The organism is Pseudophaeobacter sp. C1-32P7, assembly GCF_041008775.1.
GTDB lineage: Bacteria > Pseudomonadota > Alphaproteobacteria > Rhodobacterales > Rhodobacteraceae > Phycobacter > Phycobacter gallaeciensis_A.
Genome location: NZ_JAXGFR010000005.1, coordinates 226356 through 282694 on the forward strand (window position 1 = coordinate 226356; position 56339 = coordinate 282694).

At 63.0% G+C, this 56339-nt stretch carries 53 protein-coding genes (2 of these 53 cut by a window edge); 27 read left to right on the plus strand and 26 right to left on the minus strand.

What is annotated here, in order from left to right:
• Positions 1-915, plus strand: partial view of a GcvT family protein gene (locus SM763_RS09630; RefSeq protein WP_368998365.1) — the end only. The gene continues 1536 nt to the left of window position 1, outside the view; the window shows 915 of its 2451 coding nt (coding positions 1537-2451); its start codon lies off the left edge, out of view; it ends in the stop codon at positions 913-915.
• Positions 916-1069: 154 nt separating this feature from the next.
• Positions 1070-1987: an EamA family transporter RarD gene (rarD, locus tag SM763_RS09635; protein ID WP_274835260.1), complete on the plus strand. Its 918-nt coding sequence runs from the start codon at positions 1070-1072 to the stop codon at positions 1985-1987.
• A 12-nt stretch (positions 1988-1999) separates the two neighbouring features.
• Here rarD and SM763_RS09640 read toward each other — a convergent pair whose 3' ends face one another.
• Positions 2000-2704 (minus strand): SGNH/GDSL hydrolase family protein, encoded by a 705-nt coding sequence (locus SM763_RS09640; protein ID WP_368998366.1) that lies wholly within the window; start codon positions 2702-2704, stop codon positions 2000-2002.
• Positions 2705-2742: 38 nt separating this feature from the next.
• Entirely contained in the window at positions 2743-3153 is a 411-nt protein-coding gene (locus SM763_RS09645; protein ID WP_368998367.1) for a nuclear transport factor 2 family protein, read from the minus strand.
• 108 nt (positions 3154-3261) lie between these two features.
• On the opposite strand from SM763_RS09645, the gene SM763_RS09650 reads away from it, so the two are divergent.
• Positions 3262-3915: an RluA family pseudouridine synthase gene (locus tag SM763_RS09650; RefSeq protein WP_368998369.1), complete on the plus strand. Its 654-nt coding sequence runs from the start codon at positions 3262-3264 to the stop codon at positions 3913-3915.
• Here SM763_RS09650 and SM763_RS09655 read toward each other — a convergent pair whose 3' ends face one another.
• The 6 genes from SM763_RS09655 to SM763_RS09680 form a co-directional block, all read right to left on the minus strand.
• The gene (locus SM763_RS09655) at positions 3916-4761 is read right to left on the minus strand and encodes an alpha-1,2-fucosyltransferase (RefSeq protein ID WP_368998370.1); all 846 of its coding nucleotides are present in this window, start codon (positions 4759-4761) and stop codon (positions 3916-3918) included.
• Between the two features lie 263 nt (positions 4762-5024).
• Positions 5025-6569 (minus strand): indolepyruvate oxidoreductase subunit beta family protein, encoded by a 1545-nt coding sequence (locus SM763_RS09660; RefSeq protein WP_368998371.1) that lies wholly within the window; start codon positions 6567-6569, stop codon positions 5025-5027.
• A complete protein-coding gene (locus tag SM763_RS09665) occupies positions 6569-8731 on the minus strand; it encodes a thiamine pyrophosphate-dependent enzyme (protein ID WP_368998372.1) in 2163 nt (720 codons plus the stop codon). The genes SM763_RS09660 and SM763_RS09665 overlap by 1 nt, the downstream gene beginning before the upstream one ends.
• Before the next feature lie 51 nt (positions 8732-8782).
• A complete protein-coding gene (locus SM763_RS09670) occupies positions 8783-9289 on the minus strand; it encodes a MarR family winged helix-turn-helix transcriptional regulator (RefSeq protein ID WP_065271833.1) in 507 nt (168 codons plus the stop codon).
• Positions 9286-10845 carry a phytoene desaturase family protein gene (locus tag SM763_RS09675; RefSeq protein ID WP_368998373.1) on the minus strand — a complete coding sequence of 520 codons (1560 nt, stop codon included), beginning with the start codon at positions 10843-10845 and terminating at the stop codon, positions 9286-9288. Before SM763_RS09675 ends, SM763_RS09670 begins: the two co-directional genes overlap by 4 nt.
• A gap of 6 nt (positions 10846-10851) precedes the next feature.
• Positions 10852-11643 (minus strand): cyclase family protein, encoded by a 792-nt coding sequence (locus SM763_RS09680; protein WP_065271831.1) that lies wholly within the window; start codon positions 11641-11643, stop codon positions 10852-10854.
• A 119-nt stretch (positions 11644-11762) separates the two neighbouring features.
• On the opposite strand from SM763_RS09680, the gene SM763_RS09685 reads away from it, so the two are divergent.
• The 6 genes from SM763_RS09685 to SM763_RS09710 all read left to right on the plus strand — a co-directional run bounded on the left by SM763_RS09685 (position 11763) and on the right by SM763_RS09710 (position 18514).
• Positions 11763-13334: a phytoene desaturase family protein gene (locus SM763_RS09685; RefSeq protein WP_368998375.1), complete on the plus strand. Its 1572-nt coding sequence runs from the start codon at positions 11763-11765 to the stop codon at positions 13332-13334.
• Between the two features lie 43 nt (positions 13335-13377).
• Positions 13378-14904 carry an ABC transporter substrate-binding protein gene (locus tag SM763_RS09690; protein WP_368998377.1) on the plus strand — a complete coding sequence of 509 codons (1527 nt, stop codon included), beginning with the start codon at positions 13378-13380 and terminating at the stop codon, positions 14902-14904.
• Between the two features lie 89 nt (positions 14905-14993).
• A complete protein-coding gene (locus SM763_RS09695) occupies positions 14994-16004 on the plus strand; it encodes an ABC transporter permease (protein ID WP_368998378.1) in 1011 nt (336 codons plus the stop codon).
• Positions 15997-16845 (plus strand): ABC transporter permease, encoded by an 849-nt coding sequence (locus SM763_RS09700; RefSeq protein ID WP_368998379.1) that lies wholly within the window; start codon positions 15997-15999, stop codon positions 16843-16845. Before SM763_RS09695 ends, SM763_RS09700 begins: the two co-directional genes overlap by 8 nt.
• Entirely contained in the window at positions 16842-17714 is an 873-nt protein-coding gene (locus SM763_RS09705; protein ID WP_274867961.1) for an ABC transporter ATP-binding protein, read from the plus strand. The genes SM763_RS09700 and SM763_RS09705 overlap by 4 nt, the downstream gene beginning before the upstream one ends.
• On the plus strand, positions 17711-18514 hold the full coding sequence (locus SM763_RS09710) for an ATP-binding cassette domain-containing protein (RefSeq protein WP_274833060.1): 804 nt from the start codon (positions 17711-17713) through the stop codon (positions 18512-18514). The genes SM763_RS09705 and SM763_RS09710 overlap by 4 nt, the downstream gene beginning before the upstream one ends.
• Before the next feature lie 91 nt (positions 18515-18605).
• Here SM763_RS09710 and SM763_RS09715 read toward each other — a convergent pair whose 3' ends face one another.
• Entirely contained in the window at positions 18606-20045 is a 1440-nt protein-coding gene (locus SM763_RS09715) for an aldehyde dehydrogenase family protein (protein WP_065271824.1), read from the minus strand.
• A gap of 284 nt (positions 20046-20329) precedes the next feature.
• On the opposite strand from SM763_RS09715, the gene SM763_RS09720 reads away from it, so the two are divergent.
• On the plus strand, positions 20330-20983 hold the full coding sequence (locus SM763_RS09720) for a peroxiredoxin (protein WP_368998380.1): 654 nt from the start codon (positions 20330-20332) through the stop codon (positions 20981-20983).
• A 49-nt stretch (positions 20984-21032) separates the two neighbouring features.
• Here SM763_RS09720 and SM763_RS09725 read toward each other — a convergent pair whose 3' ends face one another.
• The 4 genes from SM763_RS09725 to SM763_RS09740 form a co-directional block, all read right to left on the minus strand.
• Entirely contained in the window at positions 21033-21545 is a 513-nt protein-coding gene (locus SM763_RS09725; RefSeq protein ID WP_368998381.1) for a P-loop nucleotide/nucleoside kinase family protein, read from the minus strand.
• A 189-nt stretch (positions 21546-21734) separates the two neighbouring features.
• On the minus strand, positions 21735-22448 hold the full coding sequence (locus SM763_RS09730; protein ID WP_368998382.1) for a glycosyltransferase family 25 protein: 714 nt from the start codon (positions 22446-22448) through the stop codon (positions 21735-21737).
• Positions 22449-22567: 119 nt separating this feature from the next.
• Positions 22568-24709, minus strand: coding sequence for a polyribonucleotide nucleotidyltransferase (gene pnp, locus SM763_RS09735; RefSeq protein WP_368998383.1), 2142 nt, complete (start codon positions 24707-24709; stop codon positions 22568-22570).
• A gap of 196 nt (positions 24710-24905) precedes the next feature.
• Positions 24906-25163: a DUF6525 family protein gene (locus SM763_RS09740; protein WP_065271820.1), complete on the minus strand. Its 258-nt coding sequence runs from the start codon at positions 25161-25163 to the stop codon at positions 24906-24908.
• 130 nt (positions 25164-25293) lie between these two features.
• Between SM763_RS09740 and SM763_RS09745 the strand changes: the two genes are divergently transcribed.
• Positions 25294-26178 (plus strand): aminoglycoside phosphotransferase family protein, encoded by an 885-nt coding sequence (locus SM763_RS09745; RefSeq protein WP_368998384.1) that lies wholly within the window; start codon positions 25294-25296, stop codon positions 26176-26178.
• An 18-nt stretch (positions 26179-26196) separates the two neighbouring features.
• On the opposite strand, the gene SM763_RS09750 is transcribed toward SM763_RS09745, so the two are convergent.
• The 8 genes from SM763_RS09750 to rbfA all read right to left on the minus strand — a co-directional run bounded on the left by SM763_RS09750 (position 26197) and on the right by rbfA (position 32504).
• Positions 26197-26604 carry a GFA family protein gene (locus tag SM763_RS09750; protein WP_368998385.1) on the minus strand — a complete coding sequence of 136 codons (408 nt, stop codon included), beginning with the start codon at positions 26602-26604 and terminating at the stop codon, positions 26197-26199.
• A 185-nt stretch (positions 26605-26789) separates the two neighbouring features.
• Positions 26790-27059: a 30S ribosomal protein S15 gene (rpsO, locus tag SM763_RS09755; protein ID WP_019295116.1), complete on the minus strand. Its 270-nt coding sequence runs from the start codon at positions 27057-27059 to the stop codon at positions 26790-26792.
• A 169-nt stretch (positions 27060-27228) separates the two neighbouring features.
• Positions 27229-28431, minus strand: a complete 1203-nt coding sequence (locus tag SM763_RS09760; protein WP_368998386.1) for a GTP-binding protein — start codon at positions 28429-28431, stop codon at positions 27229-27231.
• Between the two features lie 104 nt (positions 28432-28535).
• Positions 28536-29660 (minus strand): calcium-binding protein, encoded by a 1125-nt coding sequence (locus SM763_RS09765; RefSeq protein ID WP_368998387.1) that lies wholly within the window; start codon positions 29658-29660, stop codon positions 28536-28538.
• Positions 29661-29784: 124 nt separating this feature from the next.
• The gene (locus SM763_RS09770; RefSeq protein ID WP_065271814.1) at positions 29785-30291 is read right to left on the minus strand and encodes a DUF1643 domain-containing protein; all 507 of its coding nucleotides are present in this window, start codon (positions 30289-30291) and stop codon (positions 29785-29787) included.
• A gap of 44 nt (positions 30292-30335) precedes the next feature.
• The gene (gene truB, locus SM763_RS09775; protein WP_368998388.1) at positions 30336-31244 is read right to left on the minus strand and encodes a tRNA pseudouridine(55) synthase TruB; all 909 of its coding nucleotides are present in this window, start codon (positions 31242-31244) and stop codon (positions 30336-30338) included.
• A 127-nt stretch (positions 31245-31371) separates the two neighbouring features.
• Positions 31372-32112, minus strand: a complete 741-nt coding sequence (locus SM763_RS09780; RefSeq protein ID WP_490363278.1) for a phosphodiester glycosidase family protein — start codon at positions 32110-32112, stop codon at positions 31372-31374.
• Positions 32109-32504 (minus strand): 30S ribosome-binding factor RbfA, encoded by a 396-nt coding sequence (gene rbfA / locus SM763_RS09785; protein ID WP_368998389.1) that lies wholly within the window; start codon positions 32502-32504, stop codon positions 32109-32111. Before rbfA ends, SM763_RS09780 begins: the two co-directional genes overlap by 4 nt.
• Positions 32505-32609: 105 nt before the next feature.
• On the opposite strand from rbfA, the gene dapB reads away from it, so the two are divergent.
• The gene (dapB, locus tag SM763_RS09790) at positions 32610-33419 is read left to right on the plus strand and encodes a 4-hydroxy-tetrahydrodipicolinate reductase (protein ID WP_274829845.1); all 810 of its coding nucleotides are present in this window, start codon (positions 32610-32612) and stop codon (positions 33417-33419) included.
• 68 nt (positions 33420-33487) lie between these two features.
• On the opposite strand, the gene SM763_RS09795 is transcribed toward dapB, so the two are convergent.
• Positions 33488-33688, minus strand: coding sequence for a DUF1674 domain-containing protein (locus SM763_RS09795; protein WP_368998390.1), 201 nt, complete (start codon positions 33686-33688; stop codon positions 33488-33490).
• 121 nt (positions 33689-33809) lie between these two features.
• Between SM763_RS09795 and SM763_RS09800 the strand changes: the two genes are divergently transcribed.
• The 7 genes from SM763_RS09800 (at position 33810) to SM763_RS09830 (ending at position 42608) form a co-directional block, all read left to right on the plus strand.
• Entirely contained in the window at positions 33810-35084 is a 1275-nt protein-coding gene (locus tag SM763_RS09800) for an RsmB/NOP family class I SAM-dependent RNA methyltransferase (protein ID WP_368998391.1), read from the plus strand.
• Positions 35085-35229: 145 nt separating this feature from the next.
• Complete coding sequence (locus SM763_RS09805) at positions 35230-36972, plus strand: heparinase II/III family protein (RefSeq protein WP_368998392.1); 1743 nt, start codon at positions 35230-35232, stop codon at positions 36970-36972.
• Positions 36973-36994: 22 nt separating this feature from the next.
• Positions 36995-38584 carry a bifunctional phosphoribosylaminoimidazolecarboxamide formyltransferase/IMP cyclohydrolase gene (gene purH / locus SM763_RS09810; RefSeq protein ID WP_065271807.1) on the plus strand — a complete coding sequence of 530 codons (1590 nt, stop codon included), beginning with the start codon at positions 36995-36997 and terminating at the stop codon, positions 38582-38584.
• Positions 38585-38605: 21 nt separating this feature from the next.
• Complete coding sequence (gene lspA / locus SM763_RS09815; RefSeq protein WP_065271806.1) at positions 38606-39088, plus strand: signal peptidase II; 483 nt, start codon at positions 38606-38608, stop codon at positions 39086-39088.
• Positions 39089-39142: 54 nt separating this feature from the next.
• Entirely contained in the window at positions 39143-39664 is a 522-nt protein-coding gene (locus SM763_RS09820) for a DUF3035 domain-containing protein (protein ID WP_274835289.1), read from the plus strand.
• Between the two features lie 260 nt (positions 39665-39924).
• Positions 39925-41280, plus strand: a complete 1356-nt coding sequence (locus tag SM763_RS09825) for a M16 family metallopeptidase (protein ID WP_065271804.1) — start codon at positions 39925-39927, stop codon at positions 41278-41280.
• A gap of 11 nt (positions 41281-41291) precedes the next feature.
• Positions 41292-42608 (plus strand): M16 family metallopeptidase, encoded by a 1317-nt coding sequence (locus tag SM763_RS09830; protein WP_274868005.1) that lies wholly within the window; start codon positions 41292-41294, stop codon positions 42606-42608.
• A 77-nt stretch (positions 42609-42685) separates the two neighbouring features.
• Here SM763_RS09830 and SM763_RS09835 read toward each other — a convergent pair whose 3' ends face one another.
• Genes SM763_RS09835 through deoC form a run of 3 tightly spaced genes read right to left on the minus strand, consistent with a single transcriptional unit; the run spans position 42686 to position 46302 of the window.
• Positions 42686-45022 (minus strand): aldehyde dehydrogenase family protein, encoded by a 2337-nt coding sequence (locus SM763_RS09835; protein WP_368998393.1) that lies wholly within the window; start codon positions 45020-45022, stop codon positions 42686-42688.
• A gap of 1 nt (position 45023) precedes the next feature.
• Positions 45024-45335 carry a DUF1272 domain-containing protein gene (locus SM763_RS09840; RefSeq protein WP_368998394.1) on the minus strand — a complete coding sequence of 104 codons (312 nt, stop codon included), beginning with the start codon at positions 45333-45335 and terminating at the stop codon, positions 45024-45026.
• Positions 45289-46302, minus strand: a complete 1014-nt coding sequence (deoC, locus tag SM763_RS09845; RefSeq protein ID WP_368998395.1) for a deoxyribose-phosphate aldolase — start codon at positions 46300-46302, stop codon at positions 45289-45291. The genes SM763_RS09840 and deoC overlap by 47 nt, the downstream gene beginning before the upstream one ends.
• 210 nt (positions 46303-46512) lie before the next feature.
• Here deoC and SM763_RS09850 point away from each other — a divergent pair, with 210 nt between their 5' ends.
• From SM763_RS09850 to SM763_RS09885, 8 genes are all read left to right on the plus strand, one after another.
• Positions 46513-47490 (plus strand): metal ABC transporter solute-binding protein, Zn/Mn family, encoded by a 978-nt coding sequence (locus tag SM763_RS09850; protein WP_490363279.1) that lies wholly within the window; start codon positions 46513-46515, stop codon positions 47488-47490.
• Between the two features lie 2 nt (positions 47491-47492).
• A complete protein-coding gene (locus SM763_RS09855; protein WP_368998396.1) occupies positions 47493-48305 on the plus strand; it encodes a metal ABC transporter ATP-binding protein in 813 nt (270 codons plus the stop codon).
• A 4-nt stretch (positions 48306-48309) separates the two neighbouring features.
• On the plus strand, positions 48310-49518 hold the full coding sequence (locus SM763_RS09860) for a metal ABC transporter permease (protein ID WP_368998397.1): 1209 nt from the start codon (positions 48310-48312) through the stop codon (positions 49516-49518).
• Complete coding sequence (locus SM763_RS09865; protein WP_274829836.1) at positions 49515-50444, plus strand: metal ABC transporter permease; 930 nt, start codon at positions 49515-49517, stop codon at positions 50442-50444. Before SM763_RS09860 ends, SM763_RS09865 begins: the two co-directional genes overlap by 4 nt.
• A 65-nt stretch (positions 50445-50509) precedes the next feature.
• The gene (mutL, locus tag SM763_RS09870) at positions 50510-52429 is read left to right on the plus strand and encodes a DNA mismatch repair endonuclease MutL (RefSeq protein ID WP_368998398.1); all 1920 of its coding nucleotides are present in this window, start codon (positions 50510-50512) and stop codon (positions 52427-52429) included.
• On the plus strand, positions 52429-53649 hold the full coding sequence (locus tag SM763_RS09875) for a DNA recombination protein RmuC (RefSeq protein WP_368998399.1): 1221 nt from the start codon (positions 52429-52431) through the stop codon (positions 53647-53649). The genes mutL and SM763_RS09875 overlap by 1 nt, the downstream gene beginning before the upstream one ends.
• Entirely contained in the window at positions 53646-54971 is a 1326-nt protein-coding gene (locus SM763_RS09880; protein ID WP_368998400.1) for an adenylate/guanylate cyclase domain-containing protein, read from the plus strand. The genes SM763_RS09875 and SM763_RS09880 overlap by 4 nt, the downstream gene beginning before the upstream one ends.
• A gap of 34 nt (positions 54972-55005) precedes the next feature.
• Complete coding sequence (locus SM763_RS09885) at positions 55006-55329, plus strand: DUF3775 domain-containing protein (protein ID WP_065271795.1); 324 nt, start codon at positions 55006-55008, stop codon at positions 55327-55329.
• Positions 55330-55393: 64 nt separating this feature from the next.
• On the opposite strand, the gene SM763_RS09890 is transcribed toward SM763_RS09885, so the two are convergent.
• On the minus strand, positions 55394-56339 hold the 3' portion of the coding sequence (locus tag SM763_RS09890; protein WP_368998401.1) for a saccharopine dehydrogenase family protein. It continues 197 nt past the right edge of the window; the window shows 946 of its 1143 coding nt (coding positions 198-1143); its start codon lies off the right edge, out of view; it ends in the stop codon at positions 55394-55396.

Genomic DNA, 56339 nt, shown 5'->3' on the forward strand with positions numbered 1-56339 from the left:
GGCGCGAACATGTCTGCCCCTGTGGGCAAGATCGTCTATACCCAGTTCCTGAACAGCCGCGGCGGGATCGAGGCGGATGTGACAGTCACACGCCTGTCAGAAACTGTATACTTGGTTGTGACGCCTGCCCTGACCCGGCTGGCGGATGAGACCCGCATGCGGCGGCTGGTCGGGGATTACCGCGTGACCATTACCGATGTAACCGCGGGGGAGGGCGTCCTGGCGGTCATGGGGCCACGCTCGCGCGAGTTGCTGCAGAAGGTCTCTCCCAATAATATCAGCAACGCGGTGAACCCTTTTGGCACCGCGCAGGAGATTGAGATCGGCATGGGGCTGGCCCGCGCGCATCGGGTGTCCTATGTCGGTGAACTCGGTTGGGAGATCTATGTTTCGTCCGATATGGCAGGGCACGTTTTCGAGGTGCTGCAGGATGCCGGGCGGGACATGGATCTGAAGCTCTGCGGCATGCATATGATGGACAGCTGCCGGATCGAGAAGGGCTTTCGCCACTTCGGCCATGACATCACCTGCGAGGATCACGTGATCGACGCGGGGCTGGGATTCGCAGTGGATCTGAACAAACCTGATTTCATCGGCAAGGCGGCCGTTGCCGCGCGCAAGGAGAGCGGCCCAAAGGCCCGGATGCTTCAATTCCGCCTGACTGACCCTGAACCGCTTCTTTATCACAACGAACCCCTGCTGCGCGATGGAGAGATCGTCGGTTATGTCTCCTCGGGCGCCTATGGTCATACGTTGGGTGGTGCCATCGGCATGGGTTATGTGCCGTGTGAAGGGGAAAGCGCTGCCGAGGTTCTGGCCTCTTCTTACGAAATCGACGTGATGGGGACACGGGTGCAGGCAGAGGCTTCGTTAAAGCCGATGTATGACCCGAAATCGGAGCGGGTGAAGGTCTGAATCAGGCTCTAATGCAGGCAAATTTGTCATACTTCGGTCTGACGAGCCATGCAGGCGATGGTGCGGCGTGATCTGTTTCGTGATCAATTCCTGTGCGTTTTGGGCATTCCCTTCGCCTGCAAAGCTGCCATAAAGGCCGCGTAGGAGAGCTGCCATGACCACCCATACGCGCGAGAACGTCGACACCCCTCAGGGGTTGGCCTTTGCCATTACGGCCTATCTGCTGTGGGGGTTCCTGCCGCTCTACATGAAGGCGGTGTCGCACATCCCCGCGGCCGAGGTGGTGGCCCATCGGGTGATCTGGTCGGTGCCTTTGGCGGGGGCGCTGCTGATCGTTCTGCGCCGCACCGGCGATCTGCGCGCGGCCCTGCGCAGCCCGCGCACCCTGCTGATGGCCTGCATCACGGCGGTACTGATTTCGGTGAACTGGGGCATCTATGTCTGGTCCATCGCCACCGATCACGCGCTGGATGCAGCACTTGGATATTACATAAACCCCTTGTTTAGTGTCGCATTGGGCGCCCTTTTGTTGGGGGAGCGGCCGAGCCGCACTCAGATGTTGGCGATCGCCTTGGCGGCGGCCGCGGTTGTGGTTCTGACCGTGGAAACCGGCAGCCTGCCCTGGGCTGCGGTCGGTCTGACGTTCAGCTGGGGCTTTTATGCCTTCTTCAAGAAATGGCTGCCGGTCGGCCCCAATCAGGGGTTCCTTCTGGAGGTGCTGATCCTGTCGGTACCCGCGCTGGCCTATCTGTCCTATCTGACCGCCACAGGCACGGGCAGCTTTGGCATCAGCTGGGGGCAAAGCCTGCTGCTGATGGGGTGCGGCGTGGTGACGGCGGTGCCGCTGATCATCTACGCCAATGGTGCCAAGCTGCTGCGCCTGTCGACCATCGGTATCCTGCAATATATCGCGCCGACGCTGATCTTTCTGGTCGCCGTCTTTGTCTTTGGTGAGGAATTCGGCCACGCCCGCATGATCGCCTTCCCGATGATCTGGGCGGCGCTGGTGATCTATTCCATTCCCCTGATCCGTCAGATGCGACGCAAGCCGAAGGTGCAGAAGGTCACCTGAATCAGGCTCTGATCAGGGGTTTTCGATCTCTTTCGCCAGCCGGTCCGCCCAAAGCGCATAGGCGTGCGGGTTCGGGTGATAGCCATCCTCGGCGGCCAGCGCCGGGTCACTGGGCAATTCAAACGGAAGATGGTGAAACCCGCCGATCTGCCCGGAGAGGTCTGCAAGCCTGCAATCCAACCGCCGTGCCTGACACCCCAGCGCCCAGGCAAGCGGCTGCGGCAGGGCGGGGAAATACTCCATCTGTGGCACCCCACAGACGAGGATTCTTTGCACGCCAAAGCGATCCGTTAGAAGCCGTGCCAGATCGCGTTGCTGCCGTTCAAATTGCCCTTGTGGGACGGCTCCGGTCACATCGTTCACTCCCAGCGCCAGTACGGCTACGTCAAAGGGCTGCGCGGGCAGGGCCATCAGCCGCTGCAACGTATCTGCCGTACGATGCCCGGTGGTGGCTTCAAGACGCCAGTGAACCTGCCACCGGGGTGCCAGCCGCTGCACCAGTTGCCCGGTAAGCGCCTGCTCCTGATGCGCGGCGCCCACACCGGCGGCGGAACTGTCCCCGGCAATCAGCAGCCGCAGCGGCGCACCGGATCCCGCAGTTCCCTGTCGCGCTCCCTCTGGCTCAGGCAGCCGCAAGGCCCGGCGCCGGAGGTGCAGCCCCTGCGCAATCAACAGCGGGAGCAGCGGCAGGCGCAGGATCTGGTCGGCTGCGATCATGGGTTATCTGCCAATATGTGGCTCTAATATCGGGGATTTCAGCTGAGTGCCTCACGGAATTTCAGGAAGCGCGCATCGGTCTGCACCCGTGCATTCATCGCATCGCGCAGGGCGCCGACGGATTTATAGGGGCGCATGACCACCTCGAAGACCTCGATCAGCCCGTCATCACCCAGGGTTATCAGATCCACGCCCACGGCGTCGAACTCGCCGATCTTGCACTGGAATTCCAGCGCCCAGTCGTTGCCCTCTCCCATGATCCTGCGATAGCGGAAGTCCGAGAACACTTGCCCCACATGGCCCAGCACCGCCGCCACCGGCGCGCGGCCGGTCCAGGTTTTCCAATAGGTGGGGGGCAGGAATTTCACGTCCTCGGACAGCAGCTCTGCGATCAGCGCCTCATCGCCCTTGGCGGCGACCTCCTGCATGCGGGTGATGGTTGGATGCATGGTTTCTCTCCCTTTGTTGATGCGATCCTGCCCTTGCGGCGGCGGGCCGGGCAAGACGGACGTGGCGGGAACTTGCTCCGGCGGCAGCAAGGCAGTAGGCAGGCGGCCATGACGGTATCGAGCGATTACACCCCGCCGCAGGACCCGCTGGAGATCCTGCACCATGATGCGCAGATCCTTGCGGTGAACAAACCTGCGGGATTGCTGAGCGTGCCGGGCCGGGGTGAACATCTCGCCGATTGCCTGTTGTCACGGGTGCAGCTTGCCTTTCCCGAGGCGCTGCTGGTGCATCGGCTGGACCGCGATACCTCGGGGGTGATGGTCTTTGCGCTGACGCCCCATGCGCAGCGGCACCTGTCGATGCAGTTCGAGAAACGTAGCACGCGCAAGGTCTATGTGGCCCGCGTCACCGGGCGGCTGGAGCCGAAGGCGGGCACGGTGGATCTGCCGTTGATCGTCGACTGGCCGAACCGTCCGCGCCAGATGGTCTGCCATGATACGGGTAAACCTGCGGTGACCGACTGGCGGGTGATGAAATACGGCGACGGGGAGACTCGTGTGCGGCTGACGCCCAAGACGGGCCGGTCGCACCAGTTGCGGGTGCATATGCTGTCGCTGGGGCACGCCATTCTGGGCGATCCGCTGTATGCCGAAGGCGCGGCGCGGGATTTCCCCCGCATGATGCTGCATTCCGAAGAGCTGCGGATCAAACACCCCGATAGCGAACAGTCGATGAAGTTCCGGGCCAAGGCGCCCTTCTGATCAGGCGTCGATCCGGTGCCAGCTATCCGGTAGGATATCGGGGTTGTGGAGTTTCGGATCTCCGAACCACTGCGCCGGACCGGTGACGCGTTTCTCCGGGTTCTGGTTCAGCCAGGCTGCCCACCAGGAAAATGAACTGTTGGCGATGATATTGTGCTGGCACAGGGTCATCAGCCGCATGTCCTCGAAATCCGTGTCCGGGCCGTTGAAATCCACCACCACCTTTTCGCAGGGCAGGGGCAGGTTTTCCTTGGCCCAGTCCGGATCGTCGGAGAAGACAAAGACGGTTGGCGTGTCCTCCAGCCCTTCCAGAACGCGGGCGAGGGCGGCCTCGTAATAGGCCTGATCGCAAAGCACATGGGCGGCAAGCGCCACGTAATCGCCGCGCCGCACGTGCAGCGAGATCGCATTGCTGCCCTGGATGCGGGCGGCCATGTCGGCGTTCTGCGCGTTGGTGAACTCCGGAAAGCTGAAATCGGCCCGGATGCGGTCGGCGATCGCGGCAAAGTATTTCTCGCTTTGCCAGTAGCCATGCAGGTAGCTACCATCGCCCCAGGTCGCAAAATCGGCGTTGTAGCCAAGGCCACGTTCGCGTCGGAAAGTCGGAGCGGAGCCAAAGGCGCGCCACAGCGCATAGCGCAGCGGTGCCTCCTGTTTCAGGGGCGGCAATGGAGCCGGTTCGGTCAGGTCCAGATCAAAGACCCGGGTCAACACGCCTTCGCCGCGCCGCACCGCTTCGCGGCTATCGAGAGCGACGGCCACGCCAAGGCGCTCGGCCAGCGCGCGGGCGGCGGCGTATTGAAACATCTGATTGCCAAGGCGGCCGTGCAGGCGGGCGGTGATCATCGCGGCTGTCTGTCCTTGCAAGGGGATCTGTTGCTCCCTGCATATCGGTGCCGCAGCCACATTGGAAGGTCGATAGGGACAGGATGATCCGATGCGGGGTCGGCGATGCGGCGTCCTCCCGCCCGTCGGTTGCCTTTCTGGCGAAAGGCTGCCTTCTGTTGGGCCCGGCGCCGCGCCTTGCGCGGCGCCGGGCCCAAGGCCGCAAAGGGTGTCGTGGCACGGCCACGGCATCCTTTGGGCGCGGGAGGTTCTGTTTTCAGGGGTCAGATAAAGCTGCGGATGGTCTTTAGCGCGCCGTCCAAGGCTTCACCTTTTTCGTCCAGCAGCGCCGCTTCGCGAAGGCGGGCGACCCATTCGGGACCGTCGTCGCGGGTTTCGACCAGTCGCGCGCCGTCCAGAACCCGGTCGAATTTCGACAGGCCCCGTGTGTGGGTGTCGGAATAGCCCTTGATCAGGCGCCGACAGCGCAGCACTTCCACCGCCATGTCATAGCTGCTGGGCAGATAGCCGATCACGCGGTTCAGCCAGTCGTCCAGATGCGCCTGTTCCAGCGCGTGGCGGCGGCTCTTGCGGCGCCAGCCGCGCAGGCCGCCCATCACATAAAGCAGGGCAAAGCCACGGAAGCGGTCGGTGCGGATGCGGCGGCCCTTGTTGAACAACCGGTCGAGCCGTTTCATCCAGACCGGGCTGGCCTCGATCCGGGCGCCAAGCCCCGCAGGCAGCAGACCGGCGATCTCTTCGGCGCGCGGGTGCAGATAATCGGTCAGGGTCATCAGCTTGTCAGCACTGCCAACCTGATCCTCGATCCGGTCGAACCGGCTGGCGCGGGTTTTCAGATCTGCCACCCGGATCACATCGTCATAGGCCATGGCATTGGCGATGTATTTCGCGGCCTCGCGCGACAGCACATACCCCCGGTCCGCGTTGTCGCGGCCCAGGATGCCTTCGAGCCGGTCCAGATATTCGGCGCCATAGGCGATGTCCTGAAAATCCACCACCTTGCGCAGGCCCGGCAGCGCCAGTTCCTGCACCGCAGCTGGCAGTGCGTTGATCCGGTCCAGCAGCGCGCCATAGGCCCGTAGCTTTCCGGCGGATCCCGCCGGTTTAGCCGCCTCGGCGGGGGTGGAGGCGGCTGCAGCCGGGGCCTCTTTCCCGCCCTGGGCCAGATCATATCCGGCGGCAAAGGCACGCAGGCTGGCCTCGACGCCCTTACCTCCCGCGCGGATTGCGTCCTCGAAGGCAGCGCGTTTGAAGGGCAGAGCGCCGGATCCGGCCAGAGCGCCGAACAGCGACGCGGAGATCACCGAGCCGACACCGACAGCGGCCTGCTCCATATCGGCCATGACCAGTTGCCGCGCGGCGGTTTCGGCGGCGGCGCGAACTTCGGCGGCATCGGCCATGCCGTCACCCGGCACCATTTTCTCAGAGACTGCCAGCGCCCGGTGGGTCGATGCGATCAGAGTGGTGCGGTCCGGGGTGACAAAGCCGCGCATGATGGCGCGCCCAGCTTCCATCATTTCGGCGGCAATCATCACGTCGATGTCGCCCTGCGCCGGGGCGAGGGAGAAGACCGGCGTTGCCACCGAGGCAGGCGCCATTTCGATGTAATAGATGGTGGCGCCGGTTCGCTGCGCCACGCCTGCGACGCTGGTCGCCTGCGCGGAATAGCCTTCGGTGCGGGCCAGGGATTCGATCCAGTTGGTCAGGACGCCGCCGCCCTGTCCGCCCACGGCAAGGATCGCGACCTTGATGACGCCGTCCAGATGGGTGGCGTCTCCGCCAGATGCGATTGGCAGTTCGATGGACATCACGCGGCTCCTTCGCTCAGGTCGGTGGAAAAGGTCAGGCGTCGCGCTGCGCGGCGGTTCTGCAGCCAGGAAATCATCCGGTTGCGCAACCCTGCGGTCCAGCGTTCAAAACCGGTCGGGTTGTGCACCACGCGGGCCTCGTAGAAGGACGGGCAGAGGATCGCAGCATCAGCGACCTCGCCGCAGTTGCCGCAGCCGACGCAGGTCTGGTCGATATGGGCGACGGGATCGTCGCGCAGCGGGTCGTCTAGTTTCTTCAGCGACAGTGAGGGGCAGCCCGACAGGCGGATACAGGCGTGATCGCCGGTGCAGATATCCTCATCCACGCCAAAGCGTGGCACCTCCACACGGGTTCCGTCCTTGATCGCGGCATTGCGCTGGGGTTTCTCCCGCCGCTGCCGGTTCAGCATGCATTCCGAGGAGGCCACGATCACCTTTGGCCCATCGTAATCGGTGGTCAGCGCCTCGCGGATGGTGGCGCGCATCTGGGTGACATCATAGGTCCGGTCGATCTGCCGGATCCATTTGACGCCAGCACCCTCCAGCGCCTTGGTGATCGGGTTGTTGGTCGCCTTGCTGGGGTTCTTGGCGCGGCTGGATGGGATGTCCTGCCCACCGGTCGCTGCGGAATAGTAGTTGTCGACGATGATCGCGACGCTGTCCGATTTATTGAACACCATGTTGCCGATCGAAGAGCTGAGGCCGTTGTGCCAGAAGCCCCCGTCGCCAAGGATCGAGATCGCGCGTTTCTCGCCGCCGCCGTCAAAGGCCGCGTTGGAGGCCGGACCAAGGCCATAGCCCATGGTCTGCCCACCGATTTCGAAAGGCGGCAGGGCGGCAAACAGGTGGCAGCCGATATCGGCCGAGATCTGATGCTTGCCCAGCTCCTGCTCTACCAGTTTCATCGAGGCAAAGATGGGGCGCTCGGGGCAGCCGGTGCAGAACCCCGGCGGGCGGATCGGCACGGTCTGGCTGAGGTCGGGAATTTCGGGCGCCGGTTCGTTCGGGGCCAGAACCTGTCCGGGCAGCAGGTGCGCGGCATAGGTGCGCAGGAAATCGTCGATGCCGTCCTTCATCACCTGGCCGGTATATTCGCCCGCCTTGGGGAAGGTGCCCTTGCCTTCAAGCTTGGTGCTGCTGCCTGCCTTGTAAAGCATGGCGCCAAGCTGCTGTTCGATGAACTCGGGCTGGCCTTCCTCGATCATCAGGACGGCGTCCTTGTCCTCGCAGAAATCGAGAAGGTCGCTTTGCACCAGCGGGTAGGTCACGTTCATCACGTAAAGCGGCACGTCGGTGTTGCCCGACAGATCCGCAAGGCCAAGGCGTTGCAGGGCGCGGATGACGCTGTTGTACATGCCGCCCAGACAAATCAGACCAACCTTGCCCTCTTTCGGGCCAAAGCGTTCGTTGAGGCCATTGTCGAGAATGTATTTCTCGGCGGCGGGCCAGCGGTTGTCGATCTTGTCGTGTTCATGCTGATAAGACATCGGCGGCAGCACCACGCGGGAGAAATCCCGCTGCGGGCTGGCCAGCGCATCGCGCACGGTCAGATCAGGACGCTGGTTGTCGCGGCATTCAAAGGTGCCGGTCACGTGGCAGGACCGGATCCGCACCATCAGCATCACCGGCGTGTTCGACGCCTCCGACAGGCCAAAGCCATCGCCCACGGATTTCACGATCGACGGCAGGTTCGGGCGCGGGTCCAAGAGCCAGAACTGCGATTTCATCGCAAAGGCATAGGACCGCTCCTGCATGATCGAGGAGCCTTCGCCGTAGTCTTCGCCCACCACCACAAGAGCGCCGCCGGTGACGCCCGAGGAGGCGAGGTTGGCCAGCGCATCCGAGGCCACATTGACCCCGACCGATCCCTTGAAGGTAACCGCGCCGCGGATGGGATAATGGACCGAGGCCGCCAGCATCGCCGCTGCCGCCGCTTCGGAGGCGTTCGCCTCATAACGCACGCCGAGTTCGCCGAGCAGGTCCTCGGCATCGGCCAGCACGTCCATCAGGTGCGAGATCGGCGCCCCTTGATAGCCGCCGACATAGCCGACTCCGTTTTCCAGCAGGGCCTTGGTGATGGCCAGAATGCCTTCGCCGGTAAAGCTGGTCCCGGCACCTTTGCGCAGGTGCTCTACTTCTGCCTTGAACGACCTTTCGGCCATTGGCGCCTCCTTGGATATCGTTCTGGGGGACCGTCGTGGAAGACGGTCGGGTTAAATCTGGTGTACGCGCACGTTGCGCAGGATGGTTTGCAGGGTGGTCACGAACTGACGCTGCTCTTCGGCGCTGATGCCGGTGAACATCTGGGCATAGGCCTCGGCGATATGCGGCCAGAGCTTTTCCTGCGTCTCTCGGCCCTTGGGGGCCATGAAGATCCGGGTGGCGCGGCTGTCGTCGGGGTCGGGACGGCGGATGATCAGCTCGTCCTGTTCCAGCTTGTCCAGCGACCGGCTGAGCGTGGATTGTTCGACCACCGCATAGACGGCGAGTTCACGGATCAGCAGCCCGTCGAGCACCGACAGTACGGCGAGGGCGCGCATCTTAGCCGTGTTGAGGCCGAGCGCCGCCATCTCTTCGCGCAAGGACGCGTTGTAGCGGCCCATGATGCGGTTCATCAGGTAGGGGGGGAAGTTTTCCAGCCCGATTTCGCCCAGACGGGGCAGCGGTGTGTCCGCCTCCGGTTGGTCTGCCGTGGCCGTGGTGGTGTCGTCCGTGCTCATGCGCCCATCCTTTTTGCAAGGTTGTAGCCGGACCCTCCGCCCAGACCAGGTCCGGGGTGGGTCGCGGCCCCAATCAGATGCAGGTCCTTCACTGCGGTGGCGTTATTGACCGATTGCGGGAAGGGGCGCCAGACAAAGAACTGGTCCAGCGTGCAGGATCCGCCATAGGGATCGCCGCCCACCAGGTTCATGTTCAGATCCTGAAGATCGGCAGGGGAATAGGCGCGGCGGGCCAGTTTGATCTTGTCGAAATCCTTGATGTGACGGGACAGGATCGCCTCGATCCGGTCGGCAAAGGCTTCGCGGGTCGGTTCATCCCACTCGGGTCCGCTGTCGATCTCTTTTGCGGCGTCGCCTTTGATAACGCGGGGGGCGTCGGGGATCTGCAGCCACAGGATCGCCTTTCCATCCGGGCAGCGGGTGGGGTCCATGCGGTGGGGCTGGCCCACGCAGATCGTGGGCGTTTCCGGCAGCATGCCGCGTTCGGCCTCGTTGGCGGATTTCGAAACGCTGTCGACCCCGTCTGCGAGGTGGACAAGCGCGACATCTTCCAGCCCCTCGCTCAGCCATTCCGGAACGGCATCCAGCGCATAGTGCAGCTGGAAATTGCCGCGCCCGTGGCGGTAGTTCTTCGCGGCCTCCGGCGCGGTTTCCTGCGGCAGCAGGCGGCCATAGAGTTGCGACGGCGTGACCGAAGCGATGACCGAGGCGCCGCGGATGACCTCTCCGTCGGCGGTTTCGATGCCGGTGGCGCGGCCGTTTTCGGTAAGGATACGCGTCACATCGGTGCCGGTACGGATCTCGCCGCCATTGGCGGTGATCAGCCGTTCAAAGGCTTCGGCGGCAGCCCCGGCGCCACCTTTGACCACCGGCGCCCCGGCGGCCTCTAGCGCAAAGGCGATGACGCGGCCCATCTGGCCGGAATAAGTGCTTTCGGGGGTGAGGCCGCAATGCAGCACCCAAGGCGCCCAAAGCGCCTGAAGGTCTTCGGAGCCATAAGAGCTTTCCAGCCAGCCGCGCGCCGGTTGCAGCGCTGCGCCGACCCAGGATTTGAGACCGTTGAGGCCCCGTTTCCACGCCTGTTTTGCCAGCAGTTTGGCGGTGCCAGCAGACCAGAGCGGTCCGCCCAGCAGCGCAAAGAGGAAGTCGGCGTCGGCTTCGATGCCGCCCACGTCGCGGCCATGTTGCGCCCCGTCGCCGGGGCTGAGCGCGTCAAAGGCAGCGATATTGGCGGCGCGGTCCATGGTCAGTACGGTGGCGCGGCCATCGGGGCGCAGGACCGCCGTGGGGCGGTCCGTGTGACAGAACTCAAGCCCATGTTTCGCCAGATCGCCCGCCAGTTCTGCATAGGCAGGCGAGGTGAGGAACAGGACGAAGGTCGCCGCCATCACATCATGGGAATACCCGGGCAGCGTGATCTCATCGGTGCGCAGGCAGCCTCCGATGCGGTCCGAGCGTTCGAGCATCAGAACCGGTTTGCCCTTGCGGGACAACAGCGCGGCGGCGACCAGTGAATTGATCCCGGTGCCGATGATGATGTGAGGGGCGGCGGCCATCTGCTCTTATCCCTTGGGGACCAGCGCCAGCGCGCGGATCGGGCTGCCGGTGCCGCGCTGGATCTTCAGCGGTGCGGCAATCAGGATGGCGCCCTTTGCGGGCAGCTTGTCCAGATTGGCCAGCGAGGCCAGACCAAAGCGGTTGTTGGCGTGCAGCAGGTTATGCGCCGGGAAGGGCGGGGTCATGCCACCGGCCATGCCTGCGTCGGTGCCGATGCACTGGCTGCCCCAGCCGACGATGCCCTTGTCGACCAGATACTGGATCACCTCGGCGGTCGGTCCGGGGGTGTGCGGACCGGTTTCATCGGCGTTGAGGAACTTGGCCTCGTCGTCGGCGTATTGATCCCAGTCGCTGCGCAGGACGACCCATTCACCGGCCTTGATCTCGCCGTGCTCGGCCTCCCAGGCCTTCACGTGGTCGATGGTCAGCAGGAAGTCGGAATCTTCGCCGCACTCCTTGGAGAAGTCGAGCACGTTCACCGGCGCGATCAGGCGCTGCACGTCCAGCGTGTCGGTGTAGCCTTCTTCGAAATCCTTGCCGGTAATCCAGTGATGCGGCGCATCAAAGTGGGTGCCGGTGTGTTCGCCCAGCTTCATCCAGTTCCAGGCAAAGAAGGGGCCGTCTTCGTCGTATTCGCTGATCTTGTGGATTTCGACCTTGGGTGTGTTTTTCGCGAAATCTTCCGGCAGCTGCAGGATCGGAGTGTTCGGCCCCAGAACCCCGGTGCAGTCCACCACTTCGATTTCCCCGGTCAAAAGCTTGGCGCCAAGCCCGTCCAATGCGGTTGTTGCGGTCATTATCGCCTCCCGTGTTGTGCGCGGTCTGAAGGTGCCGCTTTTTGCGATGACAAATCCATGCTAGACATAATTACATGCATTTGCAAATATCAATATGTAAAGGATAAAGGAATCTGCCCATGTCAGCGGCGCCGGACGCAGTTATTATCGGAAGCGGTCACAACTCTTTGGCCTGTGCTGCGCATCTGGCGGCAAAGGGCTGGAGTGTGGCCGTATACGAGCGCGCCGAAACGCCCGGCGGGGCAGTAAAAACCGGGGAATATACGCTTCCGGGCTTTCGCCATGACTGGGCCGCGATGAATCTGTCGCTCTTTGCAGGGTCCGCCTTTCATCAGAAATATGCCGAGGAACTGGCCGGGCACGGGCTTGGTTTTGCTCCTGCGGCGGATTGTTTTGCCTCGGTTTTTCCGGATCAGACCTGGTTGGGTATCGGCAATGATGCGGCGGCCAATGTGGCGCGAATCGCAGCTGAAAATGCGGCTGACGCAAAAGCCTGGGAGGCGTTGAGCGCCGCGTTTCCAGAGCGTGCTGAAACTTTGTTCGCTTTGCTGGGCAGTCCGATCAATAAACGTGCATTTGCATTTTTAGGCTGGAAGTCTTGGCGCAAGATGGGCGCTGCCGGGCTGATGGATCTGGGGCAGTTTCTGGCCTCTTCGCCGCGCAGCTGGCTGGAAGAGACATTCGAATCGTCAAAGGTCCGTGCCCTTCTGGCGGCCTGGGGCATGCATCTGGATTTTGCCCCGGACATCGCGGGCGGTGCGCTGTTTCCTTACCTAGAAGGACAGGTGAACCAGGCGTTTGGCATGGTACTGGGGCAGGGCGGCGCCGATGGCATCATCAAGGCCATGATCGCCATGATCGAGGCGCGTGGCGGATCGGTAACCTGCGGCGCCGAAGTGTCGCGGATTCTGCACGCGGGCGGACGGGCCACGGGAATCGAGTTGTCGGACGGGACACAGGTGCAGGCAAAACGGGCGGTCATCGCTAATGTCGCCCCTGCCGCGATGCTGCGGCTGACCGGCGGCACACCCGACAAACGGTATGATCGCGGGATGGAGAAATTCGCCCATGCGCCGGGGACCATGATGATCCATCTGGCGATGGAGGATCTGCCGGACTGGGCGGCGGGGGATGGTCTGAAACGCTTTGCCTATGTGCATATGGCGCCCGAGCTTGACCAGATGGCGCGCACCTATGCGCAGGCCAAGGCGGGGCTGTTGCCGGATGAGCCGGTGATCGTCTGCGGTCAGCCCACCGTCATCGACCCCAGTCGCGCGCCCGAGGGCAAACATGTTCTGTGGTTGCAGGTGCGCATGGTGCCCGGTCAGATCAAGGGCGATGCCGCCGGACAGATCACCGCCACCGACTGGACAGAGGCAGCGCAGCCAATGGCAGAGCGCGCGCTCGATATCCTTGAAACCTATGCGCCCGGTACAAGGGCAAAGATCCTTGGCCAGCATATCGTGACGCCCACCATGCTGGAGGCCGATAACCCCAACCTTGTGGGCGGGGATCAGGTCTGTGGCAGTCACCAGCTCAACCAGCATTTCATGTTCCGGCCCCTGCGCGGGTTTGCGGATGGCTCCACCCCGATCGGTGATCTTTATCACACCGGGGCGGCTGTCTGGCCCGGAGCGGGAACCGGAGCTGGGGCGGGATACCTCCTCGGGCAAAAACTGGCCGGCACCTAATCACAACAACATGTCGGCCTTCCAACCAACAGGGAAAAGCAAAATGAAATTGACAAGACGCACTTTACTTCAGAGCACCGCCGCCAGCGTGGCGCTTGCCGGAGCCAGCCTGCCCAGCTTTGCCGCCGGGATCGAAGAGCTGGTGATTGCCTATAACGTCAACCTACCCAGCTGGGACCCGACCGTTGGTCCCTCGGCGGTGAACCCCACGATCCAGGGCATCTATCAGTCGGTGTTTGATCTGTTCATCCCGCAGAACCCGGATCTGTCCTTTGGTTCCGGGATCATCAGCGATTATGGCTGGAACGACGACAAGACAAAGGTCTGGATGGATGTGCGCGAAGGCGTCACCTGGCACAATGGCGATCCCCTGACCCCCGAAGACGTGGTTTGGTCGCTGGAACGCGCGGGCAACCCCGAGACCGGCAACCCGATCCAGTTCATCTGGGGCAAGATCGGTAATTTCTCCATCGAGGGGAACCGCGTCACCGCTGACGTGCTGGCCTATGAGCCGACGATCTTCAAATGGATGAGCTTCCTCACTGGCTATATCCTGCCCAAGAAATACTACGAGGAAGTCGGGGCAGATGGCTTTGAGGCCGCGCCTGTGGGCACCGGTCCTTATATGGTCGAAAAGTTCGAGCGCAACGCATTCGTGCGCCTGAAGGCGAACGAGAATTACTGGGGCGGCGCGCCCGAATTCAAATCCGTCACCATCAAGTTCGTGACCGATGCCGCCAGCCGCGTGGCAGAGGTGGAATCGGGCAACGCCCATGTGACGCTGGAAATGCCCTATGAGGAATTCGACCGCCTGAAGGAAAAATCGGGCATCATGGGCACTGCCGCACCGGTGTCGGATATCGGCATGATCTTCATCAACGATATCGAAGTGATGACCGATCCCAACGTGCGCATGGCCATGGCCCATGCGATCGACAAACAGCTGATCATCGATCGGCTGCTGTCCGGCTATGGCGTGGCGATCGACACGCTGCAGACGCCCGATTACGTGGGCTATGACGAGACGATCAAGGTCGCCTATGATCCGGAGAAGTCTAAGGAGCTGCTGGCGGCCTCTGGCTATGGTCCCGACAATCCGGTGAAATTCACTATCCAGACCACCCGCGGGTTCAAACCCAAGGATTACGAGATCATCCAGGCCATCGTTGGCCTGTGGCGCCGGGTCGGTATCGAGGCCGAGATCGAAGTCTACGAGATTGCCAAACACTACGAGCTGCGCGCGGCGGATACATTGGCGCCTGCGGCCTTCTACAACTGGGGCAACTCGATTGGTGATCCCACCACTTCGACCGGCTTTGCCATGTTCGGCCCCTCGCCGCATTCGGTCTGGGACGGTGAGGACCTTATGCAGAAAATCCTACCGCTCTGGGGTGAATCGGACGAGGACAAGCGGATCGCGGGCTGGAAGGACGTGGACCGTTTCATCGCCGAGAACGCGCTGGTGATCCCGCTGCTGCAATATGTTCAGCCGATCCTGCACAGCGATCAGGTGAAGGTGGTGCCGCATGCCTCGGGCGCGCTGTTGCCGCATCTGATGACACGGGCCTGATCCCTCTCTCCCTTGGTTGCGGGGCATCGGTCTGATTGTGCCGGTGCCCCGCGGCCCTTTTTCACGACCTCACAGAACGAAGGTAGACAATGCAGATCCTGCGCAGAATGATCGCGCGGCTGGCGGCCACTATGGTGACGCTGGTCGGGGTGGCGATCATCGTCTTTGTGGTTATCCGCGTGGTGCCGGGCAATCCGATTGCCATGATGCTGCCGCCGGGGGCCACCGATGCGGATATCCAGCGGCTTCAGGCGCTTTACGGGTTCGACAAATCGATCCCCGAACAATTCCTGATCTGGGCCTCTGGCGTGCTTCAGGGGGATTTCGGAACCTCGATTTCCCTGCGCCAGCCGGTGTCCGAACTGGTGCTGGGCCGTCTGCCCGCCACGCTGGAACTATCAGTGATGGCACTGGTAATCGCGGTAATCCTGGGCGGTACCATGGCGTTGACCGCAACGCTTTACCGGGGCACGCGCGTCGAAGGTGCGATCGATGTGGCCGGGGGCATGGCCCTGTCGGTGCCCGACTTCCTGTGGGGGCTGGTGCTGATCCTGCTCTTTGGCGTGCTTTGGCCGCTGTTTCATATCTCGGGCCGGGTGTCGCCCTCGCTGGGGTTCGAGTTCCAGTCGAATTTCTACCTCTGGGAAAGCTTCATCCGCCTGCGGTTCGATGTCTGGGCCGATATCGTCGCTCATATGTTCATGCCTGCGCTGGCGCTGGCGATCCCGCTGGCGGCGATCATCTCGCAGCTGCTGAAACAGTCGCTGAAGGAAACCATGCATCTGGACTACGTGACCTTGGCCCGCACCAAGGGCTACGCCGAGACCAGCATCATCACCCGCGAGGCGTTGCCCAATGCGATCCTGCCGACGCTGACCCTGGTTGGCGTGCAGTTCGCCTTCCTGATTGGCGGCACGGTCATCGTGGAGCGGCTGTTTTCTTACGAGGGGCTGGGTAACATGGCCATTGATGCGGTGATCAACCGCGATCTGCCACTGATCCAGGGCATCGTGATCCTGTTCGCCCTGATTTTCACCGTGGTCAATCTGGTCGTCGACATGACCTATGCCGCCCTGAACCCGAGGCTCCGCCATGCGTGATACAAGAGCACATACCCGCAAACCGGGCCTGCGCCTGTGGCTGTCCGGAGGCTGGATCGGCCTATTGGTTCTGGCCGCCCTGCTGGCGCCCTGGATCAGCCCGCACGACCCGCTGGCGCAGGACCTGTTCGCAGGCCGAATGCCGCCCTTCTGGGAGGCGGGCGCCGATCCAAATTACTGGCTGGGTACCGATTCCCTGGGCCGTGATGTCCTGAGCCGCATTCTGCACGGTGCCCGGCTGGCGCTGAGCGTGGCGCTGATCGCCGGGGTGCTGACCTGTCTGATTGGGGCCACGCTGGGGCTGATCGCTGGCTACTATGGCGGCTGGGCCGATCTGGTGATTTCACGCCTTGTGGACATCTGGATGGCCTTCCCGCCGGTTCTGTTCGCGATCCTGCTGATCGCGGTTCTGGGCACTGGCATGGCTTCGATCATCATCGCCATCGTGGTGATTGACTGGACCCGTTTTGCCCGGGTGGTCCGGGCCGAAGCGATGAGCCAGGGCAAGATGGATTACGTCGCCTCGGCGCAGGTGGTGGGGCGCACCCGGTTCGGCACCGCGCTGACGGAAATCCTGCCCAACGTGCTGCCGACCATCGTGGCGCTGTTGACGCTGGAGATGGGCATCGCGATCATCGTCGAGGCGATCCTTAGCTTTGTGAACCTGTCGATCTCCACCGATGCGCCGACCTGGGGCGGGATGATCGCCGAGGGGCGCACCTCGGTCCATCAGGCCTGGTGGGTGCTGGTGTTCCCGCTGGTCGCCCTGTTTTTCACCGTTCTCAGCTTCTCGCAGCTTGGCGAGGGTCTGAAGGACCATTTCGATCCGGTGCTGCGATGAGCTTTCTGTCCATTCAAGACCTGACCGTGCGCCTCAGGGGCAATGTGCCGATCTTGCGGCGTGTGTCCCTCGATGTGGCGGCGGGTGAATCCCGCGCCCTTGTCGGCGAAAGCGGCGCAGGCAAATCCATGATCGGCAAATCGGTGCTGGGCACCCTGCCGCAGGCGCTGGGCATCACCGGCGGGCAGATCATTCTGGAAGGCGAGGATCTGGGCCAGTTGTCGCCGCGGGCGCGCCGCCAGAGGATTGGCGCCAAGGTCGCCCTGATCCCACAGGATCCGCTAACCGCGCTCAACCCTTCGCGACGGGTCGGGCCGCAGATCACCAACCGGCTGGTGGATATCCTTGGCTGGTCGCGCAAGGCCGCCGAGGCCCGCGCACTGGAGCTGCTGGAAGAGGTCCATATTCCCGATCCCGCCCGCGTCATGCGCGCCTACCCGCATGAGCTGTCGGGGGGGATGCGCCAGCGGATCCTCATCGCCTCCGCCTTTGCGGCAGAGCCGAAGCTGATCATCGCGGATGAGCCGACAACCGCGCTGGATGTCACCGTGCAGAAGCAGATCCTGCGGCTGATCTCGGACATGCAGCAACGCCATGGCACCGCGCTGTTGTTCGTGACCCATGATCTGGGCGTGGTCTCCAAGGTCTGCCAGACCATGACCGTGCTCTACTCCGGCAAGGTGGTCGAGGACACCAAGGTGCGCGATTTCTTTGCCAGCCCCGGGCATCCCTATTCGGCGGCCTTGTTGGCGGCGACGCCGAAATACACCGATCCGGACGGCAGTCTGACCCCGGTCCCCGATGCGGTGATCCGCGCGGTGGAGGAAGAGGTTGCGGCATTTGACCGACAGATGGAGGGCTCGGCATGAGTGATGTCATCTATGATGTGAAGGATCTGCGGCTCAGCTTTCCGGACATGTCGCGCAAGCCACTGCTGGGTCCTGCGCCGCGGATCGAGATCCTCAAGGGGCTGACGTTTCAGATCCCCAAGGGTGAGGTTTTGGGCATCGTTGGCGGCTCTGGGTCCGGTAAATCCACATTGGGGCGGGCGCTGATCCGGTTGATTGAACCGGACAGTGGTCAGATTTCGTTTGAGGGGACAGACATCACCCATATGTCAGAGGAGGCCCTGCGCCCCCTGCGGCGGCGGTTCCAGATGATCTTTCAGGATCCCCTGTCCTCGCTTAACCCGCGCCGCCGGGTGGGGGGGATCATCGCCGGTCCCTTGCGCCTGCATGGGCTTGAGGGGATCGACGCCCGCGTAAATGAGGCGCTGGATATGGTGGGCCTGCCACGCAGCTTTGCCAGCCGCTATCCGCATGAATTGTCCGGTGGGCAGCGTCAGCGCGTCGGTATCGCCCGCGCCATCGCCCTGCGCCCCGATTTCATCCTCGCGGATGAGATCGTCTCGGGGCTGGATGTCTCCAGTCAGGCGCAGGTGCTGAACCTGCTCGAAGAATTGGTGCGCGAGCTGGGCCTGACGCTGGCCTTCATCAGCCACGATCTGTCGGTGATCCGCCGCCTGTGCAGCCGCATTCTGGTGCTCTATCAAGGCGAAATTGTCGAAAACGCCGCGACGGCGGACCTGTTCGCTGCGCCGACTGCGCCCTACACGCAAGAGCTGCTGTCCGCGATCCCGCTGCCCGATCCCGATCAGGTCTGGGCGTAACGGGGAGCTGCAAGACCCTGTGCACCGCACAGGCAAAAGAAAAGCCGTCCCGGATAGGAGCGGCTTTTTTTAGTCTTATAGAGGTTGAAAATCAGTCGGTGGACCAGCCGCCGACGGCTTTGATTTCCAGGAAATCCTCAATCCCGAAGATACCGCCTTCACGACCGTTGCCGGACTGCTTCATGCCACCGAAGGGCGCACCGGGGGACCGGGACTGGCCGTTCATTTCCACCATGCCGGACCGCAGCACGCGGGCCATGCGGTTGGCTTTGGCGCCGTCCTGGGTCTGCACATAGTTGGTCAGACCATAGGGCGTGTCGTTGGCGATCTCGACGGCTTCTTCCTCGGTCTCGAAGGGGATGATCGACAGGACCGGGCCAAAGATCTCTTCACGTGCGATGGTCATCTGGTTGTTCACATCGGCAAAGACGGTCGGTTTGACGTAAAAGCCCTTGTTGAAGCCTTCAGGGCGACCGGTGCCACCGGCGACAAGGCGCGCGCCTTCGTCGATGCCCTTCTGGATCAGGTCCTGAATCTTGTTCCACTGGGTTTCATTGACCACGGGGCCGATGTGGCGACCTTCCTCGGACGCCGGGCCGACGGTGACCTTGGCGGCAACTTCGGCAGCGGTGGCCACGGCCTGATCGTAGATGCCTTTCTGAACCAGCATCCGCGAGGGCGCGTTGCAGCTTTGGCCGGTGTTGTTCATCATGTGCAGAACGCCACGCTTGACCGCTTTTTCGTCGGCATCGTCAAAGATCACGTTGGCGCCTTTGCCGCCCAGTTCCAGATGCACCTTCTTCAGGGTGTCGGCGGCCGCCTTGGAGATCGCGGTACCTGCGCGGGTCGAGCCGGTGAAGGACACCATGTCCACATCCGGGTGTGAGGACAGCTGCGAGCCGACGCCGACGCCATCGCCGTTCACCAGGTTGAAGACGCCGGCGGGGAAACCTGCCTCGTCCATCAGCTCGGCAAAGATCATCGCATCCAGCGGGCTTTCCTCGGAAGGCTTCAGAACCATGGTGCAGCCCGCGATGGCCGCGGCGCCCACCTTGAGGGTGATCTGGTTCATCGGCCAGTTCCAGGGCGTGATCAGGGCAGCAACACCGACGGCTTCGTAGATGATGCGGTCGTTCTGGAAACGGTCGCTCAGGGGGCGTTCAAATTCAAACGCCTTGGCCGCGCGCACAAAATTCTTCAGGTGGAAGATGCCGGCGCCAACCTGCTGGGTGCGGGACATCTCGATCGGGGCGCCCATCTCGGTGGACATGGCCTGGGCCAGATCTTCGCCGCGGGCCTGGTAGACCTCGATCAGCTTTTCCACCAGCGCGATCCGCTCTTCTACCGGGGTCGCCATCCAGCCGGGCAGGGCGGCCTTGGCAGCGGCAACGGCGGCATTGGTATCGGCTTCGGATCCCAGGGAAATCACTGCACAGGGTTCTTCGGTGGAAGGATCGATGACATTGTGATCCTTGGCTGCCGCAGGAGCAACCCATTGGCCATTGATGTAAAAGTCGCGTTTCTCGATCATGTCCAGATCTCCCAAGTCAGACGTTTCGCCAGTTTGTACCGGCGCTTTCGCGCGCCACTGTGTCACTGCCTTGACCCTTGGGCAAGACCACATTCACATAATTTGATCAAATTATGTGAGGCGGATTTTCGCGGATAAACCCAGGGTTTTCCGTTTTGTCGCAGGTGATTGGCACTTTTGTGCTGGTCTTGACGCCGCAGGGGTTTAACCTGCGCTGCGATTGATTACCTTGCGTAGCAAGATACGTATTGAAAACTGAATATGAACGCAGAGAGGAGACCGTCATGGGTTTGCGCATCAACGATGTGGTTCCGAATTTCACCGCCGAGACCGATCAGGGCACCATCACCTTCCACGACTGGATCGGGGACAGCTGGGCGATCCTGTTTTCCCACCCCAAGGATTTCACCCCGGTCTGCACCACTGAATTTGGTGCCGTGGCGCAGCTGTCCGAGGAATGGGCCAAGCGCAACACCAAGGTGATCGGCGTGTCCGTTGACGGTGTCGAGGACCACAAGAAATGGAAAGGCGACATTGAAAGCTATGCCAAAACTCCGGCAGGCTTCCCGATCATCGCGGACGAAGGGCTCGCCGTGTCCAAGGCCTTTGACATGCTGCCCGCCGAAGCCTACCTGCCCGATGGCCGCACGCCGGCCGACAGCGCCACCGTGCGCTCGGTCTTCATCATCGGCCCGGACAAGCAGCTGAAACTGTCGATGACCTACCCGATGTCGGTGGGCCGCAACTTTGCCGAGATCCTGCGCGCGCTGGACGGCCTGCAAATGACCACCGGCCACGGCGTTGCCACCCCTGCCGACTGGATGCCAGGTCAGGATGTGATCATCCCGCCGACCGTGTCGAATGAAGACGCCAAGGCCAAGTTCGGTGAGTTCGAAACCATCTTCCCCTACCTGCGCAAGACCAAAGCGCCGGAATAAGTCGGAAGACCATTTTGAAGTTCAGCAAGGGGGCCGTTTGGCCCCTTTGTCATTTCGGGGGCGTGTCTTTGGGCGCGGAGTGAATCACGATATTGAACCCCTCCTGCGGCGTGGGCAGGGCAAAGTGTTTCGAGAACTGGTGAAACTGTTCTTCGGTTGCCGAGAACGGATGATCCCCACTGGCATTTCGCGCACGCAGCCGGGCAAGGCAGACTTCTTCCGGGACATCCAGCACATGCAGTTGATGGTCTGCACTAGTCCTGTCGAGAATGCCGCGTATCCAGGTGCGTTGCTGGATCGTATTTGCGGCGAAATCCAGCACTACGGAAACCCGTGCGTTGAGCAGGTCGATGACATGAGGCGCCACGGTCTCGCGTAGCCGCGCGGTGCAACGCAGGTAATCGGTTCCGGTTTCTATCTCGCCGCGGAAGAGAGTGTTCAGCCATTGGTCCTCGGCAATGCGTACGGCCTTGTCTTCGCGCGTCAGGTGATCGGCGAGAGTGGATTTGCCAGAGGCGATCTTGCCGCACAGCATGTGCAGCGTCGGAAGTGTTTGAGACATTTCAGAAACCCTTGAAAGCGCGCAGATTCCAAGTGGCGCGCATGTCTTGTTCAGCGTTCGACCACCCGGCCCGATTGTCAGGCCGGGACGGTAATTCGCGCGCAGCGCGGCAGGGGCAATGTCTGAACAAGGGGTGTCATGCTGTGCCTCATCGCACAGTCCCGGGTTTGGATCCAGTCTGCTGGACCCTCAGGCAGTTTGCGGGCGTGCTGCGACCTGGGCCCGGTAAAGCGTGCGCTTGAATTCACGCGCAAGCTTGCTGCCCTGTTTCTTTTTCTGGATGGTCGATCCGCCCAGTGCCTCGGTCAGCTCGCTGACGCCATTGGGCAGGATGGTATAAATGGTCTGGCCGTGGATCCAGTGCATCTGCAGGAAGGTATCGACAGGTCGGTCGATGGTGGTGCTGGCAGCCAGAAGGTTCGCCGCCGCGTTGCGCCCCACCACCTGTGCCACGGTCTGAAGGCCGATGACGCGGGGCAGGAACAGCTTGCTGTCGCCCGCTTGGTCGATGATGGCGGCGGGGCTTTCGCGCCGTTTGGCGGGCAGGCGGATGAAGCTGTCCGCATCCGCGTGGGCCTCGACTAGCGACAGGGCCGTCTGCCATGCCTCCGGATCGACCGAGAGATCATCCTCGACGATCAAAGCATACTCCCAGCCCGCATCCACGATTCGCTGCCAGCAGCTACGGTGTGACAGGAAGCAGCCGACCTCTCCTGGTGACAGGGGAAAGGGGTAGCGCGGATCATGCACATCGCCGTGACGCGTCGGATGCACATGGTGACTCACCGCAGTCCGGCCATTCACCGCTTCGGCCACCTCGGCATTCGGCAGTGTATAAAGCAGATGTTCGACATTTGCGCCGCGTTTGCTGTTGCCGGACATGTGGATGATCAGGGTGTGCATGGTCAGATCCATATCGGGGAACGCGCTGAGGGGGAAGGCCGCAGCTCCTTGAACGGCGCTGACAGAAAAGGCCCCGCCGTTGCCAGCGGGGCCTTTCTTGTTCGAAGCGAGGCTGCGGATCAGTCTGCGGCTTCTTCTTTCTTTTCAGGCGCGGCGGGCTCGCCGGTTTCCTGATCGACGACTTTCATCGACAGGCGCACCTTGCCGCGGTCGTCAAAGCCCAGCAGCTTGACCCAGACTTCCTGGCCTTCCTTCAGAACGTCCGAAGGATGGTTCAGGCGGCGGTTCTCGATCTGGCTGACGTGCACCAGACCGTCACGCTTGCCGAAGAAGTTCACGAAGGCGCCGAAATCGACGATCTTCACGACCTTGCCTTTGTAGATGGCGCCTTCTTCCGGCTCTGCCACGATCGCGTGGATCATGTCATAGGCCTTCTGGATGGCCTCGCCGTTGGAGGAAGCGATCTTGATCACGCCGTCGTCGTTGATGTCGACCTTGGCACCGGAGGTTTCCACGATTTCGCGGATGACCTTGCCGCCCGAACCGATCACTTCACGGATCTTGTCGGTCGGGATGTTCATGGTCTCGATGCGCGGCGCGTGGACGGAGAACGCGTTGGTTTCCGACAGGGCCTTGGACATCTCACCAAGGATGTGCATCCGGCCGTCCTTGGCCTGGGCCAGGGCTTTTTCCATGATCTCGGGCGTGATGCCTGCGACCTTGATGTCCATCTGCAGCGAGGTGATGCCGTTCTCGGTACCTGCAACCTTGAAGTCCATGTCGCCGAGGTGGTCTTCGTCACCCAGGATGTCGGACAGGATCGCGTAGGAGCCGTCGTCTTCGAGGATCAGGCCCATGGCCACACCGGCAACCGGTGCTTTCAGCGGAACGCCTGCGTCCATCATCGACAGCGAGCCACCGCAGACCGACGCCATCGAGGAGGAACCGTTCGATTCGGTGATCTCGGAGACGATCCGGATGGTGTAGGGGAAATCGGTTGCCGCGGGCAGAACCGCCTGCAGCGCACGCCATGCCAGCTTGCCGTGACCGATTTCGCGGCGGCCGGGGCCACCCACGCGGCCAACTTCACCAACCGAATAGGGCGGGAAGTTGTAGTGCAGCAGGAAGTTGGATTTGAAGTTGCCGTGCAGGGCGTCGATGAACTGTTCATCATCGCCGGTGCCCAGCGTGGTCACGACCAGACCCTGGGTTTCACCACGGGTGAACAGGGCAGAACCGTGGGTCCGCGGCAGCAGGCCGGTTTCCGAAACGATGTCGCGGATCTCGTCGGTCTTGCGGCCGTCGATACGCTTGCCGGTTTTGACAACGTCACCGCGCAGAATGCCGGCTTCCAGTTTCTTCAGAGCAGAGCCGAGGTTGGAATCTTCCAGCTGTTCTTCGCTCAGCGCTTCCTTGATGGCTTCGCGCGCGGCGGCAACAGCGGCGGTGCGCTCCTGCTTGTCCGAGATCGCAAAGGCGGCGCGCATCTGCTCTTCGCCAGCGGCTTTGACCGCTTCATACAGCTCGGAGTAATCCGGTGCGGCAAAGTCAAACGGCTCTTTGGCGGCTTCTTCAGCCAGCGAGATGATCAGGTCCAGAACCGGCTGGATCTGCTCGTGGGCAAAGTTCACGGCGCCCAGCATTTCTGCTTCGGACAGCTCGTAAGCTTCGGATTCCACCATCATCACGGCGTTCTTGGTGCCGGCAACAACCAGGTCGAGGCGCTGATCGGGGTTCAGGCGCAGGTCCTGCATGTCGTCGACGGTCGGGTTCAGAACGTATTCGCCGTCCTCGAAACCAACGCGGCAGCCGGCGATCGGGCCCATGAAGGGGGCGCCGGAAATGGTCAGCGCAGCCGAGGCAGCGATCATTGCGACGATGTCAGGGTCATTGACCAGATCGTGGGACAGCACGGTGCACATCACCAGAACTTCGTTCTTGAAGCCGGGGACGAACAGCGGGCGGATCGGACGGTCGATCAGACGGGCGGTCAGGGTTTCCTTCTCGGTGGGGCGGGCCTCACGCTTGAAGAAGCCGCCGGGCACTTTACCCGCGGCGTAGTATTTTTCCTGGTAGTGCACGGTCAGGGGAAAGAAGTCCTGGCCGGGCTTTTGCTGGCGGGCAAATGTGACGTTTGCCATAACCGAGGTTTCGCCGAGGGTGGCAATCACAGAGCCATCTGCCTGGCGGGCAACCTTGCCGGTTTCCAGTGTGAGCGTTTCCTCGCCCCACTGCATTGATTTCTTCGTAACGTTGAACATGTCAGCATCCTAAGTGGGAGCACTCCCAGGCGTATCCCGGGTCTCCCGTTGTCATGGCGGCCCCATTGCCGCCGGCCCCCTCCATCTTTCTTTCGAGCGCCGGGGCCATGGCGCAACGTCTCAGATGCCCGGCCTATACATCACTTTGGCCCGGAATGAAAGAAAAACAGCTCGTGGAGACCTACAGGAAGGAGGTTCACGCCTCTGCGGCGCGTTTCAGCATTGCGGCCTCAACAGCGGCAAGGCGTGCAATGGCCTGCCGGTCGGTTCCGCCATCCTGTTTCACCTTCATCCAGATGCTGCGGCAAGAGCGCGGCGACCACGGCAGGGCGGCCTCTTGCATCCAGGCCCGCAGGCTGGGCGGTAAGCGGTCATACTCCGTCATCGCATTTCCGGTACGTTTGCGGATGGGCAGGCCGGTGGCGCCCAGATTGCGGCGTCGCGGGTGTGGCATAGGTGTCCTTCGAAATGCTGATTTAGTATGTAATAACATATCAAATTGAAGCGGCAAGCTGCCGGTACTTCGGGACCCGGATCGCGCCCTTTCCTTGCCGGTGGGGCTATCGGGCGGTTAGCTTCGCCTGATGAGCAAAGACACGGATGACATTGCAATCAGCGACGCGATGGTCGGCGATATCCTTGCGACCGAGGTGCCGCAATGGGCTGGCCTTCCGCGGAGGCGCATCGAATCGTCTGGGACGGACAATTGCATGGTCCGTATCGGGGAGCAGATGGTTTTAAGGGTTCCGCGCCGGTGGTCGGCGACTCAGTATCTGGCCAAGGAGTTGGACTGGCTGCCGCGCCTACAAGGTCTGCCGCTTGCGGTTCCGGTGCTGCGGCACCGCGGCTGTCTGCGGGATGATCTGCCCTTTGGCATATTCGACTGGATCGAAGGGGATCTCGCAACCCCCGCAAAGATCGCAGACCCGGTTGCGGCGGCGCAAAGCCTTGCGGATTTGCTGACGGCGCTGCACCGGACCGACACGGAGGGCGCACCCGTTGCGGGGGATAGCAACAATAGGCGTGGCGTCGCGCTGCAGGAACTGACCCACGTGGTGCATCCGGCCATCGACATCCTCAAAGATGAGATCGACGCAACGCGCGCACGTTGCCTGTGGGACGCGGCCTGCGATGCCGGGTTTCAGTACCGACCCGTCTGGCTGCACGGGGATCTGAAGGCGGACAATCTGATTGCCCTGGATGGTACCTTACGGGGGGTGATCGATTGGGGCCTGTCGGCAGTTGGCGATCCCGCCGTCGATTATGCGGGGGCCTGGACCTGGGTGGACCCTGCCGCCCGCACCGCGTTTTGCGACCGGCTGGAACTGGAGGACAGGACGTGGGAACGGGCTAGCGGCTGGGCGCTCTATTGTGCGGTCATTGCCCTCAGTTTCTATCGTGGCGGCAAGAATGAGGCGCTGTGCCGACAATCACGGCTGACCCTGTCCCGGCTGGATCTACTGCGCTAGGTGAATGGAGAGGATCGGTTAGCCGGGAAGCCCATCGATGGTTTCCACAGTCACAATCGCATCGGTCCAGGCCGCGCGGCTGGCGTAGCAGATGCGGGCCGTGGGCCGGATAGGGATTTCACTGTCCAGCGCACCTGCGGGCACGACCAGCAGGGCGCCATCCATCTGAAGCGTCGGCAGCGCTGATCCGCAGTCGGTGCAAAAGCTTTTGACGTGCTGTGTTTCAGGCAACTGGAAACTCTTGACCCTGTCCCGCCCGGTTAGCCATTCAATCTCTGCCTGGGTGGAAAACAGATTGGCCGCATGCGCGGACCCGCTGTCCTTGCGGCAGCGCGCGCAGTGGCACAGGAAGAAGCTTTCGAATGCGCCGCGGATGTGAAACCGGACAGCACCGCACAGACAACTTCCCGAGGTCGGGTGTTCCATATTTCTGGTCTTTCATTGTCTGAGCTGGGAAAGCGCGCTTCACACGCAGTGAAACCCTACATCATGTGTCGGCAGCCCGTAAACGAGGGCTGGCGGTGGGCCGACCACATCCCGTCCGGTTCCCGCCAATAAAAACGCCCGCTCCTTTCGGAACGGGCGCATGCATCGAAATGCAAATGTCTCGCTTAGCGGCGGATGCCCAGGCGCTTGATCAGGTCCTGGTAACGGGCCTCATCCTTGCCTTTGGTGTAGTCCAGCAGCTTACGACGCTGAGCAACCATCTTCAGCAGACCACGACGACCGTGGTTGTCTTTCTTGTGGGTCTTGAAGTGCTCGGTCAGGGTGTTGATGCGCGAGGTCAGAATGGCAACCTGGACTTCGGGCGAACCGGTGTCGCCTTCCTTGGTTGCGAATTCTTTCATCAGGCGTGCTTTTTCTTCAGCAGTAATCGACATCGGGGTCTCCTTTGAAAAGGTTAGAGAAATGGCGCAGGCCGGGATGTCGTCCAGCACAGGCCCATGGAGAAGTCCGCCGCGATTCCACGGCAGATGCGGGCGTATAGGCGGTTTTGCGGCGAAAAGCAAAGGAGATGTCGCCGGTTCCCGGTTTTTCGCCCTTGGGCGTTCAGGCCCGGCGCCAGCGCGGGAAAGGATCGGGTAGATCCTTCAGCCTCTCCAGCGCATCGACATCGGGAACCGCCATCAGGCAGGTCTCCAGCTGCGCCTTCAGGGATGGCCAGTCGATCCCGCTGCCGATGAATACCAGTTCCTGCCTGCGATCACCGAAGGGGTCCTGCCAATGCGCCTGCAGGTATTCCTGCGCCTGGGCATGAGTGGGCCTGCGTTCTTCGGGAACTGTGGCCCACCATGTCCCCAGCGGGGCAACGCTGGACAGGGCACCGGCAAGCGAGAATTCCGCCACCCAATCGGGGCGGGTGGCAATCCAGAAATGCCCCTTGGCGCGGATCACGCCGGGCAGGTCCGCATTCAGAACCCGGTGGATTGCCACCGGATCAAAGGGCGCGCGGGCGCGAAAGACGAAGGACTGGATATCATATTCATCGCTTTCGGGCGTGTGATCGGCAAAACCATAGAGTTCCTTGGCCCACATCGGGTGCTCATGCGCGGTTTCAAAATCGAACAGGTGGGTATCGAGGATATCGTCGGGCGCGACCTGGCTGTGATCCAGCTCGATAATGCGGGCATCGGCGTTGATGCTGCGGATGATCTTGCGCGCGGCATCGGTGCGGGCTGGGCCTGCGTCCGTGACCTTGTTGAGGATCACCACATCGGCAAATTCCATCTGATCGGTCAGCAGGTGGACAAGGCTGCGGGTATCCGCTGCTCCCATCGTCTCGCCCCGGTCGCCAAGCTGATCGTGGCTGGAGAAGTCATCCGGCAGGTTCACCGCATCGACCACGGTCACCATGGTATCCAGCCGCGCGACATCGGACAGGCTGACGCCAGCCTCATCGCGGAAATCAAAGGTGGTCGCCACCGGCAGCGGTTCGGATATGCCGGTGGATTCGATCAGCAGGTAATCGAACCGGCCCGTTTCCGCGAGACGGCGTACCTCGGTTAGCAGATCGTCGCGCAGGGTGCAGCAGATGCAGCCGTTGGACAGTTCCACGAGGGTTTCTTCGGTCTTGCTCAGCTCGGGCGTATTGGCGCGCACCAGATCGGCGTCGATGTTCACCTCTGACATATCGTTGACAATCACGGCGACGCGGCGCCCGTCGCGGTTGTTCAGCACCCGGTTCAGCAAGGTGGTTTTGCCCGCACCGAGAAATCCGGACAGCACTGTGACGGGAAGGCGAGAATCCTGCATGGTTTGCTCCAAATGTTATGTTATGACATAACAATCACGAGAGAAGCAAAGGCGCAACCCTGCAAGCCGTCTATCCGTGCCGGTTCAGGCCGCAAGCGGATCGGTCAGCTGGGCAGCAGGTCGGCGAAGGTCGGATCGTTCACATCGACCAGTTGAATGTCCGAGGCCGATAGCGGCGCGGCACCACTCACGCGCAAGGCCTCGGCGCCGTTCACGCGGATTACCTGCTCGTCCGGGGCATCGGGATCTTGTTCCACGGTGATCTCCGGCTCCGATTCGCTGCCGGGGGACCAGAGAACCATGAGTTGGTCCTCTTCGGGATCATAATCGACCAGTTCGACAGGGGGCTGGTCGCCATCCGGGGCTCCGCCGATATCTCCGGCCATGATCAGATCGGCGCCGCTGCCCGCAGTGACGATATCCCCGGCTCCGGCAACCAATGTGTCATCGCCATCGCCCCCGTTCAGGAAATCGCTGGTGTCATCGTCATCGGCGCCCCAGACCAGATCGTTGCCCCGGCCACCGAACAGCGTGTCGTTCTGGGTGCCACCGCTCAGCGTGTCATTGCCATCGTTGCCATGCAGCGCGTCGCTGCCTTCGCCGCCGCTCAGCACGTCGTGACCCTGGCCACCGTGGGCCACATCCTCGGCGCCGCCGCCGGTCAGGGTGTCATTGCCGAAGTGACCATACAGCGTGTCATCGCCATCCTCGCCAGCAATGTGATCGTCGCCGTCTTCACCATGCAGCAGATCACGTCCCCAGCCACCCGCAAGCGTGTCATCGCCGTCGCCACCGTGCAGGACGTCATGGCCGCCGTCGCCAGACAGGGAGTCGTCACCTTCGTTGCCGTCCAGCTGGTCATCGCCATCGCCACCGAACAGAATATCGGCCCAATCGCTGCCGGTCAGCAGTTCGGGTTCATCGGTGCCGGACAGGTTGAGCCCATCCGTGGCACTGTCGGTGCCGTCCCCGGTTTCGTCATCGGTGGACGTCCCGGTGTCGCCGCTGCCACTGGCAGAGCCGTCATCTGTAGCGGTGCTGTCCGGATCGTCGGGGTTCAGAAATTCGGAAGGCGGCACGATGACGGCTCCGGTGTCCTCACCGGAGCCTTCGCCCGCTGCCTCATCCGAGTCGTCGGTGTCGTTCAGATCGTCGTCACCGCCGCTGAAATCCACAAACATGGCCCCGCCAACAGCCACAAGACCAAAAAGGCCGGCCAACCAGAGCATCGGCCCCACTCCTTACGCAACAATTTTCTATCCCTGAGTATACTCTAGCACAATTAAGGATTTGCCTCAAAACAAACCGGGAACATCGGTTAACGAAATAATACCGGGGTCGGCGCCTTTGGGATCATGCCCAGGGTTGCGGCTGCTGGCTGTAGGCGATGTAAAGCGGGTGTTTCGGATGGCCGTGTTTGCTGAGGCCAAGGTGAAACAGAGGCTGTCCGGTGGCCCTTAGCGCATTCTCAATGCGGGGACCTTGATCGCGGTGGGCGCCATGGGTGCCCCAGGCACAGATGATCTGATCGGCCCACTCCGCGCCGGACAGGATCGCGGCCTCATTCTCCGGCCCCTCGGGATCCTTGGCGGCGCGCATCACCCGCGGGTCAGTGGCGCGGATGGCAAAGATATTGGTGGCCCGGAAGCCGCCAAACCCCAACGTGCGCGCCCGTCTTTCGCAGCGTTCGATGGTCGGGTCGTTCTGCACCTCGGTCGCAGTCGAAGGGTTCAGCATCACGAACATCACCTTTTGCCCATCCGGATCCCAGATCCGGGTCAGGCTGTAGCGATAGGTCTCGCAATCCGAATAGACGGCGGTGGAGGGCGCATCGCCCTTGGTATGGCTGCGGGTGATCATGGGGCAGGGATGCCACGCTGCCCCCAGAGGGGCAAGCGCGGGCGTTACTGGTTGAAGACGCGGCTCGGGTGCAACTCACCGGATTTGTAGATGCCGACGGCGACAGCCTTTCCGTCAATCGAGGCCCAGGCCTCGTCGCCGTACTCCACATCCGAGGCCAGCACCATGCCCGGGTTGCCGTTGCGCAGGCGGGTGGCGCCTTCGGGCGTGCATTTCAGCTCGGGGAGGTCAGCCAGACCTTCCTCCAGCGGGCGCAGATGGGTGTCGAGTTCCGGCGTGCGCTCCATCCGCGTGATCTCTTCCAGTGACAGACCATCGGCAGCATCAAACGGCCCGGACCAGATCCGGCGCAACTCTTTGACGTGGCCATGACAGCCGAGCGCGGCGCCCAGATCCCGGGCGATGGAACGAACGTAACCGCCCTTGCCACAGGTCATTTCCAGCACCACGTGATCGGGATCGGGGCGGTCCACCAGCACCAGTTCCTCGACCCACAGGGGGCGGGCGGCGATCTCGAAATCCTCGTCGCCATCGCGGGCAAGTTTATAGGCACGCTGCCCGTCGATCTTCACGGCCGAGAATTTCGGCGGCACCTGCATGATCTCACCGATGAATTGCCCCAGCGCGGCCTTGATTTCCTCGTCGGAAGGGCGCGCGTCGCTTGTCGCGATCACCTCGCCCTCGGCATCGTCGGTGTTGGTCGCCTGCCCCAGCCGCACGGTAAAGGTATAGGCCTTCAGCGCGTCGGTGATATAGGGAACCGTCTTGGTTGCCTCACCCAGGGCCACGGCCAGAACACCCGTCGCCTCGGGGTCGAGCGTGCCCGCATGGCCGGCCTTCTTGGCCTCAAGCGCCCAGCGCACCTTGTTCACGACAGCGGTCGAGGTCAGCCCTGCGGGCTTGTCCACCACCAGCCAGCCGGAAATATCGCGCCCCTTGCGTTTGCGTGCCATGCTTGGTCCTCGATGATGCTGAAAGAGGCGCGCGGGGTAGCGCAGCCAGAACAGCCTGTCAATTGTGCCGGGTCTGTTGTGGCGCCATTTCTATGCCCCGTCTATGCTCAGGCGGGCTGCACGGCGGTTATTCGACGACGCCCACCACCGGCCCCATCGAGAAACCGGCATCCGACCGGCCCAGCTGGGGCGCGTGCAGGCGCGAAATATTGCCGTCAAAGTACAGCGCATTGGGCAGTTTCAGGTAGTCGCGGAATAGGCTGCCGAATTGGTGAAACGTCACCGCATTGCGCGAGATGACAAAGACCGCGCGCTGCCCGTCTGCCGAGGTGCCGACACCGTTGCGCACGTAGTAGGAGGTCGAATCCGGCAGGAACCGCGGGTGCAGATCTCCGTCGATCACCAGCATCGGCCCCGACTGGGTGGCATCGCGACAGCTGACGCCGCTGTCGCGAAATTTCAGCGTTTCGATCACATCGGCGCGGGTCTCATTGATGCAGAAGACACCATTGGGCAGCAGGCCGAAATTGCCGGGGCCCGCATTGGGGACAAGCCGCATTTCCTGCTGGCCATCCTCGACATAAAGCCCGACCGGAGAGCGGTCGGCGTGATACATTCCGGCATTGGTGGCAAAGGAGAGGGACCTTCCCTCTTTGCCGAGGTCGGCATCGATGGCGGCAAAATGGCCGTAGGGTTTCCCCTCCGCATTGCGCAGGAACAGCCGCAACTCTTCCTTGCCCGCGTCCACTTCGCAGATGGTGTAGCGGCTGCCATCATAAGAGGCGTCACGGCATTCGACGGCTGCGGCGACAGAGGCCGACAACCCCAGGCAAAAGGCGGCAAGCGCAACTGCCGCCCGCAGGATCAATCGTCGATATCGCGGCGCACCGCGTCCTGGTTCAGCATCCGGCGGGTGTCATCCATCTGATCAAAGGTCTGATCCAGCTGGAACCGCAGATCCGGCGCGTATTTGAGGCCGAGCTTCTTGCCCGCCATGCGGCGCAGCTCACCCTTGTTGCGGGCCAGTAGCTTCAGCACCTCGTCCTGCCCCTTGCCACCGAGCGGCAGCACATAGGCGGTGGCGATCTTCAGGTCGGGTGAAATGCGCACCTCGCCCACCGTGATCGACATGCGGTTGAGTTCGGGGTCATGCACATCACCGCGCGCCAGCACCTCGGACAGGGTGCGGCGGATCAGTTCGCCGACGCGCAGCTGACGTTGAGAGGGGCCGGGGCGATCGTGGAATTTGTTCTTTGCCATATCTTCGATCTATGCCGAAAGCTGCCCTTTGCCAAGACGTGCGCAAGACGGTAGGACAAAACCAGCAAAAGAACGAAGCGCCAGCCAGCGAAAAGGATCGGGCCAATGACTCATAAACCGGGGATCGTGATTACCGGAGCATCCGGGCGTATGGGGCAGATGCTGATCAAGACGGTTCTGGACAGCGACAAGGCGACCCTTGTCGGTGCGGTGGAGCGCGGCGGCCACGACTGGGTCGGCCGCGACGTGGGGGAAGCAATGGGCGGCGTGCCTGTGGGTGTCACCGTCACCGATGACGCGCTTGAGGCTTTTTCCAAGGCGCAGGCGGTGATCGATTTCACCGCGCCTGAGGCCACGTTGGAATTTGCGGCCCTCGCTGCACAGGCCCGCGCCGTGCATGTGATCGGCACCACCGGCATGACGGATGAACAGATCGCCCAGCTGGCGCCCGCCGCGCGTCACGCGGTGATCGTACGTGCGGGCAATATGTCCCTGGGCGTGAACCTTCTAGTGCAGCTGACCAAGAAGGTCGCCGCTGCGCTGGACGAGGATTTCGATATCGAGGTGATCGAGGCGCACCATCACCACAAGGTCGACGCGCCTTCCGGCACTGCGCTGATGCTGGGCGAAGCCGCCGCCGAAGGGCGCGGTGTGAAACTCGCGGATGTCTCGGACCGGGGCCGCGACGGTATTACCGGTGCGCGTAAACGCGGCGATATCGGCTTCACCGCGATTCGCGGTGGTGACATCGTCGGGGAGCATGACGTGCTGTTCGCCGGTGCCGGAGAGCGCATCGTGTTGCGCCACATGGCCACCGACCGCGCCCTGTTCGCGCGTGGCGCGTTGAAGGCGGCGCTGTGGGGGCAGGACAAATCCCCCGGTGAATACGACATGATCGACGTGCTGGGACTTTAAGCCGTCACTTTTGGGCTGTCATGGTGCCGCCCCCAAGCTGAACAAGGGGCGGCGCAGTCCGCTGCCGATCAGAAATCGATGGCGATGCCCTTTTTCTCCCAATCGCCATAGCGCGCCGGGTCAGGGCCGTCGCGTCCGCCAAGCTCGGTCGGGGGTGATGCCTTGGCAGCTTCGGCCTTGCGGCGCTCTTCGGCTTCGGCCAGTGCGCGTTTGGCTGCGGGGGGCAGGTCTTTTTCTGCGGGGCCTTCCGGCGTGGTCTCGTCGCTCATCGCGGGTTCCTTTATGCTTGGGCCATGATATACGCCCCTGTCCGGCGGGAACAAGCCGCCGAGACGCAAAGCCCTTCTGATCCCATGCTGGCTCTACGCCGCCATAGAAAGCCGAGACCCGATGTCCGACAAAGCCCCCGATGCGCTGCAGGCCCGCAGAACCACGATCTATCTTCTGGATCAGGTGCTGGGTGAGGGGCGGCTTCTGGCTGAATGTTTTGCGGCGGGTGCCCTTGAAAAACTGCAGCCGCAGGACCGCGCCCGCACCCAGCGGCTGGCGTTGGAAGGGCTGCGCAGCCTGGAGCGTGCCGATCGGATCCTGCAGAAGCACTTGAAAAAGAAACCGCCGCTGACGGTGATGAACGCGCTGCGCCTTGGCACGGTCGAGCTGTGCTCGGGCGGGGCCGCCCACGGGGTGGTCAATGCCATGGTGACCATCGTGTCGAAACACCGCCGCCATGGTCAGCTAAAGGGCATGGTCAACGCGGTGCTGCGCAAGGTTGCCGATCAGGGGCCTGCGGAATGGGCCAAGCTGCGCATTCCCCGCCTGCCGAACTGGCTGCGCAAGCCGCTGGTGCAGGCCTGGGGCGCTGAGGCGGTGCTGGGCATGGAGGCCGCGCATTTTGCAGGCGCGCCGCTGGATATCACCGCCAAACCCGGTGCGGACCTGTCGGCGCTGGGCGGGGAACTCCTGCCCACCGGATCGCGGCGCCTGTCCGATGCTGGTCAGGTTTCGGCCTTGCCGGGGTATGAGGCCGGGGACTGGTGGGTGCAGGATGCAGCCGCAGCGCTGCCCGCGCAGATGCTGGATGTGCAGCCCGGCGAACGGGTGTTGGATCTCTGCGCCGCACCGGGCGGCAAGACCATGCAAATGGCCGCAGCCGGGGCGCAGGTGACCGCCGTCGATGCCTCTGCCGGACGGATGGAGCGCCTGCGCGAAAACCTTGCCCGCACCAGGCTGAGTGCGGATCTGATTGTGGGTGATGCACTGGAGCAGACCGGGCAATTCGATGCGGTACTGCTGGATGCACCCTGTTCGGCCACCGGAACGATCCGGCGCCACCCGGATCTGCCCCATGCCAAGGATGGCAGCGAATTCGGCGGGCTCATTGAATTGCAGGCGCAGATGCTGGCCCATGCCTGGGAGCTGGTCAAACCCGGCGGGCGCATGGTGTTCTGCACCTGCTCCCTGTTGCCGGATGAGGGCGAATGCCAGGTCGAAGAGGCGCTTGAGATGTTTCCGGACATGACAGCCGACCGTGAGTGTTTTGACGGTCTGGGCACCGATCCGGCCTGGATCACCGAGGAAGGCGGCTTGCGCCTGCGTCCGGATTACTGGGCGGATCGGGGCAGCATGGATGGGTTTTACATGGCGCTGTTGCGCAAGGCGGGCTGACCTTTCTCCCACCGGAACGTGCTTTGATTTTGCCCGGCGGGGCAATTCCGCCGGTGCCGCCGGAGGGTGTCGCATTCGTCGGTGACTTGAACCCCTCCCCGGGTTATGCTGCGCCCAAAACGCCAACGGCGTGAGGCAGAAGAGCATGTCCAGATACGATAGAATGGCGGGGCGCAGCACCCGCCTGCTGAACCGGTTATATGCCTGGCGGGCGCGCAAGCAGCCTGCGGCGACGGGATTCGTATCGCAGCCTGAACCCCGCACCATTGGCAGCTTTGCCCGCGGCCGGCAGCTGGTGGCGGGGAACCTGCTGCTGGCGGGGTATCTGGTCGAATCGACAACCACCGGGCTTTGGGAAGTGACGGCGCCGGACGCCGCCTTTGACGCCGAGCGGCACGGTTTTGCCTGGCTCGACGATCTGGCGGCGGTCGGCGATATCAAGGCCCGCGTCAAGGCGCAGAACTGGGTCTGGGGTTGGATCAAGGCGCACGGGCGCGGCTCGGGGCCCGGTTGGTCGCCGGATTTGACGGGACGGCGCGTGATTCGATGGATCAACCATGCGATTTTCCTGCTGAACGGCAAGGAACGTGCGGAATCCGAGGCCTTTTACCGCTCACTATCGCAACAGACATGGTTCCTGGCCCATCGCTGGCAGGGGGCCACGCCTGGCCTGCCACGATTCGAGGCGCTGGCGGGGCTGATCTATGCGGGGCTTGCCCTTCAGGGGCAGGAGGCGCTGGCTGATCCCGCCATCCGTGCCCTGAGCGCAGAATGCGACCGGCAGATCGACGCGCAGGGCGGATTGCCGACCCGCAATCCCGAAGAACTGCTGGAGGTCTTTACCCTGCTGACCTGGACTGCCGCGGCCCTGCACGAAGCCGGGCGCAGCGTGCCAGCGGCGCAGACCGCGGCCATTGAACGGATTGCGCCAACGCTGCGCACCCTGCGCCACAGCGATGGCGGGCTGGCACGGTTCCACGGTGGCGGCCGGGGGCTGGAAGGCTGGCTGGATCATGCGCTGGCGGCCAGCCACGTATCGGCGCGCCCGGTCGAAGGGTTGGCGATGGGCTATGCCCGCTTGTCGGCACGCCGGACCTCGGTGGTGGTTGACGCGGCCTTGCCACCGCAGGGGCGGGCCTCGGCTAACGGTCATGCCTCCACCCTTGCCTTTGAACTGACCTCGGGGCGGCGGCCTTTGATCGTCAATTGCGGCTCGGGAGAGACCTTTGGTCTGGAATGGCGCCGCGCCGGGCGGGCCACACCATCGCATTCGACCCTGTGCCTGGAGGGCCATTCCAGCGCCCGGCTGGCACCGCCCAGCCGTGGCACCGGTCAGGAAGAACTGGTTGGCGGCCCCACCGACGTGCAGATTCAGCTGGAGCAGCTCAGCGATGGCAGCCGGTTTCAGGGCGGACACGACGGATACGCGCGCGAATTCGGTCTGACCCACGCGCGCACGCTGGATCTGGGATTTGACGGGCGTGCGCTGGCGGGCGAAGACATGCTGGTAGCGCTGGATGAGGCGGCCGAGCGGCGCTGTTCAAAGGCGCTGGACAGCCATGGAGAACGCGGGATCGGCTTTGATATCCGCCTGCATCTGCACCCGGAAGTGGATGCAACCCTTGACTTGGGCGGCGCGGCGGTATCCATGGCGCTCAAGAGCGGCGAAATCTGGGTTTTCCGCCATGACGGCACCTGCGAATTGAAGCTGGAGCCGGGCGTTTACCTGGAAAAGACCCGCTTGAAGCCGCGTGCGTCAAAACAGATCGTTCTATCTGGCCGGGTCATCGACTATGCAACCCGCGTCCGGTGGACGCTCAGCAAGGCACAGGAAACTGCCGAAGCCGTGCGCGACCTGAACCGGGACGACCCCGAGATTTTTGATTGAGCCTGCAAAGGACCGCCCTGCCATGACCGATCTTCACCCCGTACGCCGTGCGCTGCTTTCCGTATCCGACAAGTCCGGTCTGATTGACCTTGGCAAATCGCTGGCCGAGCGTGGCGTCGAGCTGCTGTCCACCGGCGGCACCGCCAAGGCGCTGCGCGATGCGGGGCTGGACGTCAAGGACGTCTCTGACGTCACCGGTTTCCCGGAAATGATGGACGGCCGCGTGAAGACCCTGCACCCGATGGTGCATGGCGGGCTGCTGGCGCTGCGCGACAATGACGCCCATGTGGCGGCGATGAACGAACACGGCATTGGCGCCATCGATCTTCTGGTGGTGAACCTCTACCCGTTCGAGGCGGCACTGGCCCGTGGTGCGGATTACGATGAGATGATCGAGAATATCGACATCGGTGGTCCGGCGATGATCCGCGCGGCCTCCAAGAACCACCTGTTCGTCAACGTGGTGACCGACGTCGAAGACTATGACGCGCTGCTGGCCGAGCTGGACGCGAACGACGGTCAGACCTCTTATGTTTTCCGCCAACGCCTGGCGCAGATCGCCTATGCCCGCACCGCGGCCTATGACGCGGCTGTCTCCAACTGGATGGCGGGCGCGCTGGAGCTGGAAGCACCGCGCCGCCGTGCCTTTGCCGGTGAGCTGAAGCAGACCCTGCGCTATGGCGAAAACAGCCACCAGAAAGCGGCCTTCTACACCGATGGCTCGAACCGTCCGGGTGTTGCCACCGCCGTGCAGCTGCAGGGCAAGGAACTGTCCTACAACAACATCAACGACACCGATGCGGCCTATGAGCTGGTGGCCGAGTTCGATCCGGCTGAAACCGCTGCCGTTGCCATTATCAAGCACGCCAACCCCTGCGGCGTGGCGCGTGGAGCTACCCTGGCCGAGGCTTACCAGAAGGCATTCGATTGCGACCGCACCTCTGCCTTTGGTGGCATCGTGGCGCTGAACCAGCCGCTGGACGCCGAAACCGCCGCCAAGATCACCGAGATCTTCACCGAGGTGGTAATCGCGCCGGGTGCCTCTGATGAGGCGAAAGAGATCTTTGCTGCCAAGAAGAACCTGCGCCTCTTGCTGACAGACGCGCTGCCCGATCCGCGCAAGGCGATCACCGCTTACAAGCAGGTCTCTGGCGGTGTTCTGGTGCAGGACAAGGACGTGGGATACATCGGCATGGACGATCTGAAGGTCGTCACCGAAAAGGCCCCCACGGATGAGCAGATGCAGGACCTGCTGTTCGCCTGGAAAGTGGCCAAACACGTGAAATCCAACGCCATCGTTTATGTCAAAGGCAGTGCCACCGTGGGTGTCGGCGCCGGTCAGATGAGCCGTCTGGACAGCGCCAATGTGGCCGCCGCCAAGGCGCAGCGCATGGCGGATGAACTGGGTCTGGACGCAAGCCTGGCCAAAGGTTCTGCCGTGGCCTCCGATGCCTTCTTCCCCTTCCCCGACGGTCTCCTGGAGGCTGCGGCTGCTGGCGCCACCTGCGTGATCCAGCCGGGCGGTTCGATGCGGGACGATGAGGTGATCAAGGCGGCCAATGAGGCTGGGCTTGCCATGGTCTTTACCGGCATGCGCCACTTCCGTCACTGATCAACGGGAACCAAGCGGAAAATGGCAGTGCGTATGATGTTCTGGGGCGCGTTCTGGGCCTTTCTTCTGGATCAGGCCAGCAAATATCTGGTGATTCACTGGATGGGCCTGTCCCAGCGCCAGAGCATCGACGTGCTGCCGCCGCTGTTGAATTTCCGCTATGGCGAGAACACCGGCATTAACTTTGGCCTGTTCGATGGCGGCGAGGATACGGCGCGCTGGGTGTTGATCGGCCTCTCGCTGCTGATCTGTGCCGTGCTGGCCATCTGGATTCGCCGCTCGCACCGACGTGCGCGCTGGATGGCGTTGGCGGCGGGGCTGGTGATCGGCGGCGCGCTGGGCAATGTCGCGGATCGGCTGCTCTATGGCTATGTGCTGGATTTCCTCAACATGTCCTGCTGCGGCATCAACAATCCCTTCGTGTTCAATATCGCCGATGTGTTCATCTTTGCCGGTGCCATCGGTCTGATCCTGTTCGACCGGAGCGCAAAAAAGCCCGCGTGACCTCGGGTGCAATATGCGTTAAAAGCGCAGGGAAACTGGCAGGAGTAACTGGGAATGCGGATCCCTTTCGGCATGATTGTTCTGGTAGGCGCGGTGGCCGTCGCGGGCTGCTCGCAAAAAGGTCTGCGTGATATTCGCAAGACCGGGACCGGGCCGGATGAATTCCTTGTGCTACCGAACAAGCCGCTGAACGAGCCGACTGATTACAGTAGTCTGCCGGAACCAACACCGGGCGCAGGCAATATCGCTGATCCGACGCCTCAAGCCGATGCGGTCGCGGCGTTGGGGGGCAAGCCCTCTGCGCTGGTTCCCGGCCAGGGTGTCTCCTCCTCGGATCTGGCACTGGTCAGTGCCTCCAGCCGTTATGGCGTGTCGCCAACGGTGCGTCAGGAACTGGCCGAGGAAGACGCCAAGTTCCTGAAGAAAAAGCGTATCACCGGGCGGATCCGCCTGTTCCCTGTCGACCGCTATGAGCAGATCTACGCCAAGCAGACGCTGGACCCGTTCGAGACAACCGAACAGTTCCGCCGCGCGGGTGTGGCAACCCCTTCTGCGCCGCCGCCAAGCGGAGAGTGAGCCGCGCCTCTGCTGCGCAGCTTGACTGGATGGCCGTCCGCCGGGCGGGTTAGCACGTTCACAATTTTGACAATTCGCTATCGTGACAGGGCGCCTTGTCTCCCTGCGACCTTGGCTTAGGTTGCGGTTCGTCAAGACATCCCCAATATGGGTAGGACTATGCCGGGTGCGCTGGTGGCTGTCTTTGCACAGCCCGACAGGCCCCGGATGTGACGGACAGAGGCAGCATGTCTTTGGAGAAATCTATTGGAGGACGCCGCATGATCCGACGGATCGCACTGGCCGCCATCGCTGTAACAGCCGTTCTTGCCGCGCCGCTGCGCGCTGCAGAACCGGCTGAGGACATGGTGACGGCCTTTACCCTTGAAAATGGCATGGACGTGGTGGTGATCGAGGATCACCGCGCGCCAGTGGTTCAGCATATGGTCTGGTACCGCGCCGGATCCGCGGATGAGCCGCCAGGTCAGTCCGGGGTCGCGCATTTTCTGGAGCACCTTCTGTTCAAGGGCACCGACAAGCTGGAGCCGGGAGAGCTCTCGGCGACGGTGGCAGCCAATGGCGGCCGGGATAATGCCTTCACCAGCTATGACTACACCGCCTATTTTCAGCGCATTGCAGCGGACCGGCTTGAACTGATGATGCAGATGGAAAGCGACCGTATGGTCAATCTGCGCCTTAGTGAGGAGGAGATCGTCACCGAGCGCGAGGTGATCCTCGAAGAGCGCAACCAGCGCACCGACAGCGATCCGCGGTCCCTGTTCCGCGAACAGCTGAGTGCGGCGCAGTATCTGAACCACCGCTATGGTCAGCCGGTGATCGGTTGGCGCCATGAAATGGAGACGCTGGACAGGGAGGACGCGCTGTCCTTTTACGGAACCTATTATGCGCCCAACAACGCCATTCTGGTGGTTTCGGGCGATGTGGAACCCGAAGAGGTCCGCCAGCTGGCCGAAAAATACTACGGTGTGATCCCGGCGAACCCCGACCTGCCGGAACGGTTCCGCAGCCAGGAACCACCGCAGACGGCAGAGCGGCGCATGGTCTATCGTGATCCACGCGTGGCACAGCCCTATGTGCAGCGCTCTTATCTGGCGCCGGAACGCAACAGCGGCGCGCAGGAAAAGGCGGCGGCACTTTATCTGCTGGCTGAACTGCTGGGGGGCGGCAATACCTCCTATCTGGCCAATGCGCTGCAATTCGATCAGCAGCTGGCGGTCTATACCGGTGCCTTCTATTCGGGGGTGTCGCTGGACAAGACCAGTTTTTCCTTCCTTGTCGTCCCGGCCGAGGGCGTCGGGATGCAGGAGGCTGAGGATGCGCTTGACGCAACCTTTGCGCGCTTCCTTGAAGAGGGTGTCGACCCCGATCAGCTGGAGCGGATCAAGCTGCAACTGCGCGCGGCGGAAATCTATGCGCGCGACAATGTGGATGGGATCGCCAATCGCTATGGTCAGGCGCTAACCTCCGGTTTGACGGTGGAGGACGTGCAGGAGTGGCCCCACATCCTGCAATCGGTCACCGCGGATGAAATCATCGCCGTCGCCCGTGAAGTGCTGCAGCCCGAGGCGTCGGTCACTGGCTGGATGGTGCGCGCAGATGAGGAGGTCACCCAATGACGGGATTTGCCATGATACGTGCCGGGCTGGTCGCCTGTTTTGCCCTTCTGATCTCTGTGCTGCCGGTCAGCGCCGAGATCCGCATCAAGGAAGTCACCTCGCCCGGGGGCATTACTGCCTGGCTGGTCGAGGATCATACGATTCCCTTCACCGCGCTTGAGCTGCGGTTTCGCGGTGGCACTTCGCTGGATGCCCCGGGCAAGCGTGGCGCCATCAACCTGATGACGGGCCTTCTGGAAGAAGGCTCCGGCGAGATGCCGGCGCAGGACTATGCCCGCGCAGTTGAAAGCCTTGCGGCCAGTTTCTCTTATGACGCGGATAAGGAGGCGGTGTCGGTCTCTGCCCGCTTCCTGACCGAGAACCGCGACGAGGCCATCGACTTGCTACACCAGACTCTGGTGGCGCCACGGTTTGATCAGGACGCTCTGGACCGGGTGCGAGCGCAGGTTCTGTCCGGCCTGCGGTCGGACGCTGAGAACCCCAATGACATCGCCGGGCGTGCCTTTTCCAAGATGGCCTTTGGCGATCACCCCTATGGTTCGGACGGCTCGGGCACCATCGATACCGTATCCACCCTGACGCGGCAGGACATGTTCGATGCACATGATGCGGTCTTTGCCCGCGACAGGCTGTTTGTCAGCGCCGTGGGGGATATCGACGAGGCCGCGCTGGGCGCCTTGCTCGACACGCTTCTAGGCGATCTGCCAGAGACTGGCGCACCGCAGCCGGGTCCGGCAGCGGTCACGATCGAGGGCGGAACCACCGTGATCGATTATGACACGCCGCAATCCGTTGCGCTGTTCGGGCATGTGGGGATCGACCGGGAAGATCCGCGGTTCTTTGCGGCCTATATCATGAACCAGATCCTGGGCGGCGGTTCCTTCGAAAGCCGACTGATGACCGAAGTGCGCGAAAAGCGCGGCCTGACCTACGGGGTTTATTCCTATCTCCTGCCGCGTGATCTGGGCTCTGTGTACATGGGCTCGCTCGCCTCGGCCAATTCCAAGATGGCCGAAGCGGTTGCGGTGATCCGCGAAGAATGGAGCCGTCTGGCAAGGGAAGGCGTTACCGAGAAGGAATTGCAGGATGCCAAGACCTATCTGACCGGGGCCTATCCGTTGCGTTTTGATGGCAACGGGCGCATTGCCTCGATCCTGGTGGGGATGCAGCTGGACGGCATGCCGATCGACTACGTGCGCACCCGCAATGACAAGATCAACGCGGTCACTCTGGAAGAGATCAACCGCGTCGCCTCGGAAGTGCTGCAACCGGACAATCTGCATTTCGTGGTTGTGGGGCGGCCGGATGGATTGAAAACCGGCGGCTGAGCCTTGCACTTTCCCTGAAATGACAACGGGCCGGAGAGAGATCTCCGGCCCGTTTTGTTTCGGCATGCTATCCGGCGTTATTCGCCGTAGGGCACCCAGATGTTCTTGATCTCTGTCGCCGCCTCCAGGAACCGGCGGCTGTGGTCCGTGTCCCAATCCAGCGCGGTGCCATTGTTGACCCATGTGCGTTTGAGATTGCTGGCGGACGCCTTTTCGATCTCTGCCGACAGATCGGTCGAGGAAAAGCTCCAGACCGCATCGACGTTCATATGCGATGCCAGGGGGCCTGCCAGATCGCTGTGGGTACCGGTCAGGATATTGACCACGCCAGCGGGCACATCCGAGGTGTCCAGCACCTGATAGAAATCAGTTGCGGCCAGCGGGAAGGGATCGGAGGCGGCCAGCACCACCCGGTTGCCCATGGCAATGGCGGGCGCCATCACCGAGACCAACCCCAGAAGCGGCGCCTCGTCCGCGCAGAGGGCACCGATCACGCCAACCGGTTCCTTCATCGCCAGTGCCACGCCGCGGATCGGTACGCCATGCACCTGACCGTCGTATTTGTCGGCCCAGGCGGCTGCGGTGAACAGGCGCTGGATCGAGGCCTCGACCTCTTTGGCGCCGCTGCGCCGCCCGGTCATGTGGTCGATGCGATGGGCGAATTCCTCGGCCCGGGCCGACAGGTTCTCGCCGATGTAATAAAGGATCTGCGCGCGCAGGTGGCCGGTGGTCTTGGCCCAGCCCTTGGCCCCGGTGGCGGCCTCGACCGCGTTGCGCACATCCTTGCGGCTGCCAAGGCCGACATAGCCGAGAATGGCGCCCGATTTGTCATGCACCGCGCGGGAATAACCGCTGTCGGGGCGGGCCTGCTTGCCGCCGATATACATCTTGGCGGTGCGGTCAATGGGATCGGCGCGGCTGCCCTGACCGGTGAAGCCTTTGACCTGCGCCAGCGCCTTGGATTTACCGCGGGGTTTGGTATAGGCCGACAGCCCTTCCCAGCCCCCTTCGCGGCCAAAGCCGCTTTCGCGTACGCCGCCAAACCCGGCGGCGGCATCGAACATATTGGTGCCATTCACCCAGACCACGCCGCAGGCCAGTTTCGGCGCGATATCAAAGGCGAGGTTGACGTTCTCGCTCCAGACACTTGCGGCAAGGCCATAGCGGGTGTTGTTGGCCAGCTCGACCGCCTCGGCCGGGGTGCGGAAGGTGCAGGAGACCAGCACAGGGCCAAAGATTTCTTCCTGCATCAGCCGGTCTGCGGGGGTCAGCCCCTCGATCAGAGTTGGGCGGAAGAAACAGCCTTCCTCGGGCATGTCCACCTGCGCCTGATAGGTTGCGCCTGCGTCATTTGAGGCGACCAGATCGGTGATCGTCTTCAGCTGCACCGGGTCAACCACGGCGCCCACGTCGATGCATTTGTCCAGCGGATCGCCAAGGCGCAGCTTGTCCATGCGGGCGCGCAGTTTGGCGTGGAAGCGTTCCGAGATGCTTTCCTGCACCAACAGGCGCGAACCGGCGCAGCAAACCTGCCCCTGGTTGAACCAGATCGCATCCACCAGCCCTTCGACAGCGCTGTCGATGTCGGCATCGTCAAAGACGATGTAGGGCGACTTACCACCCAGTTCGAGTGTCAGCGCCTTGCCGCTGCCTGCAGTGGCTTCGCGGATGCGGCGGCCCACGGCGGTGGAGCCGGTAAAGGCGATCTTGTCCACATCCGAGGCCACGATCATCTCGCCCACGGCGCCGTCGCCCGTGACGATGTTCACAACGCCCTTCGGCAGGTCCGCCTGACGGCAGATGTCTGCAAACAGCAGCGCGGTGAGAGAAGTATACTCCGCCGGTTTCAATACCACCGTGTTGCCCATGGCGATGGCAGGCGCCACTTTCCACGCGAGCATCAACAGCGGGAAGTTCCACGGGATGATCTGACCGCAGACCCCAAGGGCGACGCGGTCCGGCAGTTCGCTCTCCATCAGCTGGGCCATGCCCGCGTGATAGTAGAAATGCCGCTGCGCCAGCGGGATATCGATGTCCCGGCTTTCGCGGATCGGTTTGCCGTTGTCCATGGTTTCAAGCACGGCAAACAGGCGGCTGTGTTTTTGGAGCAGGCGCGCGATGGAATAAAGGTATCTGGCGCGGCCCGGCCCGCCCAGTTTCTCCCACTTGGGCTGGGCGCTGCGGGCGGCGGCGACGGCGGTGTCCACGTCGGTCTGCGTCGCCTGGGTCAGGGTCGCAAGCACCTCTCCGGTGGCGGGGTTCTGGCTGTTGAAGCCATCACCGGGCGCGGTGAAGGCGCCATTGATGAAATGGCCGAACCGGTCGCCCTGATCGACCAGCCAGGCGAGTGCCTCGGCGGCGCTTTCGGGAGCGGGTCCATAACTCATGGTGTCAAAGATCTCTTTAATGGACATTTCAACGTGCCTCAGACGGGCAGCCATTCGTCTTGAGGACGCGCTGTGATGACGGGGGATGGCGAAGAAGTGCTCCCGCTGGCCTTATTGGGCGTGCAACCAGATTTCCACCGCAATTCGGGCAGATCCCGCCAAGGATCTCATCGGTGCAATCGGCGCAGAAGGTACATTCGAAGGTGCAGATCCGTGCGTCCGGGCTTGCTGGCGGAAGATCGCGATCACAGCATTCACAGTTTGGGCGAAGTTCAAGCATACTGCTGCTCCTCTCAGGCCATCGCGTGGCGGTAGCCCGCGGAATAGGCGCCGGTGACATGGTGTTCGAGCTGGCGTTCGATATCGCCCAGCAGGGAAGAGGCGCCAAAGCGGAACAGGTCGGGCTGCAGCCAGCGGTCACCCAACTCCTCCTTGATCAGCGACAGGTAGACCAGCGCATCCTTGGCCTTGGAAATGCCGCCGGCGGGTTTATAGCCGACGCGATAGCCGGTGCGTTCGTGATAGTCGCGGATGGCGCGGATCATCACAAGGCTGACGGGCAGGGTGGCATTGACGCTTTCCTTGCCGGTAGAGGTCTTGATGAAATCGGCCCCCGCCATCATGCAGATCATCGAGGCGCGCGCCACGTTGCGTAAGGATCCCAGCTCTCCGGTGGCAAGGATCGCCTTCACATGGGCATCGCCACAAGCGGCACGGAAGGCTTTCATCTCATCATAGAGCGCCTGCCAGTTGCCACTCAGAACGTGGCGGCGCGAGATCACGATATCGATCTCATGGGCGCCTGCCTTGACGCTTTCCTCGATCTCGGCAACGCGTAGGTGGAAGGGAGAGAGGCCCGCCGGAAACCCGGTGGAGACCGCTGCGACCGGAATGCTGGTGCCCTTGAGCGCGGCAACCGCCGGGGTGATCATGTCGTGGTAGACGCAAACGGCGCCGGTGGTGATATCCGGGGTGCCAAGCGCCTGTAGAATGTCCGCGCGCACTGGCTGGCGCGCCTTGGCGCACAGGCGGCGCACCCGCCCCGCGGTATCATCGCCGGAAAGCGTGGTCAGGTCGATGCAGGTGATCGCCTTCAGCAGCCAGGCGGCCTGATACTCTTTCTTGACGCTGCGCCGTCCCGGCAGCGTCGCACAGCGCCGCTCAATCGCCGAAGTATTGGCCTGCAGGCCAAGCGCCCAGTCCAGATCCAGCTCCATGCCGGGATTGCGCGGCTCACCGACCTGCGGCAGCTGCGCGTCGCCCGCGGCATTGGCCCGAGTGCTTTGCGCGGAGATGTGGCTTTCCATTGCGGGGATCCTCACCAAAGTTCTGCGCGAAAGTCGCACGGGTGCGGCATCTTGGCAAGCAAACCGCCTGCTTTCCGTGCAGTAAATTGACCATTTGGAAAAACCGGCTCCCTTTGTTGAGAATAATTCGCATTTACATTGACAGTTTTGAGAATCGTTCTCATATTGCCTTCAACACCGGCCTGAAAACCGGCATGAAGGAGAACGAGGATGAGAGTTTCGCTCAATGGCCTGATGCGGCTTGCGCTATTGCTGGTACTGCCGCTGACACTGGCCTTTGCGGCGGGTCGCGCCGTGGCCGAGGCACCGCTGAAGATCGTAGCCACCACGGGCATGATCGCGGATGCCGCGCGTCAGGTCGGCGGTGATGCGGTTGAGGTGCGCGCCCTGATGGGGCCGGGGGTCGATCCCCACGCCTACCGGCAGACCCGGTCGGATATCGTCGCGATGACCCGGGCGGATCTGGTGCTGTATCACGGTCTCTACCTTGAGGCGCAGATGGAAAGCTTCCTGCACGATCTGTCCCGCAAGCGGAATGTGGTCGCGGTGGCCGAAGGTCTGCCAAAGGATCTCTTGCGCGCCCATGACGATTACGAGAACAAGTTCGACCCGCATGTCTGGATGACGCCGAACCTGTGGAAACGGGTGGTGATGGATATCGCCGCGGTGCTGAGCGAAGCCCGCCCGGCCGAGGCGCAAACCTTTGCGGCCAATGCTCAGGCACATCTGGCGGATCTGGGCCGGTTGATCGCCTACGCGAGCAAAACGCTGGAAACCGTGCCGGAAAACAACCGGGTGCTGGTCACTGCGCATGATGCCTTTGGCTATTTTGGCCGCGATTTCGGCTTCGAGGTGCTGGGCATTCAAGGCATCTCGACCCAATCCGAAGCGGGTCTGAATCGGATCGGTGAACTGGTCGATCTGCTGGTTGATCGTCAGATCTCGGCGGTCTTTGTCGAAAGTTCGGTCTCGGACCGTTCCATGCGCGCCCTGATCGAAGGTGCGGCGGCGCAGGGCCACGAGGTACAGATCGGTGGTGAGCTGTTCTCGGACGCGATGGGCGCCGATGGCAGCTATGAGGGCACCTATCTAGGCATGCTGGACCACAACGTGACCACCATCGCCGGGGCGCTGGGCGCAGATGTGCCAGAGCGCGGCATGGATGGCAAACTGTCGGCGGGGCTTTGATCATGACACAGACAGTTGAACTGGTGCGCGATACCGAGGCAGACATCGTATCGACATCCCCGGAAAACAGCCCGCTGGCCATTCGCGGCCTCACCGTTACCTACGGAGAGAAACCCGCTGTCTTCAGTGTCGACATGACGGTCGAGCCGGGCAAGATGACGGCCATCATCGGACCCAACGGGGCGGGAAAATCGACCCTTTTGAAATCCGCACTTGGGATCGTGCCGCCGGTGTCCGGCCGGGTGCAGGTCTTTGGCCGCCCATTGGAGGCAATGCGCGCCCGCATCGCCTATGTGCCGCAGCGCGCCAGCATCGACTGGGACTTCCCGACCCGTGTCATCGACGTAGTAATGATGGGGCTCTATCGAGAACTGGGGCTGCTGAGCCGGATCCGGGGTCATCACCGGACCGTGGCGCGCGATTGTCTGGATCGGGTCGGCATGGGCGATTTCGCCGACCGCCAGATCGGCCAGCTTTCGGGTGGCCAGCAGCAGCGGGTGTTCCTGGCCCGCGCACTGGCGCAGGATGCGGACCTGTACCTGCTGGACGAACCCTTTGCCGGGGTCGATGCGGCGACAGAAAAGGCCATCATCACCGTCCTGAAATCCCTGCGCGCGGCAGGTAAGACGGTTGTGGTCGTGCACCACGATCTGGCCACCGTCGCGGAATATTTCGACAATGTTTTCCTGATCAACACCCGCAAGGTCGCCGAAGGTCCGGTCGCCGAGGCTTTCACGGCAGAGACCCTGCAAGCCGCCTATGGCGGGCGCCTCGCGACGGCGCAGATCGATCAGCTGGCGGCGGCAAAGGTCTGATCCCATGTTGATGGACGCGCTTTTCTTGCAACTGGGCTACAACGCCACGCTGGTCTCCCTTGGGGCGGCCCTTTTGGGCGCCGCCGCTGGGATTACCGGCACCTTCCTGTTCCTGCGCAAACGGGCGCTGGTCTGCGATGCGGTCAGCCATGCAACCCTGCCTGGTGTTGCCATTGCCTTTTTGGTGATGGTGTTCCTGGGCGGTGACGGCCGCAACCTGGCCGGGCTGCTGCTCGGGTCTGCCCTGTCGGCGGCGCTGGGCCTCTGGTGCATGAACTGGCTGACCCGCAACACCCGTCTGGCCGAGGATGCAGCCATCGGCGCAGTCCTGTCTGTATTCTTCGGGTTGGGGATCGTGCTGTTGACGGTGATCCAGACGCTGGGCGTGGGACGGCAGGCGGGGCTTGAGGGCTTCCTTCTGGGATCGACCGCCGGCATGCTGTTCAGCGATGCTATGATCATCGCCGCAGGCAGTGCAGCGGCCCTCTTGGTGATCCTCCTGACGCGGCGACCGATGATGATGGTGGCCTTTGACCCCGAATATGCCGCTGCGCGCGGCCTGCCGGTGCACCGCATCGACCTTTTGATGATGGGGCTCGTCATGGCTGTAACCGTGGTGGGGCTAAAGATCGTCGGCCTGATCCTGATCGTCGCCCTGCTGATCATCCCCGCCGTCACCGCCCGTTTCTGGACTGAGCGTTCGGATCGTGTCGTGGTCTACGCGGGGCTGGCGGGCGGTGCCTCTGCCTATGTCGGCGCGGCGATTTCCGCCTCGGCGCCCAACCTGCCGACCGGGCCGATCATCGTGCTGGTCAGTTTTGTGCTCTTCGCCCTGTCGCTACTCTTCGCACCTGGGCGTGGGGTTCTGGCGGCGGTGCTGCGCCACCAGCGGTTCCAGCGCCGGGTGCATCTGCGGCAGGGATTGCTGGCGCTGGCACAGGGGCAACCGATCTACGAACCGCTGACCCTGCGCCTGTTGCGCCGTGCCGGGCTGGTGCGCGCTGACGGAGTGGCCACCGACAAGGGGCGCGCCCGCGCCGCCAAGGCCTTGCGCGACGAAAAACGCTGGGAACTGGTGCGCAGCGATCTGGCGCATGAGGCCGCCGCCGCGCTCTATGACGGGCTTCGCGAGATTGAAACCGTGCTGACCCGCGATCAGATCAGCGAAATCGACCGCCGCATCGGCGGCCCGCAGGAGGTTCCCGCAGGATGATGGGCTCTGAATTCGTTCCCCTTTCGCTGACGCCGCTGCTGATCGGTACATTTGCCGCCGTGGCCTGCGCGCTGCCGGGCAATTTCCTGCTGCTGCGCCGACAGGCCCTGATCGGGGATGCCATCAGCCATGTGGTGTTGCCGGGCATCGTGGTGGCCTTCCTGCTGACCGGAGCGATTGCGGCCGGGCCGATGCTGCTGGGCGCGGCGGGTGCAGCCGTCACCGCTGTCATCCTGATCGAGGCGGTGCGCCGTCTGGGCCGGATTGAGCCGGGCGCGGCCATGGGGGTGATCTTCACCACTATGTTTGCCGCCGGTGTGCTGCTGCTGGAACAGACCGATACCTCCACCGTGCATCTGGACGTGGAACATGCGCTTTATGGCAACCTCGAAAGTCTGATCTGGCTGGATGCTACCGGCTGGTCCTCTCTCTGGGATGCCGAGGCGCTGCGCTATCTGCCACCGGAGCTGCCGCGCATGGGGCTGACACTGCTGGGCGTGGTGGCCTTCATCGCGCTGTTCTGGCGGGCGCTGAAAATCTCAACCTTCGACGAAGGCTTCGCCCGCACGCTGGGAATCCGCACCAATCTGCTGGGACTGGCGCTGGTGGTCACCGCTGCGGTGGCGGCGGTCGCCGCCTTTGATGCGGTGGGCTCGATCATCGTCATCGCCATGTTCATCTGCCCGCCCGCGGCCGCGCGGATGATGACCAATCGGCTGGAGGCGCAGGTCGGCTGGAGCGTCGTCTTTGCGGTGCTGTCGGCGGTGCTTGGCTATGTTCTGGCGGGCTATGGGCCGCTGTGGCTGGGCGGTACGGATGCGGTCAGCGCGGCGGGCATGATCGCTGCCGTCTCGGGCATGATCCTGGCGGTGACGGCCCGGTTCGGCCCTTGTCGCCGCCGCGCGGGGGCGCCTGCCGGAGGGTAATCCGCCGCTGCCTCGCGCGCTTTGCGGGTGGCAGAATCGAAGGGCTCCATGCTAAATTTTGCGGTATGAGCAGCCCAGACCCCCAAATCCGCGACAATTCCCGCCCCGTCATCCGGCAGCTGGAGGACAGCGCCATCAACCGGATCGCGGCGGGTGAGGTGATTGAACGCCCCGCTTCGGCCGTGAAGGAACTGGTGGAGAACGCCATCGACGCAGGCGCCACGCGGATCACGGTGGAGATTGCCGATGGCGGCAAGACCCTGATCCGGGTCACCGATGATGGCTGCGGCATGACGCCCGAGGATCTGCCGCTGGCCCTGTCGCGTCACGCGACCTCGAAGATCGACGGATCGGACCTGCTCAACATTCATACCTTCGGCTTCCGGGGCGAGGCACTGCCCAGCCTTGGCGCCGTAGGACGCCTCACGATCACCAGCCGCGCCGCAGGCAATGATGCGGCGCAGATCCGCGTTGCTGGCGGTGGCATGGAGCCGGTGAAACCCGCCGCCCTGCGCGCGGGTACAGTGGTCGAGCTGCGCGATCTGTTCTACGCGACCCCGGCGCGGCTGAAATTCATGCGCACAGACCGGGCCGAGGCGCAGGCGATCGGCGATGTGATCAAGCGCCTCGCCATGGCCGAACCCTCTGTTGGCTTCACCCTGCGGGATGTGTCCGGTGGCGGCGAGGGACGCGTCACCTTCCGCGCCGATCCCCTGTCTGGCGATCTGTTCGATGCGCTGCACGGGCGGCTTGGCTCGGTGCTGGGGCGGGAGTTCGCGGAAAACGCGCTGAAGATCGACGCCACCCGCGAAGGTTTGCGGCTTTATGGCTACGCGGCGCTGCCGACTTATTCCCGCGGCGCGGCGGTGGCGCAGTTCCTCTTTGTGAACACGCGTCCGGTGAAGGACAAGATGCTGACCGGCGCCCTGCGTGCGGCCTATTTCGATTTCCTCAGCCGGGACCGCCATCCGGTGGCGGCGCTGTTCATCGATTGTGATCCGACCCTGGTCGATGTGAACGTGCACCCCGCCAAATCTGAGGTCCGCTTCCGCGATCCCGGGCTTGCCCGAGGGCTGATCGTCTCGGCCCTGCGGCACGCACTGGCCGAGGCCGGGCATCGCGCCTCCACCACCGTGGCTGGGGCGACGCTGGGCGCCATGCGCCCCGAACAGGCCACCTCGCAGTCGGCGCCACATGTCTACCAGATGGACCGCCCGTCGATGGGCGCCCGCACGGCGGCCTATAGCGCGCAGCGGCCGGATTACGTGCCGGTGCCGCCTTATCAACCCTCTCCGCCGCCGCAGAGCGAAGGCTTTGCCGAGATGCGCAGCGCCTTCAGCGGCCAGACCATCGAAGAACCCGTGCAGCCCGCGGAACCGGGCGTGCAGGAGGTGCTGGCCGAGGCCCTGCCACTGGGCGCAGCGCGCGGTCAGGTGCATGAAAACTACATCATCGCCCAGACCGCTGATGGCATGGTGATCGTCGATCAGCACGCCGCGCACGAGCGGCTTGTCTATGAAAAGCTGAAGCGGCAGATGGGTGAAAACGGCGTCGCGGCGCAGGCGCTGCTGATCCCGGAAATCGTCGAACTCTCCGACAATGACTGCGCCCGCTTGCTGGCGGTGGCGGATGAGCTGGGTAAATTCGGTCTTGGCATCGAGGCCTTTGGCGGCAATGCCGTGGCGGTGCGGGAAACCCCCGCGATCCTCGGCGAGGTCAACGCCGAGGCCATGGTGAAGGACATCCTGGACGAGCTGGACGATCAGGGCGAAAGCCAGCTGGTTCAGGCAAGGCTGGAGGCGGTCCTAAGCCGGGTGGCCTGCCATGGTTCGATCCGATCCGGGCGGCGCATGCGCGGCGAAGAGATGAATGCGCTGCTGCGGGAAATGGAGGCGACGCCTCATTCTGGCCAATGCAACCATGGCCGCCCCACCTATGTGGAGCTGAAACTGGCCGATATCGAACGTCTGTTCGGACGCACGTGATGGACAGCATGGAGGAGGCCATAGCAGCCATGGATCAGGTAGGGCCGCTGGCCCTGATGGCGGGCGGCTTTGCGGCGCTGCTGATCCTGTTGCTGTTCCTCTCCATGCGCGCCTCGGCCCGCGCGGCCTCGGCGGTGGCGCCGATTGCGCAGCAGATGGAATATCTGGGGCAGTCCGTGCAGCAGCTGCGCGGCGGTTTGCAGCATGTGTCGGACATGCAGGCCAACGCGCAGGTGCAGATGGTGCAGACGGTGGAGGCACGGCTGACGGATGTGCAGCAGCATATGAACGATAGGCTGGCCGACAATGCCCTGCGTCAGTCCCGCGCTATGGCCGAGATGCAGGAACGCATGCAGGAAAGCCTGCACGGCAGCGCCAAGCGCACGGTGACCTCTCTGACGCAGCTGCAGGAGCGGCTGGCGACCATCGACAAGGCGCAGGACAATATCACCAAACTGTCGGGCGATGTGCTGAGCCTTCAGGATATTCTGTCGAACAAGCAGACCCGGGGCGCCTTTGGGGAGATCCAGCTGAACGACATCGTCTCAAAGGCACTGCCTGCGGATGCCTATACGCTGCAGGCGACGCTCAGCAACGGCAAGCGTGCCGATTGCCTGGTGCATCTGCCGAATCCGCCGGGGCCGATCGTGATCGACAGCAAATTCCCGCTCGAACCCTATGAGGCACTGCGCCGGGCCGAAACCCAGGACGAGCTGGCCTATGCGGCGCGGCAGATGAAAACGGCCTTGCGGGCGCATATCCGGGCGATATCCGAGAAGTACATCATTGAGGGCGAAACCGCCGATGGTGCGATCCTGTTCCTGCCTTCCGAAGCGGTCTATGCCGAGCTGCACGCCAATTTCACCGGCGTGGTGCGCGAAGGGTTTGCGGCGAAGGTCTGGATCGTCTCGCCCACCACCTGCATGGCGACGCTGAACACCATGCGCGCGATCCTAAAGGACGCTCGCATGCGCGAACAGGCGGGGGCCATCCGCAGTGAGCTGGGCCTCTTGCACCGCGATGTGGAACGGCTGGGAGAGCGCGTCGGCAATTTGGACCGGCATTTTGCGCAAGCGGCCAAGGACGTCGCCGAGATCAAGATCAGCGCCGATAAGGCCGGGCGCCGGGCGCAGCGTCTCGACAACTTCGACTTTGAAGAGATCGACCAGGGGGCGGATCCAACCGGGACCGTGGTCCCGCTGGAGCATCCAGAGAGATGAGGGGCAGCGCAGCGGACCGGGAGTTGTGGCGACAGGCTGAGGTGGAGGCCGAGCGCGTCGTCTCAGTTCTGCGGATCGGGGTGTCGCTGGGGCTGTTGCTGATCTTCTTTCTCACCGTCTGGGACAATGTTGAAACGGTGGAAAGCTACCTGCGCCGGCAATGGCTCTTTGCACTGGCAACCATGTTTTCCTACCTGCTGCTGGGACTGTTCACCCTTTGGCGCGCGCGCCGGGGGATGTTTCGCGGCTGGATGATCTGGACCGGCGTGACCTTGGACTGCGCCTTCCTTCTGGTGAATGCCTGGGTGGGGCTTGAGAATACATCCCTGCCGGGGGGCGTGACCTTCCTGCTGCCGCCGATCTGGCTGGTGCCGGGGGTGCTGGCCTTTGCGGTTCTGCGGTTCAACCCGTATCTGCAAGCTTATACGGTGCTTCTGATCGTCACGGGTCTGTCCCTGATGGTCTTCTGGCAGCCCGAACAGGTGCCGGTGCAGGCAGCGGAGCGGGCACTGTTCCTGTTGTCCTTGCCCCCTAATATCATCCGCATTTCCATGATTGCCTTGGCCGGCATTGTTCTTGTCGTGGCCGCCTACCGGATGCGTGGGCTTTTGCACCGCTCGATCACCGAGGCGCAGGCGCGCACCAATCTGACCCGCTACCTGCCCGCCCAGTTGGCCGGGCGCCTGGCGGGCGGTGGGCTGGAGGAGTTACGACAGGGGCAGCGGCAGCAGATGGCGGTCCTGTTCATCGACATCCGCAGGTTCACCAGCTGGTCCGAGGGGCGCGATCCGCAGGAGGTCAGCGCCTATATCACCGAATTCCGCCGCCGGGTGCAGCGGGCTGCGGCGTGCAGCAACGGCTTGATCGACAAATACATCGGCGATGCCGCGATGATCCTGTTCGAAGGTGAGGACGGGGCGCAGCGAGCGCTCGATTGCGCCGGGGCGCTGGATGAAGAACTGCGGCGCTGGACGGCCTTGCGTCTGGAGGCGGGGGAAGGACCTGTCGAGGCGGGGATCGGCCTGCACTGGGGCGAGGTCTTTTCCGGGGTGGTCGGCAATGCCGAGCGTTTGGAATACAGCGTGTTTGGCGATACAGTGAATATAGCGGCGCGGCTGGAGCAGCTGACACGGCAGGAAGATGCCCGGATCATAGCCTCTGCCGCCCTGTTTGACGCCGCCGGAGCAAAGCCCGCGCGCGACGGCTGGATTGCCCTGCCACCGGTGCATCTGCGCGGGCGCAGCAGCGGGCTCGACATCTTCGGATGGGGGCAAGGCGGCTTTGCCCCAGATCAAAGACCCGGAGAGGACACTGCTGTCTGATACCGGTAGAACCGCGAACAGCAGGAGACGAACGATGTTGGAGATTTCCGCCCGCAAGGTCGCCCAGGTGGCGATGATGGCCCGGGAACTGGACCGGGCCGAAGGGGAGCTGCGCGCCTTTATCGACCGGATGAGCGTCGATGAGCAGGCCGAACTGACCGCGATCATGTGGATCGGCCGCGGCAGTTTCGAGGCGGAAGAGCTGTCAGAGGCGCTTGCGACGGCTCGCAGCGAAGCCACCACCCCGACCGCCGATTACCTTATCGGAACGCCGCATCTGGCCGACAATATCGAGGCCGGGCTGGAGGCCATCGGTGTGGATGTCGGGGATATCGAAGACGACGTGATCGGTCGCTGAAGGGCGCCTCACAAAAAATAAAGACCCGCCTGAGCGGGTCTTTGTGTTGGCAGAGCTGTTTGGTTCAGCCTGCGTGGTCGATGACTTCCAGATGCTGGGCCAGCTTGCCGATCTCGCCCATCCATTTCTCGATCAGCTTGGGATCGCTGGGGGCGGCGTGTACGCCGACCGGGATCTGTCGGTTCATCACCGCCTCGATGGCGAAGCTGACCGGATAGGACACAAGGCGCGCCATGGCGGTGCCGCGCTCGTCGCCCCAGGCATCCATCACATAGGTCTTGTGCCAAACGACCTTGCCGTCCTTTTCCGCCTTCAGGCTGACGCAGAGCACGACCCGGTCCGCTTCGCCTTCGTCATAGGCATTTTCGTCCCAGAACTGGTCGGACATCTCTTTCAGGCGGGCATCGCCTGCTTCGCCTTCCAGGGTCTCTACTTCCTTGAAGACATCGGCCCAAGCCTCGGACCAGCCGTTGAGGCGCAGGGTGCCGCGCACGAATTCCTTCACCGGCCAGGCCTCTTCGAACTCGTATTGCGCCTTGAAGGGCAGCGAGTCGCGGTTCGGGTAGACCTCAAAGCTTTCCGGGATGGGCAGCGGCGCGTCATAGCTGCTGATCGCATCCCATGGCCGGTCCACGCGCAGCTCGGAATAATCCCGCACCGACCGCGAGGGTGAACGCAGCGCCTTCAGCACGCCGAGCGGTGACCAGCTGAATTTATAGCGGAACGGGTTCGGGGTCTTCGGAATGCCACCGCAGTAAGAGATAAAGCTGATGTGGTTCTCGGCATCATAGGCGTCCGATGCCTTGTAATCCTGCACAAGCGCGTGGGCCATCAGGTGGTCGATGCCGGGATCAAGGCCGACCTCGTTCACCAGGGCCACGCCTGCTTCGCGCGCCTTGTCATCCAGCGCGCGCATTTCCGGCGCAATGTAGGAGGAGGACACGAAATGGGCGCCTTTGGAGATCGCCAGTTCGGCCAGCTCCACGTGCCAGTCGCCGGGCAGCATGGAG

Bases quoted from the DNA above. Each gene is read 5' to 3' on its own strand.
- rarD (WP_274835260.1), top strand. From the start codon at position 1,070: ATGACCACCCATACGCGCGAGAACGTCGACACCCCTCAGGGGTTGGCC.
- SM763_RS09640 (WP_368998366.1), bottom strand. From the start codon at position 2,704: ATGATCGCAGCCGACCAGATCCTGCGCCTGCCGCTGCTCCCGCTGTTG.
- SM763_RS09645 (WP_368998367.1), bottom strand. From the start codon at position 3,153: ATGCATCCAACCATCACCCGCATGCAGGAGGTCGCCGCCAAGGGCGAT.
- SM763_RS09650 (WP_368998369.1), top strand. From the start codon at position 3,262: ATGACGGTATCGAGCGATTACACCCCGCCGCAGGACCCGCTGGAGATC.
- SM763_RS09655 (WP_368998370.1), bottom strand. From the start codon at position 4,761: ATGATCACCGCCCGCCTGCACGGCCGCCTTGGCAATCAGATGTTTCAA.
- SM763_RS09660 (WP_368998371.1), bottom strand. From the start codon at position 6,569: ATGTCCATCGAACTGCCAATCGCATCTGGCGGAGACGCCACCCATCTG.
- SM763_RS09665 (WP_368998372.1), bottom strand. From the start codon at position 8,731: ATGGCCGAAAGGTCGTTCAAGGCAGAAGTAGAGCACCTGCGCAAAGGT.
- SM763_RS09670 (WP_065271833.1), bottom strand. From the start codon at position 9,289: ATGAGCACGGACGACACCACCACGGCCACGGCAGACCAACCGGAGGCG.
- SM763_RS09675 (WP_368998373.1), bottom strand. From the start codon at position 10,845: ATGGCCGCCGCCCCTCACATCATCATCGGCACCGGGATCAATTCACTG.
- SM763_RS09680 (WP_065271831.1), bottom strand. From the start codon at position 11,643: ATGACCGCAACAACCGCATTGGACGGGCTTGGCGCCAAGCTTTTGACC.
- SM763_RS09685 (WP_368998375.1), top strand. From the start codon at position 11,763: ATGTCAGCGGCGCCGGACGCAGTTATTATCGGAAGCGGTCACAACTCT.
- SM763_RS09690 (WP_368998377.1), top strand. From the start codon at position 13,378: ATGAAATTGACAAGACGCACTTTACTTCAGAGCACCGCCGCCAGCGTG.
- SM763_RS09695 (WP_368998378.1), top strand. From the start codon at position 14,994: ATGCAGATCCTGCGCAGAATGATCGCGCGGCTGGCGGCCACTATGGTG.
- SM763_RS09700 (WP_368998379.1), top strand. From the start codon at position 15,997: ATGCGTGATACAAGAGCACATACCCGCAAACCGGGCCTGCGCCTGTGG.
- SM763_RS09705 (WP_274867961.1), top strand. From the start codon at position 16,842: ATGAGCTTTCTGTCCATTCAAGACCTGACCGTGCGCCTCAGGGGCAAT.
- SM763_RS09710 (WP_274833060.1), top strand. From the start codon at position 17,711: ATGAGTGATGTCATCTATGATGTGAAGGATCTGCGGCTCAGCTTTCCG.
- SM763_RS09715 (WP_065271824.1), bottom strand. From the start codon at position 20,045: ATGATCGAGAAACGCGACTTTTACATCAATGGCCAATGGGTTGCTCCT.
- SM763_RS09720 (WP_368998380.1), top strand. From the start codon at position 20,330: ATGGGTTTGCGCATCAACGATGTGGTTCCGAATTTCACCGCCGAGACC.
- SM763_RS09725 (WP_368998381.1), bottom strand. From the start codon at position 21,545: ATGTCTCAAACACTTCCGACGCTGCACATGCTGTGCGGCAAGATCGCC.
- SM763_RS09730 (WP_368998382.1), bottom strand. From the start codon at position 22,448: ATGCACACCCTGATCATCCACATGTCCGGCAACAGCAAACGCGGCGCA.
- pnp (WP_368998383.1), bottom strand. From the start codon at position 24,709: ATGTTCAACGTTACGAAGAAATCAATGCAGTGGGGCGAGGAAACGCTC.
- SM763_RS09740 (WP_065271820.1), bottom strand. From the start codon at position 25,163: ATGCCACACCCGCGACGCCGCAATCTGGGCGCCACCGGCCTGCCCATC.
- SM763_RS09745 (WP_368998384.1), top strand. From the start codon at position 25,294: ATGAGCAAAGACACGGATGACATTGCAATCAGCGACGCGATGGTCGGC.
- SM763_RS09750 (WP_368998385.1), bottom strand. From the start codon at position 26,604: ATGGAACACCCGACCTCGGGAAGTTGTCTGTGCGGTGCTGTCCGGTTT.
- rpsO (WP_019295116.1), bottom strand. From the start codon at position 27,059: ATGTCGATTACTGCTGAAGAAAAAGCACGCCTGATGAAAGAATTCGCA.
- SM763_RS09760 (WP_368998386.1), bottom strand. From the start codon at position 28,431: ATGCAGGATTCTCGCCTTCCCGTCACAGTGCTGTCCGGATTTCTCGGT.
- SM763_RS09765 (WP_368998387.1), bottom strand. From the start codon at position 29,660: ATGCTCTGGTTGGCCGGCCTTTTTGGTCTTGTGGCTGTTGGCGGGGCC.
- SM763_RS09770 (WP_065271814.1), bottom strand. From the start codon at position 30,291: ATGATCACCCGCAGCCATACCAAGGGCGATGCGCCCTCCACCGCCGTC.
- truB (WP_368998388.1), bottom strand. From the start codon at position 31,244: ATGGCACGCAAACGCAAGGGGCGCGATATTTCCGGCTGGCTGGTGGTG.
- rbfA (WP_368998389.1), bottom strand. From the start codon at position 32,504: ATGGCAAAGAACAAATTCCACGATCGCCCCGGCCCCTCTCAACGTCAG.
- dapB (WP_274829845.1), top strand. From the start codon at position 32,610: ATGACTCATAAACCGGGGATCGTGATTACCGGAGCATCCGGGCGTATG.
- SM763_RS09795 (WP_368998390.1), bottom strand. From the start codon at position 33,688: ATGAGCGACGAGACCACGCCGGAAGGCCCCGCAGAAAAAGACCTGCCC.
- SM763_RS09800 (WP_368998391.1), top strand. From the start codon at position 33,810: ATGTCCGACAAAGCCCCCGATGCGCTGCAGGCCCGCAGAACCACGATC.
- SM763_RS09805 (WP_368998392.1), top strand. From the start codon at position 35,230: ATGTCCAGATACGATAGAATGGCGGGGCGCAGCACCCGCCTGCTGAAC.
- purH (WP_065271807.1), top strand. From the start codon at position 36,995: ATGACCGATCTTCACCCCGTACGCCGTGCGCTGCTTTCCGTATCCGAC.
- lspA (WP_065271806.1), top strand. From the start codon at position 38,606: ATGGCAGTGCGTATGATGTTCTGGGGCGCGTTCTGGGCCTTTCTTCTG.
- SM763_RS09820 (WP_274835289.1), top strand. From the start codon at position 39,143: ATGCGGATCCCTTTCGGCATGATTGTTCTGGTAGGCGCGGTGGCCGTC.
- SM763_RS09825 (WP_065271804.1), top strand. From the start codon at position 39,925: ATGATCCGACGGATCGCACTGGCCGCCATCGCTGTAACAGCCGTTCTT.
- SM763_RS09830 (WP_274868005.1), top strand. From the start codon at position 41,292: ATGATACGTGCCGGGCTGGTCGCCTGTTTTGCCCTTCTGATCTCTGTG.
- SM763_RS09835 (WP_368998393.1), bottom strand. From the start codon at position 45,022: ATGTCCATTAAAGAGATCTTTGACACCATGAGTTATGGACCCGCTCCC.
- SM763_RS09840 (WP_368998394.1), bottom strand. From the start codon at position 45,335: ATGTCACCGGCGCCTATTCCGCGGGCTACCGCCACGCGATGGCCTGAG.
- deoC (WP_368998395.1), bottom strand. From the start codon at position 46,302: ATGGAAAGCCACATCTCCGCGCAAAGCACTCGGGCCAATGCCGCGGGC.
- SM763_RS09850 (WP_490363279.1), top strand. From the start codon at position 46,513: ATGAGAGTTTCGCTCAATGGCCTGATGCGGCTTGCGCTATTGCTGGTA.
- SM763_RS09855 (WP_368998396.1), top strand. From the start codon at position 47,493: ATGACACAGACAGTTGAACTGGTGCGCGATACCGAGGCAGACATCGTA.
- SM763_RS09860 (WP_368998397.1), top strand. From the start codon at position 48,310: ATGTTGATGGACGCGCTTTTCTTGCAACTGGGCTACAACGCCACGCTG.
- SM763_RS09865 (WP_274829836.1), top strand. From the start codon at position 49,515: ATGATGGGCTCTGAATTCGTTCCCCTTTCGCTGACGCCGCTGCTGATC.
- mutL (WP_368998398.1), top strand. From the start codon at position 50,510: ATGAGCAGCCCAGACCCCCAAATCCGCGACAATTCCCGCCCCGTCATC.
- SM763_RS09875 (WP_368998399.1), top strand. From the start codon at position 52,429: ATGGACAGCATGGAGGAGGCCATAGCAGCCATGGATCAGGTAGGGCCG.
- SM763_RS09880 (WP_368998400.1), top strand. From the start codon at position 53,646: ATGAGGGGCAGCGCAGCGGACCGGGAGTTGTGGCGACAGGCTGAGGTG.
- SM763_RS09885 (WP_065271795.1), top strand. From the start codon at position 55,006: ATGTTGGAGATTTCCGCCCGCAAGGTCGCCCAGGTGGCGATGATGGCC.